The following is a 57,671-nucleotide window of genomic DNA, read 5'->3' on the forward strand; positions in this document are numbered from 1 at the left end:
CCGCGACAAAAGTAGAAATTTTGGGTAGAATTACAAAACTTATTTTACATTTTTCTTTGTTTAAAAGCAGTTTTAGCACTCTTAAATAGAAATGTAGTTGAATACCAGTTGGTTATTTTTAAGGGGTGCCCCTCTTTCCGATGTCATATTGGCGACAAAAAAAACTCCGCCTTGGTGGATATTTTCGCTTTAGATGTGATCATAACCTTGTTTTAAGGAAATTGCAATTAAAAATGGAGCTATGAAAGTATTTTTAAGAAGCAAACACGATCCGATTTTTCAATTCCCGAATTGTCGTTCTAGTTCTTGTAATTCAAAAATAACTTCGTTGATGGATCGATCAATTTTAGCGAGTTGTCGTTTGCCTAAATAAAAGTAGGAAAATAGCATCCAACTGTAGGTTGGAAGGTAAGTGAGTAAATAATAGTTGAAACTGGCACCCACTAGGATTTCCCGAAGATAGATCGAGATTGCTATACAGAGAATTAAATGATAAATGGGCATATTCCAATGAATTCTTTTCTTTCTAAAGGAATCAAACTGTTGCCACTGTTGTAAATGCTCGGTAGGTAAAGCTACTTCATTGATCTTTTTGATTTTACCTACAGTGGTCATCATTAAGGATGCCTGTATAAAACAAAGGCAGGATACGATAAACATCGCTGTGTACAATGCCAGCGTTTTGTGTCTAAAATCAAGGAAATATGCTAGCGCAAGAATAATTAATCCTGTTACAAGCAATAACACAGCACCGGTTATTTCTTTCCTTATTAATTCCTGACGAAAGTCTTTGACCTTACTCAGGCGTTTTGGGGACAAGATATGTTGTTTGCTATCCTGTTTCCAAAGATGTTGTAAATCGTTAAAGTCTTGCATATTTATGGAAAATTTCAGTTAATTCTTTTTTAATTCGATGGATTTTAACACGGAGATTATTCTCTGTAATTCCCGTAATTTCTGCTATTTGCTCATAAGGTTTTTCATCTAATACCAATGTGATCAGTACTCTATCCGCTTCTTTTAGTTTGCTGATACATTTATACAGCAGATCAATCTGTTGTACTTTTTCATTCGTTGAATCCTCGGGTATATCGATGTAGTTTGAGTCAGTTATTTTTTTTACATGTTGATTCTTTTTTCGCATGCTCGTCAAGCAATTATTGATCGCTATTCTGTAGATCCAGGTGCTTAATTTTGCATCATTGCGAAAACCGTCGAGTTTTTTCCATACAATAATGAAGGTCTCTTGGACTAAATCATCTGCATTATCTGGGTCTCCAGTATAACTGAGGCATAACTTGCGGATGGCCGGCGCATATTCTTTATAAATAATCTCAAAGTTTTCTTTGTTGGTCATCGGGTTATTTTAAAAATGTGTCTAGTTCAAAAAACCATATCGGCTGGTCATACATATTAAAATGCTTACTGTTGGTAGTGTGTAAAGTTAGCTTTTTTACATACTTATATTGTTGGGAAAGAATTTGCTGTGATTTTTCCAGCGTTTCGTATTTACTGCCTAACACGAAAATCGGTTTCTGTCCATACGCTCCACTACAGCTATATCCTGTGATAAGATTCATCGGTGTTCCTTTTCCATAGATGTTGACCTGAAAATCATATTTTTTTGTGTATATGCCGATCCGTATATCATAAGTAAAAGTATTTAAATACCGAGTTTGATGAAATAACATATATAGTTCCGTAAATCTTTATTGATACGAAGAACAATAGTTTTCATAAGAATTGAACATAAAACCAATAATTAGGGTTGCCTAGAATATTCTGCGTATTAGATGTTATGAATTACAGATTATTACATAAAAGAGTGAAAAAAGTTAAAAATCGTGCATGGGGAAAGGTAGAGTTGCGTAAAATGTTGTTTTCTCGGAGTAACAATGTGGTAATTCGAATGGTGTAGTGCTGTAAGAAAATTGATTTTTTGATAGGGAGAATAGCTGGTAAACCAGATTGAATGGGGATGTGTTGGCAGCCCAGCCAGCTGGGGCTTTGAATCCAGCTATAAAGCAAAAAGCCCTTCATTTCTGAAAGGCTTTTTCTGCGGAGAGTGAGGGATTCGAACCCCCGAACCTGTGACAGTTAACGGTTTTCAAGACCGCCGCATTCGACCACTCTGCCAACTCTCCGCGACAAAAGTAGAAATTTCGAATAGATTTACAAAACTTATTTTCTATAGATAGTCTTAGGGTTTGAAAATGAGCTAGATTGTTTTTAAAAAAGGCTATACAGGGATAATCTCATGGCAGTGTTTCCTGATGTTGGCCGCAATTTTGTCGATCGGTAAATCGTCTTGGTCGATACCAAATGGCTCTTCAATGGACTCGCCAATTAATTCGAGAGATGCTAAAACATATAAAATAAATGGTACAGCAATCACAACAAAGTAACCGATGGAGAAAACGTAACCTACTGGAAGGGTCATGGTATAGAAGATAATGAACTTCTTGATAAATGCACTATATGCCAATGGTATTGGCGTATTTTTAATACGTTCACAAGCTCCACAAACATGTGTCATAGTAGTAATTTCCTCATTAAGGATAATAAGCTGATCGCCACTTATAGTTCCTTCTTTATATAGATCATTGATTTTGTGGAAGATCATGGTAGAAACTTGATTGGGGCCATGTTTTTTATTATCCAAAGCTTTTAACTCAGGGTGTTCGTTTTCGTCGAGCATAAACTTGGTGTAATCCGATCTTAAAAAATCGTATAGTGTCTCTGCGAATAGGGGGATTGCCTTTCTAAAAAAGCTACGGTTCACTTTGTCATCTACATCCAGCATGGCATTTAGTTTGTACGAAAAGGCTCTACTTATATTGGTCAATGTACCCCATTGCTTTCGGGCTTCCCACCAACGATCATAGGCTGTGTTTGTTCGGAATACCAGTAAAAGCGATATAACGAAACCGAGAAGATTGTGGACAATGGTAATGTTTTTGACCCAGCTCTTTTCATTTAATTTGAGGTATTCCAATTCAAGAAAGGCAATCATCCAGGAATAAAAAGCGATTAAAACAAGAAATGGCAGTAACTTTTTGAAGGTATCTGATTTATGCAACTTGAAAGTTGCCGAAAGCCAGTCTTTGGGGTTGTACACGATCATACACAAAAATATAAATTGTTGTGAAAATTTTGCGAGTTAATTGCTATTGCCGTAACTTCATCGTGCCATGGCACAACAGCGATTAAAAAGAAAGAAAACAAGCACAAAAGGAAGTCAAGCCCGAGGAACAAAGTGGATCTGGATGATAGCAGGAATGCTGGTGTTTTTCCTCTGTCTTGTAATGTGGCATTATCGAGCTGGAATTATATACTATTTTCGTGTGGCTACCTCCAAAGACAAGTCTCTGACGAAGGAGGCTAAATACGATATTCGAAATATTGAGATTATGAGCAAGCACGATGATAAGGTGTTTGGTATAGACGTGTCTACCTACCAGGAAGAAATAGATTGGCAAAAGGTAAGCACAATCAATGATCATTTTCCGATAGATTTTGTGTTTATCAGGGCGACAATGGGTGAGAAAGGAATGGATAATAAGTTTAGTCGAAATTGGAGCAAAACGGCAAATAGGGCGGTTTTGAGAGGGGCTTATCATTATTTTAGACCCAATGAAAACTCGGTAAAGCAAGCGAAGAATTTTATTCGAAAAGTTAAATTACAGCCTGGCGATCTTCCACCGGTCTTGGATATTGAGGAGCATCCAAAACAACAATCTATGGATAGCTTGAAAGTTGGGCTAAAACGTTGGCTTGAAGAAGTCGAAGCTCACTACAAAGTAAAGCCCATTCTTTACTCCGGAGATAAGTTTTATAGTGATTTTTTGGAAAAGGAGTTTGCCGCTTATACGCTATGGATTGCAAATTACAACTTTTGGGTTGAGAACCCCAAGGAGCATTGGGCTTTCTGGCAATTTTCTGAAAAAGGCTCTGTCAGAGGCATTCAGGGCAATGTGGACTTAAATATATACAATGGTAAAATTGAGGAATTGGAAAAGCTGCTTATTCCTTTTAAATAGTCAAATATATGCGTAGCGTTTTTATCACATTATGTGGGGTCTGTTTTGCACTGTTCAATGATCAAGTGCAATTGCATGCAGCATCGAAGAACCATCAGGCCGAGATGTCGCAGCCCGCTTCAGATTTACCACGATTAACATTGAAGGAATTTAAAAAAATGCGCCGTGAAACAGCTATTCAAGTTCTTGATACGCGGCCTGGCGATATATTCCTGCAAGGATTTGTGCCGAAATCAATAAATATAGGTTTTAAAGGTCCATTTGATCACTTTTTGGCACAAGTGTTTCCCAATAAAGCGCAAAAAATTTTATTGATTACAGAAATAGATAGTCAGGATACGGTTTACAACCATTTATTAAAATTGGGTTATACTCATGTTATTGGAGTTTTAGATGGTGGCATCGAAACTTGGAAAAGTAACGAAGATGTAGTCTCATTGAGCAATATTAGTGCAGGAGAATTTAGGAAAAGATCAGGTCAAGGTCATATTGTGGATGTAAGAACAAATAAAGAATTTGGTAATGGACATATTGACAATGCAATGAATATTCCATTAACAGATTTCGTTAATTTTGGTTCTACACTTAAAAAAGACAATAAACAGCTGTATGTACACTGTCAATCAGGATATAGGAGTGCAGTGGCTGTATCTATTTTAAGTGCTAAAGGATTTAAACATATATGCAATATCCAAGGTGGGTATAAGGCATTGCAAGAAGAAGTAAAGGAGAATCAATAATGGCTACTTTTGACCAGATTATTCAATCAAATTCGCTGGTTTTGGTGGATTTTTTTGCGACGTGGTGCGGTCCATGCCAGACTATGGCGCCGATTTTACAGGATGTAAAGGAATTTTATCAGGAAGATCTATCCATCATTAAAATTGATGTAGATAAAAATCCCAAAATTGCTTCGATTTATAAGGTAAGTGGCGTGCCTACTTTTGTGCTGTTCAAAAATGGACAGCAAATATGGCGACAAAGCGGCATGATTCCCAAGATGGAATTACATAAATTGATCGATCAGGCAAAGTAAAAAATAAGGCGTTCAATTTGATTGAACGCCTTATTTTTTTAATGATACTCTGGTGTTTTAATAGGTAGTGTTATATCGCACTAAAATATTAAAATTCATCGTCATCATCGAAGTCATCCAATCCTCCAATCGAGTCGATTTCAGGTAAATCGAAATCATCATCGAAATCATCATCATCGTCATCAGGACCGTTGAAAGATGCGAATTTTACTTCTTCAAGATCTTCGTTAGCTAAAGTTGCCGTGTTCATAAAATAATACTTTATTGTTTCTTATTCAATGTTGTAAAATTAGAGAAGAAAACTATTTTTTAAAACTTTTTTTCAAAAAATTATTAAGCTTTATTTTTCTGTTAATCAATATGTTGAATTGTATTTTGAAAATAAAAATTTATTTTATTTTATTTATTCATTTGTTTCGCCAATCGCATTGTCCTCGGTAACGATGTCTTTTAATTGTGGGAGATCTCTCACACCATTGATTCCGAAGTGATCCATGAACTGTTGGCTTGTTGCATAAAGTAATGGTTTTCCGATACTATCTGCTTTTCCCGCAATTTTGATTAACTTCTTTTCCAGTAAACGTTGAATAGCGTAATCACAGCTGACACCTCTAATCTGCTCCACTTCTAATTTTGTTATCGGTTGTCTGTAAGCAATGATGGCGAGTGTTTCTAGCGCTGATTGACTTAATTTTCGCTTGTTATTATGATTTTGGAGCTGTTGTATCGATTCATGATAAACAGCTTTTGTCAAAAACTGATAGGCGTTGTTGATGTAACGTAATTCGAGTACATAATCTTCATCCTGGTACTTCGTTTCAATTTTTTTAATCAAGTCACGTAGCTCGTCTCTGGATACTTCGATGGCTAATGCTTCCTGCAAAATCTGTTTGATGTCGGCAAGATCTATTCCTTCCGCAGAAGCAAATATAATTGCTTCAATATTTCTTATGACGTCTTTCAATGTATCGTATTAATAGTTAATGACCTGTTCGACCATATGGGCTGGTAGCTCACGGAACTCGTACTTTTGTGTTCGTAGTTGTGGACTGAATCCAGCTTCCAAAATAGCTTCCTGTATTGATTTAGATGTGAATCTATGGGGGGCCCCTGCTGCAGAGACGACATTTTCTTCGATCATGATAGAACCAAAGTCATTTGCTCCGGCATGCAGACACAATTGAGCAGTACGTTTTCCGACAGTGAGCCAGGATGCTTGTATGTTTTTGATATTAGGAAGCATAATGCGGGTCAAAGCAATCATGCGGATATATTCTTCACTTGTTACGTTATTGGTAATACCGCGAAGTCTTTTCAATAAGGTGCCATCATCCTGGAAAGGCCAAGGGATGAATGCTATAAAACCATGGGATTCCTGCGGTTTTTCATCCTGTACTTCGCGAATCCACACCAAATGTTCAAAACGCTCTTCTATTGTTTCGATATGACCAAACATCATGGTGGCAGAAGTTGGTAGATTAATTTTATGGGCTGCCCGCATAACATCTAGCCATTCTTTACCGCCGCATTTTCCCTTTGATATAAGACGTCTTACGCGATCATTGAGAATTTCAGCTCCGGCTCCAGGTAGAGAGTCCAGTCCAGCTTCTTTCAATTGTCTCAAAACTTCGATATGACTCATGTTCTCCAACTTGGAAATATGCGCAATTTCAGGCGGGCCGAGTGAATGTAGTTTTAGCGTAGGGTAAAGCTCTTTTAATTGCTTATAAAGGTTTTTGTAAAACTCAATACCCAAATCCGGGTGATGGCCACCTTGCAGCAGCAGTTGATCACCACCGTACTTAAAAGTTTCCTCTATCTTTTGCTTGTAGCTTTCGATATCGGTGATGTAACTATCTTCATGACCGGGACGGCGGAAAAAGTTGCAAAATTTGCAATTTGCAATACATACATTGGTGGTATTGACATTTCTGTCGATCTGCCAGGTTACTTTACCATGTGGCACTTGTATTTTACGCAATTCATTGGCTACGAAAGTCAAATCAGCTGTAGGTGCGTTTTGATATAAAAAAACACCCTCTTCCTTGGATAGGAACTCAAATCGGAGCGCCCGTTCTAATAAATTACTTACATTCATCAACAACAAATATAAGGAGCTTTTAGGTTATTTGGACCTATTTGTAGAATATTTGACAAAGCACATTGAATTTTGGGAAAGGTTTTCTGTAGCGAAAACAAAAGGATGTGCTTGTGTAACAATAGTATTGCAATTCGGCTTAGTGTATAAAATACAATAACTTGATTTATAGCACTTTGTGAATTAATTAAGATTTTTCCTTTTTTTTTACATTTATTATTCTTTACATTTATTTAACAGATTTTAACATTTCTGGAAAATAACCAAATTAAGTGAAAAATGAATAACCAAGGGGAATGAACCTGTCAACGATATCGCATTGTTGTCGTCAGACCTAAAAAAAATGACCAAGAACTTAAATAAACCAATATCAGCTAAAACAACTAAAGAATAAACATAAATTTTTTAAACCACCTATTTAGTAAAATTATGATGAAAAAAACGGACAAAAATTGCTGTTTTGATCTCATATTGGGCCAAAAGTTCAATAAGAGGTTTCTGCTTATGAGTTCTCTTCTCATTGGGGGAGGAATGACCACTCATGGATTTGCCAGTGGATTAGTTAGCCATGGCAAAGTTGAAGTCGTTTCATTAATGAAAACAAAGCGTGTACAACAGACGCCTATCAAGGGGATCGTGAAGGATCCTGCTACAGGTCAAGGTATTACAGGGGTTTCTGTTAAAGTAAAGGGAAGTAGTACCGGGACGTCGACCGATGAGAATGGTGCATTTACTATTCAAAGTAAAGTAGGCGATGTGTTGATCATCAGTTACATTGGGTACAAAAGCACTGAGATTACTGTTTCTTCGAAAGCTGATCTTTCAATTTCGTTAAGCAGTTCAGAAGACGCCTTGGAAGAGGTCGTTGTGACAGGTTATTCGGCACAACGTAAGAAAGATTTAACAGGTGCGGTCGCTGTTGTCAATGTGAAGGAATTGAAGACCACACCGGCTGCGAGTGCTGTTGAGGCATTGCAAGGGCGAGCAACAGGGGTTCAGATCGTAGTGGACGGCGCTCCTGGTTCTACACCACAGATTAAAATTCGTGGCTATAGTACGATTAACAACAATGAACCCCTTTACATTATTGATGGAGTGCCTTATGAAGGAAAGTTAAGCTGGTTGAATCAAAATGATATTGAAACAATGCAGGTGTTAAAAGATGCATCAGCAGCTTCAATTTATGGTTCACGCGCAAACAACGGTGTCGTAATTATTACAACTAAAATTGGTAAAGAGGGAAAACCTCAATTTAACCTTGATTCTTACTATGGTGTACAAGTACCAAACAGCTCACGTTTTCCAAAAATGTTGTCTCCACAACAAACTTTGGATATAGAAAATAGATTAAATGGCACAAATAATGTGCTTCCGGACTATCTTATCGCTGGACCTAAAGTAGGCGGTAAAGATGTAATCACTGCAGCGGATATCGATATGTCAAAATATAAATACGATGCAAGCAGCCGTTCGGACTTCTATCAGATTACGAAAGCAAATAAGGCCGGAACGAACTGGTTTGATGCTTTGTCTCAAAATGCCCCCACACAATCACATCAGCTTAGTGTTTTAGGCGGCGGAGAGAACGCTTCATACGCGATTTCTGGTGGTTATCTGAAACAAAAAGGGACAATTATTCACACGGGGTTCGAAAAATACAATCTTCGTTCAAATACGCGTTTTTCGGCTTTCAACAATAAATTGCGTTTTGGGGAGAATATGCAATATAGCTTTACGGAGGGATTTGGTGTAGGTGTAAATACCAATGTTGCTGGTGATTATATCGGTGAAGGTAGTGCATTAGGTTTTGCATATCGTATACACAATATTATTCCAGTATATGATGAAGGTGGAAATTTTGCGGGATCCGTTGGTGGCCAATTTGGTAATGGTGAAAACCCGGTAGCTATTGCTTACCGTGCAAAAGACAATAGAAACAAGAGCAATATGTTTTTCGGTAACGTTTTCGGTGAATTTGATATTGTCTCAGGTTTGACCTTCCGAAGCAGCTTTGGTATGAAGTATGAGAATTACAATGGTGTTTCTTATACTTATCCAAATCCTGAATTTACAGAAGGAAGTTTTAATAATGGAATAAATGAATATTTTGGATTGAATAAAGAATGGACCTGGACAAATACATTAAATTACAAAGCGACATTTAATGACGAGCATACGTTAAGTATTCTTGCGGGCACAGAGGCAATTCAAAATCGTAATAGACAAATTTCAGGAAAAGGGAATGGCTTTTTCACGATGTCAAGTCTTGATTATCTCTATTTGGGTGCTGCATCTACAGGTCGTGTAAGTGATGGTTCGGGTGCAATTGGATCACTGTTTTCGATCTTTGGAAAAGTGGATTATTCGTTCAAAGATCGTTATATCTTAAGTGCAACTGTACGTCGCGATGGTTCTTCTAACTTTGGACCGAACAACAAGTATGGAACGTTCCCAGGGGCGAGTGCGGCTTGGCGTTTGTCGCAAGAAGAGTTCATGAAAGGTGTTTCATGGATTTCTGACCTAAAAATCAGAGCAGGTTATGGGGTAACGGGTAACCAACGTATTCCAGCTAACCAATATTTAAATCGCTATCAAGTTGCTATTAATTCTTCTTCTTATCCAATCGATGGAAGTTTAACATCCGGTATGTGGCAGAATGCGTATAATAATCCTGATGTAAAATGGGAACAAGTATCCGCATTGAACATTGGTTTGGACTTTACGCTTGCCCAAGGTGACTTTGATGGTTCTTTCGACTGGTATAACAAGAAAACGAAAGACATGTTATACCTGCTACCATTACCTGCTGTTGCCGCCGGTCGTGCGGGATCACCTTATGTAAATATTGGTGATATGCAAAACAAAGGGGTTGAGTTTTCATTGAATTACCATTATGGAAGACGTCAAGAAAGCCAATTTAAATTCGATCTGTCGGCTACAATATCGCGAAACGTGAACAAAGTTGTTGCCTTGGCGCCTTCTGTTACTCAACAGGTTTACGGTAGCTTTAGAAGTATGGAAACTTCTATCTTAAAACCAGGAGAGCCAATTGGTGCTTTTTATGGTTATAAGGTAATCGGTATCTATTCGGATGCAGATATGTCAAATGCAAGCGTGGCCAAATATGAGGATGGAAAATCGCGAGCAGGCGGACTTAAATTTGCGGATATTAACGGTGATGGAAAAATCGATGCCAGCGATCGTACGATCATAGGTAGTCCACATCCTGATTTTGTGTACTCATTCAATATCAATGCATCTTATAAAAATTTTGACTTTATGGCTTATTTCTATGGGTCAAAGGGTAACCAAAATTATGAGGCGACGCGTTATTTTACGGATTTTGGCGTATTTAGAGGCCAAAAAAGTGTACGTGTCTTAGACGCATGGGATGCCAAAACAAATCCTTCAAGCATGATTCCGTCGCAAGTGGTGGGGGCATCGGCGTACGAATATGCTTCTTCGAGCTATTACGTTCAGGATGCGAGCTTCTTAAAGTTGAAGAATCTGCAGGTTGGATATAATTTTGATACAAATAAGGTGTTCGGTAATAATACCGGTATCAAAAAATTGCGTGCCTATATTGGTGCAACAAATCTATTTACAATCACAAAATATCAAGGCCTAGACCCAGAAGTAAGTGCAACACCTTCAACATATTCTGCTTTGGGGGTAGACTTCGGAGTGTATCCACAAGCACGTCAGTATATGTTGGGTGTGAGTCTTGGTTTTTAAGGTTTAATGATTTAAGTTAAAATTTGATTGAAATGAAAAAAAGAAATATAATCGTCGTTCTCGGAATATCAATGGCTTTGCTATCTTCTTGTGGTAAATCTTTCCTGGAACGTATTCCACAGGGGGAGTTGTCTGACACGCAGGTTGCTAACTCAAAGGGTATTGAAGCTGAATTGATTGGTGCATACGGCATTTTAAATGGCAATGTCAATGGTACTTGGGGAAACTATTCTTCAGCACCTAGCCAGTGGTTGTTTGGAGAGGTTGCGGGGGATAACGCCCATAAAGGTTCTGAAGCTACGGATCAACCTAATATGAATATGATCGAGTTTCATACACCAAATAGTTCTAATGATAACCTGAGCCAGATGTGGGAGGTATACTATGAGGGTGTGCTCAGAGCAAATAATACGTTACGACTTTTGAATGCGGATCAGGCAGGTGCAAAAACAGTGACTGCGGACCGTGCAAAGCAAATTCAAGGTGAAGCCAGGTTATTGCGTGCACATTATTATTTTTACCTCTGGCGTGTTTTCAAAAACTTAGCCTACGTGGATGAGACTATGACGGTGGATGAGGCCAAGGTTAAACCTAATAAAGATGATGTATTGCCTAAGATCATCGACGATCTAAAATTTGCAGTGGATAATCTTCCTGCCACTAAGATTAACCAACAATCAGGCCGTATGGATAAAAATATCGCTAAGGCATATTTAGGTAAGGTTTATTTATACCAGAAAAAATATGCTGATGCATTGGCCTTGTTTAAAGACGTTATCGGTGCAAAGGATCTTCGTACGATGCCGTACCAAAATAACTTTGACGTACTTACAAAAGATGGCCCAGAGGCATTACTGGTATCTAAACATGTGATTAACCCAGATGGATCTGGCGACAATGCCAATGTTGGAGATATGTTGTCTGGATTAAACGGAAGTAATCCTGTAGGTTGTTGTGGTTTCTATCAACCGACCATTGATTTGGTCAATGCGTATAAAGTTGATGCAAATGGCTTACCATTGTTGGACGGTTCTTATCGCAATAATCCATATAAATCAGATTTCGGTTTGTCTGATGAGGCAAAGAAAACATACAAACTTGATGTGACGCTTCGTTTTGATCCACGGTTGGACTATACGGTTGGTCGTAGAGGTGTAAATTTCTATGATTATGGTGTCATGCCAGGCGATGCATGGATTCGTGAGGTGAGCTCGGGAGGACCATTTGTTGGTATAAAAACAATGATTCCGAAGAGTCTGCATGCGACACATACGGCGTCAGGAGCGGCATATATTACTGACTTGGATGTTAATATTATTCGTTTAGCTGATGTTGTTTTAATGGCAGCGGAATGTCAAGTTGAATTGGGCGACTTAGGTGCAGCGATGAATCTCGTAAATGCAGTTCGTGAACGTGCGGCAAAATTACCTCCAAAAACGACTGGCGATAATGTTGCGGCGGCAGTATATGTTGTTAAACCCTATACTTCTTTCCCAGACCAAAATTATGCGCGCAAAGCTGTTCGTTTTGAACGTCGTTTAGAATTAGCGATGGAAGGACATCGTTTCTATGACCTCGTGCGTTGGGGTGAGGCGAAAACTGTATTGGAAAGCTACGCAACGTTTGAAGGTGGTTTTATGTCACGTTATAAAGGCCTAAACTATAAACCACAAAATGATTACTTCCCAATTCCACAATCGCAGATTGACAGAAGTGGTGGAGCTCTGACACAAAATCAAGGATATTAATTTTTGATAGTTTTAAAAAGGAAAGGGGGAGGCGTTGTCTTCCCCTTTCCTTTTTAAGGATTTGTATCTGAATTTTGGCAATAGACGAAAGGGAGTTCATGCAGTTTTTTGTATGTTTGAACTGATGAAAAAAATTTTAAGTGCATTATTGCTGCTTTGGTTTCTGCCCGCTGCTACTTTTGTAGCGAAGGCTCAGAGCTTTGAGGATGTTTATCAGCTATTTCAAGAATCTAAAATATTAAATGATCATTTTGTTGGTTTTTCTTTATACGACCTCAATGCCAATAAATATGTCATGGATATAAACGGCAATAAGCATTTTACGCCGGCTTCCAATACGAAAATGTATACCACCTATGCCGCACTGGCACTGTTGGGCGATTCAATACCTGGTTTGGAGTATGTGGAACGCGGAGACTCGTTGCTTATCTGGGGGACTGGTGATCCGACCTTTCTGCATAATCGTTTAGATACCCGGGTAGTATACAACTTTTTGAAAAATACGAATAAACGCATTTTTGTCGTGCCAGGAACAATGAAGAATAAGTTCTTTGCGCATGGTTGGGCTATGGAAGATTTTGAGGCTTACTATCAACCTGAAATCAGTACATTTCCTATTTATGGCAATGTGGTCACTTTTCGACAAAAAGGTTATAATTATCTATCGACCTCTCCAGCAAGTTTTCAAAATTCACTGGATTTTTTGCCGGAACCTAAGGTCGGTGATTTTGAACTTTCCCGCTCATTTCATGCAAATTCCTTTTGGATGTCCAAACGTCCCGTTCCGAGCGGTTATGTCAATGAAGTTCCATTTATCTATTCTGATAGCTTATTTATTAAATTATTGGCGGACAGTCTAGGTAAATCCGTCACCTTACTATCTTACCAAAAACCAAGCAATACCAAGATACTCTATTCCGGCAGTACCAAAAATTTAATCCGTGAAATGATGTTGCCAAGTGATAATTTTATTGCTGAACAGTTTTTGATGATGTGTTCGTGGAAACAATTCAGTCAATTTGATACTTACTTGGTACGGGACTGGATGAAGAATAACGTTTATAAATACTTTTCAGCTGAGGTCGCCTTATTTGATGGATCGGGTCTGTCGTCCTATAACAAGGTGACTCCGCAGAATAATGTAGATCTATTGGTCCTCTTGAAAAATAAGTTGCCGGATGAGCAAGAGCGTTTCCGTCTTTTTCCGGCTGGAGGTGTCGATGGCACCCTAAAACGTACCTATAGCAAAGATCTCGGTGAACCGTTTGTTTTTGCTAAAACGGGAACGATTACATCTGTCTATAATCAGAGCGGTTATCTGATTACGCGGACAGGAAGGCGCTTGGCATTTTCTTTTATGAACAATAATTATATAGATGATCGAGCAAGTGTAATTCGTAAAGAAATGGCTAAAATAATTACTTATATTCGTCAAACTTATTAAGCCAATTTAAATGGAAGCAATTGTAAAAAACAATAAAAAATTGATTCGTTCTTGGGCCATGTTCGATTGGGCCAATTCTGCTTACAACCTTGTTATTACTTCCACGATATTCCCTGTTTACTATACCGCAATTACGACGACAAAAGAGCATGGTGATGTTGTTCGTTTCTTTGGGATTGAAGTCGTCAATACCGCACTTTCCAATTTTTCTTTGGCCTTTGCCTATTTGCTGATGTCTTTTTCTTTGCCTTTTATTTCTTCCTACGCTGATGCAAAGGGGAAAAAGAAACAGATTATGAAATTCTTTACCTATGTTGGAGCGGTTGCATGTATGTGCTTATTTTTCTTCAAGCTTGAAACCTTGGAAATTGGTATCATATGTTTTGTTCTTGCGGCGATGGGCTATATTGGTGGTGTTTTGTTTAACAATTCTTATTTACCGCTTTTGGCAACTGTTGATCAACAAGATAAGGTGAGTGCGCAAGGTTTTGCTTATGGATATATTGGCTGTGTCACTTTACAGATTCTTTGTTTTATAGTGGTGCTTAAACCTGAATGGTTTGGTATTACAGATGCCTCACTGCCGGCTCGCATATCGTTTCTAATGGTCGGATTGTGGTGGCTTGGGTTTTCAATGATCCCTTTTAAATACCTGCCTAAAATTGATGCGACCGAGAATAACACCGGTAAGAGTTTTGTACAGAATGTACGGGATGAATTCGGCCATGTTATCCAAAAGATCAAAGGTATTCCAGAAATAAAACAGTTTTTGCCGGCTTTTTTCTTTTATGCAATTGGTGTTCAGACCTTGATGATTGTAGCCTCTTCTTTTGGAGAGAAAATTTTGCATTTAGGCGCAGAAAGGTTGATTGCAACAATTCTTCTCATCCAGCTCGTGGCTATCTTAGGTGCATTTTTAATGTCTTATTTATCTACGCTTTTTGGAAATATTAAGGTGTTGATCGTTGTGGTGATGATCTGGATCGGCATCTGTATTGCAGCATTTTATTTATCTACTCCACTTCAGTTTTATATAATTGCTGCACTGGTCGGTTTAGTTATGGGCGGGATTCAGTCCTTATCACGCTCAACCTATTCTAAGTTAATTCCGACGGATATTAAAGATACGACGGCTTTCTTCTCTTTTTATGACGTTACAGAAAAAGTTGCTATTGTCATTGGATTATTCTCATTCGGGTTTATAGAACAGGTAACACATAATATTCGATATTCGGCATTGGTTCTTTCTTTATTTTTTGTAATTGGATTGTTACTTTTGGTCCGGATATTAGTATCCAATAAATCTTAATTTTATTGATTGAATTGCATATGAAAGTAGAACTTTTTGTTCCTTGTTTTATAGATCAGCTTTACCCTGAAACCGCTTTTAATACGGTTCGTTTATTAGAAAAAGTCGGTTGCGATGTCGTCTATAATCCTGAGCAGACATGCTGTGGCCAGCCGGCCTATAATGCTGGATTTTGGGATGATGCGAAACAGGTCGGACGGAAGTTTTTAGGTGACTTCTCGGGAGATCATGTGATTATTTCTCCTTCGGCGTCCTGTACTGGTATGGTACGACATGCTTATAATGATTTATTCGCAAATTCGGCAGATTCCCATCAATGTCATAAAATACAACAACAGGTGATGGAAATCTCTGATTTTTTAGTAAACGTGCTAAAAAAAGAGTATTTTGGAGCTGAATTGGAGGGTGTTGCGGTATACCATGATTCTTGCTCGGCTTTGCGAGAGTGCAAAATTAAAGAGGAACCACGGAAATTATTGAGTAAGGTCTTAGGTTTGGAGATGGTGGAGGTGAAAGATAGCGAGACATGTTGTGGGTTTGGGGGAAGTTTTGCCGTTAAATTCGAAGGAATATCCGCGGCAATGGCTGAGCAAAAAGTGCGCAATGCACTTGATCTGAATGCGGATTATATTATTTCCACTGATTCATCTTGTTTGCTACAGCTTCAATCTTATATCGATAAACATAAATTACCCATTCAGACGATGCACCTCGTTGATGTGTTGACCACTGGCTGGGGAAATATTTAAATAACACATTAAATCTAAACACATGAATTCAAGAAGAGATTTTCTTAAAAACCTTGCGCTAGCATCTGCTGGTATAGCATTAGCTCCCTCTTTGGAGAGTTTTGCGGCAGCAAAGAAAGATTGGTTTGACATTTCCTTGGCTGAATGGTCATTGCATAAATCCTTGTTTAAGGGAGATTTGAACAATTTGGATTTTCCAGTATTGGCTGCCAAAAAATACGGTATCTATGGGGTGGAATATGTGAATCAATTTTTTAAGGATAAGGCTAATGATAATAATTACCTTACTGAGCTAAATATGCGCGCGAAAGATAATGGTGTACGTAATGTACTCATTATGATTGATGGTGAAGGAAATCTCGGTGACGAAGATGAAACAAAGAGAAAACAAGCTGTGCAAAACCATTATAAGTGGATTTCTGCAGCTAATTTCTTAGGTTGTCATGCCATTCGTGTCAATGCGGCTGGAAAAGGAACGCCTGAGGAAGTGAGTAAGCGTGTTGTTGAAAGTTTAACAACACTATCTGATATCGGTAAAAAAGCGGGCATTAGCATAATTGTAGAAAACCATGGTGGTATCTCTTCGCATGGTGACTGGTTGGCCAATACATTAAAAGCAGTGGGTAGTAAATATTGTGGAAGTTTACCCGATCTTGGTAATTTCTATGAGTATGATCGTTACCAAGGTGTAACGGATTTAATGCCTTATGCGCATGGTGTGAGTGCCAAAACACATGATTTTGATGCCAATGGTAATGAAACGCAAATTGACTATGAGCGTATGTTGAAGATTGTTAAAAAAGCAAAATTCAAAGGTTATGTGGGGATTGAATATGAGGGAAGTAAGTTGAGTGAGGAAGAGGGTATTTTTGCTACTAAAAAATTATTGGAACGTTTGCGTCCTTTGATTTAAAATTTAACTATTCGAGTTCTTTTCTGTCAATGGAAAGAACTCGAATAGTTAAATAGGTTTTAATTGATGTGTTGCTCGGATGCAACAACTAAAAAAACTGAAGTCCATTTGTTAGAAACCTATTAAAATCTTCACTATCTTGCTTGAGTATATGAAGATGAGTGAATCACTACTTTCTTGGTGTAGAGGACCATCGGATTTTTCCATTTACTGATGGTATACTTATAAATGGAAATCGCACTACCTTATTTTGAAAAATAACGACTAAAAAAACATGAATTTTGAAAAAAATGCTGTTCTTGAAACCCATTTGCAAAAAGTAGGGGCGGAACATGTATTGGTACAAGGGCATCCAGCCGGCTTGTTCGTATTATTCTTCACAGAGATGTGGGAGCGTTTTAGCTACTATGGCATGCGGGCGCTGTTGGTGAATTTTCTAGTTTCTACCATCGCCCAACAAGGATGGGGCTGGACCAACTCCGAAGCGATGAAGCTTTACGGTTTGTACACCGGGATGGTGTTTTTAACGCCCTTGTTCGGCGGGATTATAGCCGACCGTCTTACAGGATATAAAAAATCCATTATGGTGGGGGCTGTAATTATGACTCTCGGGCATATCGCTATGGCTTTAGAGGGATTTAATAAAAGCTTTTTTTTGGCAGGGTTGGTGCTGATTGTTTTGGGAAATGGTCTGTTCAAACCCAATATTTCTTCGATGGTAGGAAAATTATATCCAGATAAAGGCGGTAAAAAGGATGCGGGGTATACCATTTTTTATATGGGTATCAATGGAGGGGCATTTTTGGGTATGATGCTATGCGGCTATATTGGTGAGAAGATCGGCTGGCATTATGGTTTTGGGCTTGCCGGAATATTTATGTTTTTGGGAATGTTGCAATTTTATTTTGCGCAGCGCATCTTTGGAAAGATTGGCAATACACCCGAGAAACAAGAAGAGCTAACCGATATTGCAGCGGGTCAAGAAGAAAATCCGCAACATATTGTGCGTGATCGTTTGCTTGTAATAGCCATTTTTATGTTGTCAAGTATTGTCTTCCATTTAGCTTTTGAACAAGCGGGTGGCTCGATGACGATCTTTGCAAAAAATTATACACAGCGGGTATTGAGTGGTGACGTGGCGGTTTTATTTAAATGGTTCGACGCTGCATTGACGGTTTTGCCGATTGTGGTAATTACTGGGGTATTGTTTGTTTTAGCGAAGAAAATCATACGCAAATACCCGATGATTATACTTTTTTCGAGCATTTCTTTTGTGATCATCTGGTCCTTGTGTCTTTGGAAGGTTTATCGGGAATATTATGGTATGAATTCGGAAGTTACTGTATCCTGGTTTCCGATGTTAAATTCTTTCTTTATCATTACGCTGGCTACATCATTTAGTAAGATCTGGGAGAAAGTATGGAATCCTTCTGGTCCAATTAAGTTTGCAATGGGACTGACACTGGTTGGAGTTGGTTTTGCGGCACTATCTATTGGAAGCTCCGAGATTCCTACCGGTGCAAGGACGGCCTCTGTTAGTATGATATGGCTGGTATTGGCATACTTTTTTCATACAGTGGGCGAATTGTGTATTGGTCCGGTTGGCCTTTCTTATGTCAGTAAACTATCGCCCAAAAAATTCCTGGGGTTATTGTTTGGTTTTTGGTTTTGTGCCAATGCCATAGCTAATTTTATAGGGGGCTTTATTGGGTCGTATATTGATAAGATTACTGAATCTCATTCGATGTCTTACTTCTTTGCTGTGTTTACAGTGATCCCTATGGTGGCTGCTGTATTTCTTATTCTAGGCAACAAAAAAATAAAAAAGATGATGCATGGAATTGATTAATTCATAGAAAAATAGTGTATCTTCAAGCGATTTTTATCAAAATAAAAACAAAACCTGAGTTATAAAACAATTATTGAAATTATATGAATCAAGAAAAAGATCAAGTTCTTGTAGCGCATCTTGCTAAGCAGGGGATCGATGACAAGATGGTAAATGGAAATCCTGCCGGATTATTTGTGCTATTCTTTACAGAGATGTGGGAGCGGTTTAGCTACTACGGTATGCGGGCATTGTTGACCTTATTTTTAATAAGTTCCATTGCTGATGGAGGATGGGAATGGAGTAATGAACGGGCCATGAAACTTTACGGTTTGTATACTGGTTTCGTCTATTTGACACCATTGATCGGTGGAATGATAGCGGATAAGCTAACCGGTTTTAAAAAGGCAATTTTGATCGGTGCTTTGGTCATGACCTTGGGGCATTTGTCTATGGCATTTGAGGGCGTAAATTCAAATTTCTTTTATTTAGGTCTTGTCTTAATGATCCTAGGAAACGGGATGTTTAAACCTAATATTTCTTCCATGGTGGGAAATCTCTACCCAGATCAAAGTCCTAAAAAGGACGCTGGTTATACCATATTTTATATGGGAATCAATGCCGGATCATTTTTAGGAATGCTATTATGTGGTTACATTGGTGAGAAGATCGGTTGGCATTATGGATTCGGACTTGCTGGAGTGTTTATGTTCTTTGGTATGTTGCAATTCTATTTTGGACAAAAGATATTTGGTATCATCGGAGATTCTCCTAAAGCACTTCGGGCTTACCATGAAAAAAAGATCAAGAATCACGAAGAAGAGGAAGAGGTCATTCCAGCACATGTTGTCCGAGATAGATTGATCGTCGTCACCATATTCATGTTGGCTAGTGTAGTTTTCTTTCTGTCTTTTGAACAGGCAGGAGGATCGATGTCAATCTTTGCCAAGGACTATACGCAAAGGGTTCTGTCTGGAAGTTCGGCGGTGACGTTTAAATGGATTGATACTATTTTGACCATTGTGCCTATTGTTATAGTCACAATTGTTTTAACAGCATTGGCTAGAAAGATATATAAACAATATCCATTAACGATTTTATTTACTGGTATTTCGTTTGGTATAATTTGGTGTTTGGGACTTTGGAAAGTCTTTAGAGAAATAGGAATAACTGGATCAGAAGTCGGCGCTTCATGGTTTCAGATTTTGAATGCATTTTTTATCATTTCACTGGCATCGTCATTTAGTAAATTCTGGGAAAAAATATGGAATCCGTCTGGTCCTGTTAAGTTTGCATTGGGCTTAATATTAGTAGGTATCGGATTTGCAGCATTGGCTTATGGGGCGAGTGAAATTCCCCAAGGTGCCAAGAGAGCCTCTGTCAGTATGATTTGGCTTGTAATCGCCTATTTTTTCCATTCTGCAGGAGAGCTTTGTTTGTCACCTGTTGGTTTGTCTTATGTCAGTAAGCTTTCTCCAAAGAAATTTTTGGGACTTCTTTTCGGTTGTTGGTTCTGTGCTTCGGCTATTGCCAATTTTATCGGTGGATTTTTAGGGTCATACATTGATCGCATTACAGAAGAACATTCGATGTCTTACTTCTTTATGATATTTGCAATAGTTCCGGGAGTTACTGCATTGTTGTTGATCATCTTTAACCCCTTATTGAAAAAAATGATGCACGGCATCAACTAAATTGTTGTAGAAGGTGAGCATATAAAAGCGGTTGGCTGATCAGTATATCGATCAACCAACCGCTTTTTATATTCTTTTATTCCTCCACTTTCAAAAGTAGTTTATCGATGCGGTGGCCATCCATATCAAGCACTTCGAAAACTAGATTTTTAAATCGGACACGTTCGCCTTCTTCGGGCACGTGATCTAATCTTAGGAACACTAGGCCTCCTACAGTAGTTACATTGTTGATCTCATCTTCGTCTTCCTCAGAAAGACCGATTTCAAATTCATCCAAAAGGTCCTCGATCTGATATTGTCCGTCGACAACATAATCGCCGTTTTCCAATTGACGTATTGTCGGTCGGGCACTTAGGTCGCTTTCTGTGATGTTCCCTACCAAATCGCCAACGATATCCCGTAACGTAATAATTCCCTGTGGCGAACCATATTCATCAATGACAACCGCCTGATGTATACTGGAGGTGCGCAGGGTATTCATGATGCTATAAGATGAGCTAAATTCGTTCACAAATTTGATGGGTAACATGAGCGTTCTTAGATCAAATGGTTCGTTTTGGAGGCATTGTCGTAGTAAAGACTTTACATGAACAACACCTTTAATATTGTCGAGTCCACCTTCACAGACCGGGTAGATGGAATGATTGTTGTCCAGTATGATCTTTCTGTTTTCTTCAAAAGAATCTTCCAGATCCAAAAAAACAATGTTTTTGCGGTGAGTCATTAGGTTGACCGCCTTTTTGTCCCCTAAACTCAATAGACGATCGACGATATCGTGCTCAATACCTTCGATGACACCACTGTCGACACCTTCGTCTACTAGCGCCTTAATTTCTTCTTCCGTGACACTATTGCCGCTACTCTTGATATTGAGTATTTTGACAATAAACTCTGTCGACATACTGAGTAGCCATACAAATGGTCGTACGATTTTGCTGAGCAGGTTCATCGGGTAAGCGATTAGCATGGCATACTTCTCCGGAATAGCCATACCGATACGTTTGGGGACTAATTCACCAAGCACCAACGAAAAGTAGGTGATGATAAAGACGACAATGATTACAGCGAGCTGTTCGCTATAGGGGGCTATAATACTGGATTTATTAAATATGCCGACTAGATATGTGGAAATACTACCACCAGAAAAAAAACCGGTTAGAATGCCGATAAGGGTAATGCCTATTTGTACAGTGGATAGAAAGTTGTTGGGCGATTCTTTTAGGTTTAGCGCTATTTTGGCTGCCGCATTGTTTTTATCGCTTTCAGCCTGTAGCCTTGCCTTTCTGCTGGATACGATGGATATTTCTGATGCCGATAGTATTCCGTTTAGAATAATCAGGACTAAAATAATAATTGCTTCGGTAAGCATAATGAGTTGAAAAAGTTGTTTGCTAGTGCTAATTTACGGAAAAGACCAGCTAAAAAGTAGGATTATTATGATTATGTCAAGCATCCATAAAAAAAGCCGTATATCTTTCAATACGGCTTTTATAATAATAAGAATGTTTTTTCAATTACATTCCACTGTCATCTAACATAAAAGTATTTTTCTTGGTTTTCCATTTTCCTTTTGTAAAATCAGGGAATTCCAACGTTTTATTTCCTTTTGCAATAGACTCGGTAGATAATGGGAATACAGCACTCATGGTTACTGAATCATATACGTCAATTGGCGTCTGTACCTTTTGTTTTACTGCCTGAATGAACGCATTGAATACAAACCAGTCCATGCCACCATGACCAGAACCATTTGCTACCGCTTCATATTTTTGCCAGATTGGGTGATCGTATTTCTTTACCCATTCATCTGCAGAATCCCACGTGTGTGGTTTGGATTTACCCTCGATGTGAATACCTTTTGCAACATCCATCCAAATACCATCTGTTCCTTGTACGCGGAAGCCGATAGAGTAAGGTCTTGGCAAGTGTGTATCATGCGTTAATAACATGGTTTCTCCATTTGCACATTGTAACATCGTTTGTGTGATATCACCATTTTTGTAATTGATCTTACCGTTGGGGTGTCCTGGGGAAACTTTATTGACATAGGCTGCCAATCCACGGGCTTTACTTGAGTACGAAGTGATATGGGTGAATCTGTTACCCTTGTTGATATCTGCAAATTGCATAATTGGACCTAAACCGTGGGTAGGATATAGATCACCATCTTGATCGATATTGAACTGTGTACGCCATTGTGCCTCAGAAATCGCTTTCGGGCCATATTCAACGCCATGGCCATAATACGCTTTTCCGTCATTGAATAATACTTCGCGTAAATCGTGTTGATAACCGCCTTCCAGGTGCAACAATTCACCAAATAGTCCTTGTCTGTGCATATTCAATACAGCAAGTACGTCACGACGGAATGCCACATTTTCTAGGGTCATGTAAGGCTTTCCGGTTTCTTCGGATACTTTCACAATATCCCAGTGATCTTGTAGCGTTAGACCTGCTATAACCTCGCAACCTACGTATAGTCCAGCTTTCATTGCGTCAATAGCTTGGTTTTTGTGGAATTGCCAAGGTGTTGCAATAATGACAGCATCTAATTTTTCATTGCTTAACATCTTTTTGTAAGCATCAACGCCACCAGTATATTCTTTTGGAAGTTTGGTGCCTTTTGCGTTGAATTGTTTACGGCATTGTGCTAGAGATTCTTCTTGGGTGTCACAGACAGCCACAATTTCTAAATCATCTCTGTTTAGGGCAATTTGAACGTGATTACGTCCTCTAAGACCCACACCAATAAAACCGATTTTTATCTTGCCATTTGTTTGGGCAAATAATTCTGTACTTGAAAGGACACCGATTCCAGCTGTAGTGATGGCAGTCGATTTTATGAAATTTCTTCTATCCATTGTTTTGAGATATAAGGAGTTTGTATATTAGTTATTTACTTGTTTGAAAACAGTCTTTGAGACTGGGTACTATTAACAAATATATTATTTCATTTGGGATAAATGAAAGTGCAAACGTTTGCTTAATTTTATTAAATTTCATGCAAACGTTTGATTGAAATAAAAATTATCATTTATTAATTCAATTTGTGATATTGCAAGCACATTGATGATTTAAAAAACATAGTTTAATGTCTGATTTTAACCAATTAGTAGTAGAGAGCGCAGCAAAACAATTCACATTAGAAGGAGATATCATTTCAGTGCAACCGTTTGGTTCTGGTCATATCAATGATACCTATCGTGTAGTTACTACTGTAGATAGCGGTATATCGCATTTATTACAACGTATTAATCACCATGTTTTTCCGAACGTGGATGGATTAATGCATAATATTGAGATTGTCACCAAGCATCTTAGCAAAAAAGTTAAAGTCGCTGAAGGAAAAAGAATCAGCGATCATGTATTGACAATTGTTCCTACAAAAGGTGGGGAATTATATATAAAAGATAGTCAGGATAATTATTGGCGCATGTTTATTCTCATAGAGGATACGAAAAGCTATGATATTGTAGAGACTGAAGTCCAAGCAGCCGAAGGTGGCCGTGCTTTTGGGTTGTTTCAAAAACAGCTGTCGGATTTAGATGCTTCGTTGATCGTTGAAGTACTTCCCAACTTTCATAATATAGAGTTTAGACTCGAAAATCTTCGAAAAGCAATCGCTAAAGATGTGTGCCAACGTGTAGCGTCGGTAAAGGACAAATTGGATTTTATCTTTAGTCGTGAAGATCGAATGAAAACCATTCTTGAACTTGGTAACAAGGGGGAACTTCCACTGCGCATTACACATAATGATACCAAGTTTAATAATGTGCTCTTAGATCGCCACGATAAGATGCAATGTGTGATCGATTTGGATACAGTTATGCCAGGCTATGTGGCATACGATTTTGGAGATGCGATTCGGACGATTATTAACCCTGTTGCCGAAGATGAGATGGATGTTTCGAAAATTCTGCTAAATCTTGCCTTATATAAGGCCTATGCCGAAGGTTATTTGGAGGAAGCTAATGACTTCTTGACAACTTTAGAGAAAGAAACATTAGTCGATGGGGCCTTCTTATTGCCCTATATGCAAGGAGTACGTTTCTTAACGGACTATTTGGAAGGAGATCATTACTACAAAACTAAATATGATGACCATAATCTGGTGCGTACAAATACGCAATTGAAATTGGTTGAAGAGATGGAAAAGAATGAAGCATTTATGCGGAAGGTAGTTTTTGATTGCATTTAACAATTTTATACCTTTAATCATATTGAGAAGCTTCCATCGCGTAGATGAAGCTTCTTTTTTCTGTAAAAAAATATTCGAATGAAAAAACTAACCATTTTGCCTATCGCAGCGGAGCTGGCCAATACACTTGATTATCATACTTTGTCGAAGCTCTTGAGCAATTTTGAATCGCATTCGCTGGAGTTTAATAACTGGAGCGAATCTTTCCCGTATAAACCTGAGGTACAATTTAAGATTGGCTATACCCAGGAGTATCTTGTGTTGCAATATGATGTCGTCGAAGAACAACTTCGGGGTAATTATTCCGAAACAAATCAAAATGTATGGGAAGATAGCTGTGTGGAGTTCTTTATTTCTTTTGATGGACGCGAACATTATTATAACCTGGAATTTAATCTAATTGGAACGGGCTTGATCGGTTATGGTCCGGCCGAAAAGGCAAATAGAAATCGATTGGATAGTACAACAATAGAACAGGTGCGTACTTACTCTTTAATTGAGCGTAATGGTTCCGATAAGCGATGGAGTATGATTGAGGTCATTCCACTTGCTGTATTTCAGTTTGACAATGTTGTAGACCTGAAAGGTAAACGGATACATGGGAATTTTTACAAATGTGGTGATCATCTCAAACAACCACATTTTATATCTTGGAATAAAATAGAAAACCCAACTCCTAATTTCCATCTCCCTGAGTTTTTTGGAGAAATGGTCTTTGGTTAGGAGTTGAGTGAAAAAAGGTGATGCTTATTGGTAAACAGATTCTTTTTTGAATTTCTTTGCCAATAAAGCATATACTAATACACGGTATTTATTTTTATTGGATTTGCCAATAGCGGTAATCACTTCCTCTAGTGCCTTGTCTAAATCAGGGCCATCTTTTAGGCCTAATTTTTTGATCAAAAAGTTTTGTTTGACACGGTTAAGTTCTTCGGGATCTGATGCAGCAATGGTTTCCGAGTCTGCATTGTAAATGGAAGGTCCTATTCCTTTTGTTACTTTTGCAATAAATGCTTCATCTAATGATAAGCCTAGCTTTTTTGATTCTGCAACATATGCAGCAATTTTTTCATCTAATTTGCTCATAATTATGTAAGTGATTTAATTGTAGTAAGTTAAGTTAGGTAAAAAAGTCGATAAACAAAATTATTCTTTGGTTAGGATAAAGATTGTTACATTTGTGCCCTTGATAAGTGCTGTTAACTAAAATGTGGAAAATTTCAACTAATTATTCTTCGTAATTGTTGTAAGTTACATTTTTATAAGTTATCTTTGCACCTCAATAATTGAATATACGTAATCATAATAATAATAATGAAAAAAGATTTGCATCCTTCAAATTACAGATTAGTTGTATTTAAAGATATGTCAAATGACTATGCTTTTATTACAAAATCTTGTGTTGATACAAAAGAGACTATTACATGGGAAGACGGAAATGAGTATCCAGTTGTAAAATTAGAGATTTCTCATACATCACACCCTTTCTATACAGGTAAAATGAAATTGGTTGATACTGCTGGTCGTATCGACAAATTCCGTAACCGTTACAACAAAAAATAATTGTAGCAGATCTGTATATTACAATATTAAGAACTCGATAAATATAATTTGTCGGGTTTTTTTTGTTATTTTTAATTTGTGAAAATCTTCTTTACAGATTGCTTTGATTCGATCCAATTGTTGGATAAGCTTAGCACCCCATTAACTACTTTTGATAGAAAGAGTCTTTATCCATTTACTTTCGTGAAATCTTGTTTGGACCTTCGGGTTGGTATACTGACTTTACGGGAGAAATGGGCAAAATTAGCTTTAAAATTTGATGTACACTATGTTGCCAACGATGCGGATAAGGAGGGGCTTATATGGGTGTCTGAGAACGTTATTCCGTCAGTAGCCTTATTACAGCTTCTACAGCGATTGCGTGTCGGAGAGGTCCTTGTACAGGACGGATACGTTTTAGCTTGTTGTTATACACATATAGACTCTTATCGTGTGCAAGAGGTTGATATATCCATTGATCTATTAAAAGGGATAGAAGATCTATTTTTGCTCACAGGGACTGAAATAACACATGATTTCAATCATCTGGTACAAGGTGTTCAGTCGTTCAGTATATCTGGAACAAATCAATTGTTAGGTAATGATCTTTATGTGGCTGATCGTGTTAGCATGGAATGTGCTACGCTCAATACCCTACAAGGTCCCATATATATCGATGAAGATGTTACAATTATGGAGGGCGCGCATTTGCGTGGTCCATTATATCTTGGTAAAGGAGCCGTTGTAAAAATGGGCGCTACGATTTATGGGAATGTTTCGGTAGGGAAGCAGAGTGTTATTGGGGGAGAGATCGGGAATTCGGTCATTGGTGATTTTTCGGCCAAGGGGCATCATGGTTATCTAGGGTGCTCGGTAATAGGAGATTGGTGTAATTTAGGAGCTGGTACCTCTAATTCCAATTTGAAGAATAACTTAAAGACTGTTTCAATTTACGATTATGCATTAGATAGTGTTCGGGATACAGGTCTTTTAAAATGCGGTGCCTTTATTGGAGACTATACTCGCCTTGGCATCAATTCGGCTTTAAATACAGGAACAGTAATTGGAATTGCAAGCATGCTAGCAGATACAAGTTTTTATGCTAAATTTGTACCGTCATTTGCTTGGGTGTTTGACGGAGGTGCTCAGACTTATGAATTTGATAAGTTTATGGCATATCTGGAGACGCTGTATGCATCAAAAGGGGAAGAGCTCACGGAGCAGATTAAAGATAAATTGAATCAACTTAACAAAAAATATAATTAAATCGTAAAATCATGCGTAAAAAAATCGTAGCTGGTAATTGGAAAATGAATTTAGACTATCAATCAGGATTGAGCTTGTTTTCTGAAATTATCAATATGGCCAAAGATGAAGTGATTGGAAACCAGGAATTGGTTGTTTGTAGTCCATTTATTCATTTGTCAAGTCTTGGGCAACTGTCTAAAAATGTCGCGAATGTAAATATTGGTGCTCAGAATATTCACCAAGCGGAGTCGGGTGCTTATACAGGTGAGATTTCGGCTTCACAAGTAAAATCAGTAGGTGCTTCACATGTTATTTTAGGTCACTCTGAAAGACGTGCTTATTTTGGTGAAACTGATGCATTGTTGGCATCTAAAGTGGATATTGCATTAAAGCATGATTTAACCCCAATATTCTGTATTGGAGAAACAAGAGAGGAACGCGAATCTGGAGCTTTCTTTGATGTGATCAAAACACAATTGACAGATGGATTGTTCCACTTGTCTAAAGAAGCTTTTGCAGCTGTGGTGTTGGCATATGAACCAGTTTGGGCAATTGGTACTGGCTTGACAGCTAGCCCTGAGCAAGCACAGGAGGTTCATAAATTTATTCGTGAGGTGTTAGCTGATCAATATGGTCAGGAGATTGCTGATAATACAAGTATTCTATATGGAGGGTCTTGTAATCCAGGTAATGCAAAAGATTTGTTTGCTCAAGCCGACATCGATGGTGGTTTGATTGGAGGTGCTTCTTTAAAATCGAGAGATTTTATTGATATCGCTAAAGTATTTAACGGCTAATTTTTAGAAATGAAATACGTAGAGGTTATCTTTCAAATGCGATCAGGTGAAGAATGGCAGAAGGATTTGTTGATATCTGATTTGGCTGATATTGGCTTTGATACTTTTGAGGATACCGAATCTGGATTTGCAGCTTATATTTCAGCTGCAAATCTTGACTTGCAAGCATTAGAAACACTGATGCTTCAACCTTATGAAGGCCTGGAGGTCGATTATAAGATACAGGAAATAGAAAATCAGAATTGGAATAAATTGTGGGAAAGCAATTTCAACCCAATAGAGGTAGGAGGGCAATGCTATGTGCGTGCAACTTTTCATGAGGCCAAACCTGAGTTTCCCTATGAAATCATTATAGATCCGAAGATGTCTTTTGGCACCGGCCATCATCAAACAACTTCGATGATGCTTCAGTATATTTTGGAGAATGATTTTATGGGCAAGCAGGTTTTGGACATGGGCTGCGGTACAGGGATACTGGCCATTTTAGCATCAAAAAAAGGCGCGAAAGCTGTATTGGCTGTGGATTATGATGAGATATGTGTTGAAAGTGTAATCGAAAATAGGGCACTCAATCATGTTGAGCATATCGAAGCGCTCTGTGGATCTTACGAAGTTTTGGACGGTCGGGTCTTTGATGTGATTTTGGCAAATATTAACCGTAACATTCTTTTAGAACAATTACCTCAGTATGCCTTGAGCATTCGTACAGGGGGTGAGCTGTACCTAAGTGGTTTCTATGAGCAGGAAGATTTAGCAATCTTAAGCGATGCGGCGACCACATTGGGTTTTGAGTTTATCTCCAATAAAGTTTTAAATAATTGGTGTGCAGCCAAGTTTGTGAAGCGATAATTTAGCTATGCGGATTCATTTTATAGCAATAGGTGGTAGTGTGATGCATAACCTTGCTATTTCATTGGCAAAACAAGGGCATCAAGTGACCGGTTCTGACGATCAGATCGTAGAGCCCTCCCGTTCTCATTTGATTGAAGCAGGATTGCTTCCTAATCAATTGGGGTGGTTTGAAGAAAAAGTGACGGAGGATATTGATGCTGTGATCTTGGGCGCTCATGCCCAGGCAGATAATCCTGAATTAAAGCGGGCCCAGGAATTAGGTCTTAAAATTTATTCTTTTCCAGAATTTATACAAGAGCTTTCGCAGGATAAAATCCGGGTGGTTATCGCTGGAAGTTACGGTAAGACAACCATAACGAGCATGGTGATGCATGTTATGCGATTTCTAGGAAAAGAATTTGACTATTTGGTAGGAGCTCAATTAAGAGGCTTTGATAAGTTGGTCGATATTACTAAGCATAATAAGATTATTATTATCGAAGGAGATGAATATGTTTCATCTAAGATTGATCCGAAGTCCAAATTTTTGTATTATAAACCGAATATAGCGTTAATTTCGGGTATTGTATGGAATGAGTTTAACTCGAAAATATCTCAAGAGGAATATATTAAACAATTTGAAGATTTTATTGACTCAATTCCGCCTAAAGGTACCTTAATTTATAATAAGGAAGATGTTGTGTTACAGAAGGTTCTTCAAGATACAAAAGATTGTAAGATCAATAGACATGGCTATAAGATTCCTGATTATACAATTAATAAGGGGGTGACTTACATCAATACACCGGATGGCGACGTTCCATTGCAAGTGTTTGGTAAGCACAACCTATCTAATATTGCTGGGGCGTATACGATCTGCGAATGGTTGGGGATCAAAAAGAAAGAGTTCTTTGAGGCCATAAAAAGTTTTAATACTTCGATTCGTTATTTAGAGTTTGTTGCAAGCTCGGAAGGATCTGTGGTTTATCAGGATTATGCCTGTAATGCGGATAAAGTGAAGTCAAGTATTCACGCCGTGAAAGAGCAATTTCCTAATCAGAAATTGGTTACAATTATCGAATTAAACTCGTATGATAGTTTAGATTCATCGTTTTTGTTACAATATGCAAACTCAATGAAAGAGTCGGATGTCTCTGTGGTCTACGTGAATATAAATTCCTGTAAAGAACTTAATAAAGATATCGAAAGTGTCCCCAATAATATTAAGAATAATTTTAATAACCCTGATTTAGAGGTTGTTGTGAGTTTGGATGGGCTCTATTCATTTTTAGATGGTGTCAAATCAAAAGGTTACAATTTACTTCTTATGAGTTTAAATAATTATAATGGGGTTAATTTGTCTGTGCTCGCTGATCGGTTTTTTAGAGATTTTTAGAGAAAAAATTATAATTTAATGTAAATTAAATTGTAATTTATTATTTTTGTTTAAAATATCTACCAGATGAATGCATTAGGAAAAAAAATCAGATTACTTAGACACCAAAAGGGGTGGAGTCAAGAGGATGTTGCAAAACGATTGGATATCTCAATCCCAGCATTTTCTAAAATTGAAACAGGGATTACAGATGTGAATTTGTCTCGCCTGAATCAAATCTCAAAATTATTCAATTTGACAGTTGTTCAACTTTTATCTACTTCAGATTCTGAAGAAGATAAAGAATATGTAAACGAGGTGAATGCTTTGACGCAAAAATTACAACAACGCGATGGCGAAGTAATTGAATTGCAGAAAAAGGTTATTGATCTTTATGAGCAATTGCACAAAAGATAAGGCATATTAAAAATGTTACCGAAAAGGCAATCCAAATGGGTTGCCTTTTTTTGTTTATGCAACTTTATTTTGGTCAAAAGTGATTTTGTTTTTGTTTCTTTGTAAGTATTTTATCAAAAAATAAAGGTTGATTATTTATGGGGAGATTAAACGGGGATATAACGAATAGCCCGTCGACTGATTTTTTTAAGTCAAATGTATTGGGACAGCGTTCAGGACTCTTTGTCCTTTTCTTTACTGAAATGTGGGAACGTTTTTCGTTCTACGGGATGCGTGTACTCTTAATGCAGTTTTTAACTGCTGCAGTTATTCAAGGTAGTCCTTTCTCGGGATGGTCCTGGACTGCACAACAAGCGGGAGCACTTTATGGAACCTATGCCATGATGCTCTATTTAACTCCTATTCTAGGAGGGATTATAGCGGATAAATATATTGGATCACGGAAAGCTGTGATCATCGGTTCGGCGATTATGACGCTTGGACATGCTGCCATGGCCTTTGATACTTCCATTATGTTTTTTCTGGGTTTGATCTGTTTAGTTATTGGAACAGGTTTTTTCAAACCCAATATGCCTTCTATCTTAGGTGAAATGTATAAAGATCTACCAGAGAAAAAAGATGGAGCTTATACCATATTCTACATGGGGGTCAATGCTGGTGCTTTCTTTGGCATGATGCTATGTGGATATATAGCCGAAACGTATGGTTGGCATTGGGGATTCGGCTTGGCTGGTATCTTTATGCTTTTGGGAACACTGCAGTTTGTTTTCGCAAAACCGCTCATGGGAAATCTTGGTGTATTAACTAAATCTACCTCTGGGGAACATAAAGTTATCGCTGAGGATACCGATACCAGAAATCCATTTACCATACGGGATTATGTATTGATCGCGATAGTTTCTATTATCGGTTTCGTATATGCTTTCAATGACCCTTTGTCTAAGAATGGTATTGTTGATGTGTTTTCTGGTTTGGATACACCGTTTCTTAGAGGTCAATATATTATGGTCATTGTGGCGTTAATTCTCTTCATATATCTTATTGTGACACGGATTTTGCGTTATGATAAGGTTGTAAGGGATCGGATGTTTGCGGTCGTGTTGCTAGCGTTTTTCTTGGTCTTCTTTTTTATGAGCTTTGAGCAGGGGGCAACTTCGTTGGTTCTTGTGGCTAGAGATAATATTGATAGATCACTTACTGGTGCTGCATTGACGACCTTTAATGTGGTAAATGGTTTATTGACGATTGTACCGCTTTCGATTATCTCTTGGGTTCTGATTAAATTGGCAAAAGTAACCTGGAACAAAATTGCCATTTCAAATATCGTATTGTTTATCTGTTTTGGGTTGATCTGGGGAGCAGTAATCTGGATGTTGTACAATGAATTCAATAAAGAAGCATCAGAAATTAAAGTCTCCTGGTTTTCGATCCTAAACTCATTTTTTATCATTGCACTTGCCTCCTCGGTATCCAAAATTTGGGAGTCCAAATATAACCCATCGGCAGCCTTTAAATATGGCTTTGGTTTGATTTTGGTTGCGATAGGATTTTTTATTATCGGGTTGGGATCTATGGGGATAAGCCAAGGGGCTAAAATCTCGATGGTATTTTTGGTGCTGACCTATTTGTTCCATACATTGGGCGAATTATTTATTTCACCGGTAGGTCTTTCTTACGTATCCAAATTGGTGCCGGCTCGCATGCTCGCATTTATGTTTGGAATATGGTATTTGGCGATTGCTATTGCACAGAAGGTTGCAGCGGTATTAGGAGGACAAGTGGAAACAATTCAAGAGGAGCACTCCTTGAGTTATTTCTTCTTCTTATTTACAGCAATTCCTGCCTTAGCAGGCCTGTTAGTAATGCTGTTTAATCCATTGATTAAACGATTGATGCACGGAATTAAATAACAAATATATAAGCTTCTTTTGCGAAAGAAGCTTTTTTGATTAATATAAATTAGTATGGAGGTTAGTACAAGGGAATCGCTAGAAGAGATTCAAAATTTTGACGGGAAGTACCCAAAGCAAATCTGGAGTTTGTTTTTTTCCGAGATGTGGGAAAGATTCTGTTTCTATGGTATGCGCGGGATGTTGGTGTTCTTTATGATCACACAGCTAAACTTTGCTGAAAAGGATGCCAATTTACAGTATGGAGCGACACAAGCATTTGTATATGCGTTTACATTCATAGGAGGGCTGTTTGCAGACAAAATTCTTGGTTTCAGAAAGTCTTTATTCTGGGGTGGCTTATTGATGATCGTAGGAAGCTTATTTCTTGCAGCAGATCCACATAAATATTTCTTTTTTGGTTTATCATTTATCATTATAGGTACGGGTTTCTTTAAACCCAACATATCGACGATGGTAGGCGAGCTGTATAAAAAAGGTGATGTTCGTCGTGATGGCGGCTTTTCCTTGTTTTATGCGGGAATAAATTTAGGCGCATTCTTAGGCGGATATATCTGTGTTGCGATCGGTAAAGGATATATGCTGACGTCAATTATTTCTGAGGGACATCGCTGGAATGTTGCTTTTGGTTTGGCGGCGGTAGGCATGTTGGTTAGTTTAGTGAATTTTCACTTTACCAAAAGGCATTTAGGACCAATTGGACTTCAACCTGGGGATCCTGAGGCCATAGTAAAGACGAAAGCATTACCGAAATGGGTAGAATATGCCGTATATATTGCCACGTTGATTTTTATCCCTATTATTCAGATCATGGTGTCAAAAACGCAGTATACAGACTATTTTATGTACACGATCGGCCCATTGACGCTGTTATATCTTTTTTATGAAATGTCTAAAGTGACTGCTGAAGAGCGGAATAAATTAATTGCGGCGCTGGTGTTTATCCTTTTCTCGATTATTTTTTGGGGTATATATGAGCAAAGTGGCGGTTCCTTAAGCATCTTTGCTGCTAAGCATTTGAATGATTCCTTATTGGGCGTTATGACGCTCGATCCAAATGGCGTTAACAATTCAGGTGGAGCATTATTTATTATTGCATTAGCACCTCTTTTTGGTCTTTTTTGGATTTGGCTGGGCAAACGTAAACTTGAGCCAAATACCATTATTAAGTTTGGTCTTGGCTTTGTTTTCTTGGGATTAGGTTATTATGTCCTATTTGCTACGCGTTTATTTGCTCACGATGGTATGACCTCATTGGATGTCTTTACTCTTGCACTGCTTGTGATTACCGTTGGGGAGCTTTGTCTATCACCAATTGGTCTTTCCATTATGACGAAATTGTCTCCAGCAAGATTACAAGGTATCATGATGGGTATGTGGTTTTTGGCAAGTGCTTACGGTCAATACGTAGCAGGCTTGATTGGTGCTAGTATGGCTGAAGCTAAGGAAGGAAGTTCATTGGCGGATAAACTGGTGACTTATACGGAGAGTTATAAACAATTGGGCTTATATTCTTTGATTGCTGGTGTGGTGCTTATAGCCTTATCTCCTGTTGTACGTAAATTGATGGGGAATGTAAAGTAAAGTGCGCAACTTTGAAACATTAAAGTTATTAATATAAAAAAAGCTTGATTATTAAATCAAGCTTTTTTTATATTAATAAATCCATTTGAATTTATAATCTTTTTCTGGAACCTTCATCCGATCAGCCAGTCTAGCCAAACGATCTGGTAGTTTTAGTAGATAATCTCTCGCTTTCTCACCTTTATCATTCAGGCCAGTAACTTGATCTATTTTCCATTCACTGTTCAGCTCTTTCAAGATATCCACGTAGTCCAAAGCAGTATATACTCCCAATCGTTGGGCTGCGTCCGAGAAATGTGCAAATGCCTCTCCTTGGGGTTCACCGGCTTCTCTTAAGAACTGGGCCGGCATAACGATTTTTTTACGCATCATATCCTCAAATGCAATCATGACTTCACTCGGGTCTACGGTGATTGCTTTTGAAATAAAAGACATATAAGCTTTAGCATGACGTGCCTCATCAGATGCGATGACCCCACACATTTTTGCCAAAAGTTTATCGCCGCTTTTTTTGGAAAGCCCAGATACACGACGATGGGAAACGTTGGTCGCTAATTCCTGAAATGAAGTATAAATAAAATTCCGGTAAGGGTCTGCACCAGTACCAATATCAAAACCGTCTTGAATAAGATATTGTGTAGACATTTCAAATTGGCGCATGTCTATTCTACCCGACAAATAAAGGTATTTGTTCAATAGGTCACCGTGACGGTTTTCTTCAGCCGTCCAAGCGCGTACCCATTTCATCCATCCACCTTGCTCGTTTTTGTCAACGTCTTCTACCATGGTCAACCACGATTCGTACGTTGGAAGGGCCTCTTCGGTGATGGTGTCTCCAACCAATACTGCGACCAAATCATAAGAGAGCTCTTTTGCATTTTCCTGCAACTCTTTTACTTCCTCAAAAAAAGTGTCCCTAGAAGAATCTGGAAGAAAATCGGCAGGTTGCCACATCTCTTCAACAGGCTTCAGGTATTCGCTCATCTCATTGAGCATGAACGGTTCCAAATAGGTCATCACTTCTTTACGTGAGCCTTCTGGTAAATTTAGAGGTAATTCTTGCATATCATTACAAAGGTAACTAAATAGCATCAATAAATTATAAAAGCTAACTATAATTGTTTAAAATGCCAAAAATTACTTTTTTGGCTGAGGATACCTTATAAAACCGATATTGATAATGACATAAAAAACAGATTGGCCACCCCGTATTCGATAAAATACTATTAACTTTGTATAAATTATTTAGAAGACGTTGGAAAAATTTAATATAGATAAAATACGAGCCGATTTCCCGATTCTGAAGAGAGAGGTGAATGGTAAACCACTGGTTTATTTGGATAACGGCGCGACTACACAGAAGCCGAGTTGTGTTATCAATTCGATTGTACATTATTATACAGATATGAATAGTAATGTGCATCGGGGCGTACATTATCTTAGTCAGATATCGACGGACGCCTTTGAGGTAACCCGAAAAAAAGTTCAGGCTTTTATCAATGCTGCTGAAGATAAGGAAATCATTATCACGAAAGGAACGACAGATGGGATCAATCTCATTGCAACCTGTTACGGAAGAGCTTTCATTCATGCGGGAGATGAGATCATTATCTCTGCAATGGAACACCATTCCAATATTGTGCCTTGGCAGATGCTCTGTGATGAAAAGGGCTGTAAAATTCGCGTCATTCCGATGAATGATAAAGGTGAGCTTGATATTGATGCCTACAGCAATTTGTTTAATGAGAGAACCAAATTAGTTGCAGTAACCTATGTTTCAAACTCCCTTGGGACAATCAATCCTGTGCGTGAGATGATTTCAATTGCTCATGGGCATGGTGCTGTTGTTTTAGTCGATGCTGCGCAGGCTGTTCAACATATACAGATTGATGTTCAAAAGCTGGATGTAGATTTTCTGGTATTTTCAGGACATAAAATGTACGGTCCTACAGGTGTAGGAGTGTTATATGGCAAAGAAGAGCTATTGAACGCGATGCCACCTTATCAAGGTGGTGGAGATATGATTAAAGAGGTTACTTTTGAAAAAACGACCTATAATGAATTGCCTTTTAAATTTGAGGCGGGTACGCCTAATATTGAAGCCGGTATCTGTTTGAACGAGGCCATCGATTATATCAATTCAATAGGTCTGGAAAATATCGAGGCCTACGAACATGATTTGTTGCAATACGCTACGGAGAAGTTGGCTGAAATTCCGGGCATGCGGTTTATTGGAACGGCCGAGCAGAAATGTTCCGTTATTTCATTTGTAATTGATGGCACGCATCCTTACGACGTTGGTGTGATCTTGGATAAATTGGGGATCGCTGTACGTACAGGCCATCATTGTGCCCAACCTGTCATGGATAGGTTCGGTATTCCGGGAACTATTCGTGCTTCTTTAGCCGTATATAATACAAAAGAGGAAATAGATATTTTGGTCGCCGGTATCCAACGCGCGGTCAATATGTTGGTTTAATAAAAAATAGGTATGACCATTAATGAAATACAGGATGAATTAATTGAGGATTTTGCTTTCTTTACGGATTGGATGGAAAAATATGAGTACATCATCCAGCTGGGAAAAGAAGTGCCTCTAATTGATGAACAATACAAAACAGATGAATATATCATCAAAGGATGTCAGTCCAAAGTATGGCTTTTTCCGGAAATAAAGGATGGAAAAGTGTATTTTACGGCAGATAGCGATGCAATTATCACAAAAGGCTTGGTGAGTTTAATGGTCAAAGTACTATCTGGACATACCGCCAAGGAGATTGTTGATGCCGATTTATATTTTGTGGATAAAATAGGGCTGAAAGAACATTTGTCACCAACTCGGGCAAATGGCTTGCTATCCATGATTAAGCAAATGAAATTATACGCTCTGGCTTTGCAAGTGAAAGCATAAAAAGGGGATTATTCATCCCCTTTTTTCTTAATACTATTTTAAAAGCTGTTCCCCTCAGCTTGAGATTTATTTTGAAATTATCCAATGAGCTCCTGAATAATGATCTTTTTCATTCTCATGAGCGCTTCATTTGCCCCTGGTCGCTTTAGTAATGTTGCAATTTGTTCGGGTACGATCTGCCAGCTTACACCGAATTCGTCTTTGCACCAGCCACACATGCTCTCTTTGCCTTTCTTCGTGATCGTATTCCAGAAATAATCAATTTCCTGCTGATCTTTACATAGAATAGTGAGTGAAATGCCTTCGTTAAAAGTGAAATTTTGTGGAACTCCGCTATCCATTGCCATGAGTGTAAAATCCCGGACTAAAAATTGGGTATGTTGGATTGATCCGGTATACTCACCTTCTGTGTATTTCATGATCCCGTTGCTTCGAAAATCATGAAATAATTCTGCATAAAATGCTAGTGCCTGTTCGCAATTTCCTTGTTGCTCTCCGCAATACATTAGCGTAGGTACAATTGCCTGTTGGTTGGTATCGCTCAGTTTACCGAGGTATAATTGCCAATTTACCCCAAACTTGTCGGCCAGCCAGCCGTAGTAAGGGCTCCAAGGGTAGGAGTTTAAAGGCATTAAGGTGTTACCTTCCACAGCAAGTGAATTCCAGATACGATCAATTTCCTCTTTGCTTTCGCAAATGACCATAAATGATATGGATGGGTTGGGTTTGAATGTAGGACCTCCATTTATTCCAATAAATTTCACACCGCTTAGGACAGCTTCAACAACGATGGGAGAGTTGTTGCTAATATGGCTTTCAGGGAAGGTACCAGCGTAAAGATCAAAGGCTTCCTGCGCGTTTTGATCGAACCAAATGGATGGGATAATTGAATTATTCATCTTTTTTTGTTTTAGCGTTCACCTATTTGTATTTGTCGTTCAGGCCTTTTTTAGCGAGGACCAACGGTTTAATTTTTTCAATACGGGATTGTTTCGTTTTTTCTTGCTTGGCCTCATCGATGTACTCGATGTATTCTTTCTGTTTTCCTGGTGTTAAAGCCTGGAAACTTTCTGCGAAGGTCGGATCCGTCTGCAGTGCTTCCAATAATAGACCAGCAGGGGCCTTCATTGGAGATTTAGTTGGCTTGAGCTCTTTTCCCTCGTTAATGGTTTGGATGGATTCTTGGATATATGCGGCTATTTTTTCGGCATTCATATCCTTAACGTCTTCAAAGCGCCATTGTCGTAATGCTTTCGTTTTTCCTTCGGAGGCACTAATGAGATGTTTATCCCGATCGGTTAAGAATACACCATTATAAAACCAGAGGGAGAAGAAATTTTTAAAGCCGCCCCAACCAATAACATTTTTCCCTTTATGCGTATAGATATAGCTCCCCCATTTGAATTCCTTTTTCAAGGAAGTTTGCTGGATGATCTCTTGCATGAGTTCTTCAGCCTCCTGCCAGTTCCCTCGGCTTTGGTACCAATTGGGGCCTTGTTTGTCTTTAAGTTTATCAATATTAAAATTGACAATATCGGTAATTATTTGTGTTGGAATCGGTTGATCCAAAGGAATTTGTATTGCCCCTTTTGTGGTTTTAAAATTTTTGAGTTCTGTAATGAAGTGCTCGATAGCAGCAGGTCCTGGATATAGGCCCAAATGGTTTTTGTTCATCGCAAAATGGATGATATTACCCTTGTATCTGAAAGTAGGCATTTGATAGGAGATCGTTTCTTCTGCATCGGGAGGGACTAGGCCAGCGATAAGCTGTCTCACCTTGATCAGATATTCTTTTTTCTCCCCGTCAAATTGATTGATATATTCGTCTATTGTTGCGATGCTCGTTGTCATAATTTGTGCTATTCTTTGATTCTCGTATACTTATTTTCAATAAACTGTATCGTTTCGGACATAAGCTGATGGAGTATTTCTATGTTGATGTCGCTTAATTTCTTGATGTATATGCAGGCTTTGCCTATTTTAAATTTCCCGAGCCGATCGACTAAATGTCGATGTTCATCGGCACCGGTAAATACATAAAGGGAGATTGCTGATTTTCGGGGGCTAAATGCGATCAAAGGAGCATAGCCTTCGTGCCCACTTAGATAGGTATAATGATAGTTTCCAAATCCGATGATCGTTGGTCCGTACATTCTAGCCGGCTCACCCGTTGTGGTTTCCATTAATTGTATCAGTGTTGCACTATCGATTTGTTTTTGTGGGTCGTCAACTGTTTTTATAAAGTCTTGGACAGATGCTTCGGTATATGCCGTTTTATTTTTTGCCATGTATAGTTGATGTCTTTTGACGGATATTCGGATAACCTCAATTGAATATAGTGTATTTGAAGTAATTCGATGAGTGGCTATTTTTAGAGAGAACTATTTTTGGAACATAAAATCGAAAGCCCCAGTTCTCAGATTGATACCATATTCTAGATAAGCTTTCATGCAAGCTAAAAAGTTGGCCCAACCTTCTGTTTGTCGCATCATCATTAAAATTCCATCTGCATCGTTGTTCATCTCGTGTTCTGTAATCTTTATGACGGTCGCGTTTTCTCCGAATGTGGATAGTGCGATTTCTACCAGTTGATTGGGAAGTCCCCCGCTCCAGTCAAAAGAGATATATGAATTGGGCCTGATGGTTTTTCCTGTCACGGGAAAACTGTCGGGAAATTCTGGAAATGTCCATTCTACCGTTTTATCTGTCTCTAGACGTCCAGTCGAAGATTTTATAAAATAATGATTCATTTTATTGGGATCTACAATAGCCTCAAAAACTTCGTTGATCGGTTTCTGAATTTGGATACTGGCTTTGGCGGTTAGTTTTTCCATATTAATTTAAAGTTTTAGACAAATATTCAATAAATACAGATAGCTTGTATCTGATTACATTAAAAATATTGAAAAAGATCTTTTCGTGACCATGGACCAATCTATTGTCCAAATCACCGTTTATTTATTTTAAGATGTATAGACTATATAAACACCTTATTGAAGAATAGGTTTTCATTTTGGGGACCCGGATCAATATTTCCCCTAAAAGGAACGAATTGTACACTTGTAAAATGTAGTTTTAGCGTATTTTTGACTATAGTTAAAATTGATCCTGCATTCCTTCCATTAGGTCGCAAGGAACGATAATCCAATAAATTTAGAAAAGGTATCCGTCTGAAATCTTTCAGGTGGTATTTGCCGTCTTCATAAAACCAACGTTATGTTTAAAATCAAGTGTTTTTTTCTTTTTATGGTTTCTTCGGGCGTTTTTTTTTCGAGCGCACAGACTAAAAATGTAAATGAAGGCAATGAGGCTCCAAATATGTTTAATGATGCGACAACACGTGATAAAAATGCGATTGTTGAAGCAGAAACCGGTTGGTGGAAACGTGCCGCATTAACTCGTGAACAACGCTTGGAGAAATGGAAGGCAGCCTCGTTTGGTATGTTTGTTCATTGGGGCGTTTATTCCCAATATGGAAATATTTGGAAAGGGAAGGCGGGCGGGGGCTATGCGGAGCATCTGATGCGTGTGATGAAAATCCCACGTAGTGAGTATCTTGATTCAGCACGTCGATTTAATCCGCTAAAGTTTAATGCGGAGGAATGGGTATTGTTGGCAAAAAATGCAGGGATGAAATATTTTATTATTACGGCTAAGCACCATGATGGCTTTGCGATGTATCCTTCTGCATTTTCAAGTGACTACTCATTGTCAAGCACTACATTTAAAAGGGACCCGTTGGCGGAATTAGCAGCTGCCTGCCATAGACATGGACTCTTGTTTGGCTTCTATTATTCGCATGCTTTTGACTGGGAGCATCCGGATGCTCCCGGTAATGACTGGGATTACCGTAATCCCGGCGGGGATAAATTGTTGGGTGGCACAAATTGGTTTGACAAACATCCTGAATGGTTGACAAAGGCTCGGCATTACGTAGATCAAAAGGCGATTCCTCAGATTGAGGAACTTATTCAGCGCTATCATCCGGATTTGTTATGGTTTGATACACCGCATAAGTTGCCGCTGTCTGAAAACCTGCGAATTTTAAAGGCTATTCGAACAGCTGATCCGAATATTATTGTCAATGGTCGATTGGCACGTACCGAGGAAAAGAATTACGGCGATTACCTGAATACGGCAGATCGACCTGAGGAATATTATCCAGTTGCTTCTGGCGCTAATTGGGAGGCAATACCAACTACCAATGAATCCTATGGTTATTCGTCGACTGATAAGAGCCATAAACCGACAGCGCATTTTATCAAACTCTTGGCGAAGGCTAAGGCCATGGGTGGGAATATTCTAATGAATATTGGACCCAAGGGCGACGGAAGCATCGACAGCGCTGATGTCGCTATTTTAAAGGGATTAGGTCGGTGGATGCGGGGGAATAGTGAAAGTGTCATTGATGTTGCACCATCTCGCTTGCCTCGTCAGCCTTGGGGAGTCATTACTCAGCGTAAAAATACCCTGTATTTACACGTGTTTGAGCGCCCTCAACGGAATGATCTGATTGTCGGCGGATTGATTGCTCAGGTTAATTCGGTTTCGTTATTGTCGGGAGAAACTATCGGAAAATATAGGTCCGACAAAGATGGACTGCATATTCCTATAGATCAAATTGCTTCTGAGGATGATGACCTGGTCGTAGTGGTGCAATTGAAGGATAGCATAGCTAATCCAATAAATCCTACTTTAATGTATGTGGATCATAATGTCAATAAAAATCGGCTACTGACTTTTTATGCAAAACAGATCGGGAATCCGATGAAGTTTGGGGACGGTAAAAAGAATCGCTATTATGTGACGGGTTGGACTAGGTTAAGTCAAGGGTTAAGATGGGATACCCATGTGTTAAATGGCGGACGCTTCAAGGTGGCTATACGGTATGTGAAAGATGTTGTAGATACAGGAGGTAAGCTGGGCTTGAATTTAGGGGGGAAGAATATTGATTTTACGATAGATCCGTCTTCTTCCGTTGGTTTGCGTGAACATCAGCTTGAATTGGGTACGGTGACATTGCCAAAGGGCAAGCAAGCGATTGAATTACGTGCCCATACTATAGCGGGAGCAGAAATGGTGAAATTTTTGGAAGTCATATTGCTTCCGGAATAATTTGTATTGTTGAGCATTCGTCGATCCTTTGTTTAAATCCATCTGGGGTTAATAACAAAAAAAGCTAATCTTGCGATTAGCTTTTTTTGTGTCGACTAGTACGAAATTCGAAACTTTTAAAACACGATATAAATTCTCACTCGCTATGGACTAATGCTGCGTCTGATTTTAGGATTAAATACAACTTTCAAATACTGTGAAAAACAATACTTTTACTAATTCAAATACTGCCTTTGCTATTTTATGGTTTTAGTTTTGCTATCATTGTGACAAGTTTGATGAAAATTAAACGAGACAAAATGAAAAAGATCATCCTTGCATTTCTACACTTCGTTATTATGCTATCCGCAGCAAATGCACAAAATAGCATTAACTTTTATCACTCTTACCCTGCTGGTGGAAGATTAGCCATGTTTGTTGATAGTGGAGCCAGAAATGTTTATTATGAAAATATATTTCCAAATCAACCGCAGACCGCCTTTAATTATTTAAAAGGAATTAAAAACATAGGTATCCAAATCTATTTTAGAAAGACAGAACGTGTACAGGATTATCGGTATACAATCTTAGCGGATAACAAACCTATAGCGGTAAACAAGTTGATCGATACTGCACAGCTGAAAAATGTCGATCGGGGGGAGGAGGAAGTACGACGTTCCGCCACGTTGGGTACCTTCGCTATAAAAGATAAAACCATTACAATACTCACCTATGACATCCAAAGACCGCAAGAGGTTTACAAAAATGTGTTTTACGGGAGACCTATTCCGAAAGCGAAAATTAAAACTTTTGCGAAACGCTTCGCTACTAAAAATGGTGTTGATTACAGCTATGTAACTGACCCGAAAGATAGAACAAGCATTACTTTTACCAACAAAGACGATGAATTAACGATAGTAAAAGACAGATCGGATATCGATTATCTCTACTATACCTCCATAAAAGATAAACAAACAAATAAGATAATCTTCGAATCAACAGCTTGGCAATACGGGGGCTACCTTGATGAAGCATATAAACTGTCACCTTATGTAAAGATTGATAAAAGCATTTTCAAAAAATCGGGAGATTATGAAATTATCATTCAGCCATTGATCAAATGGGATAAATACGCTGATTCCAATATTTCATCGGGAGAAATAGAAAAATATATGACCCGGCATACGCTTTCTATCACTATAGATGAAGAAAGCTACACCAAATTATAGCTCTTTACTTATGCGGCTATTGTAACATTTTCCATTGGATCAGTGTTTCTTGTTATCCTTTATCTCACCAAAAAAAGAAACAAAAAAAAGCTGATAGAAAAAGACCAGGAAGGAAGTATGATAAAGCTACAACTTAACTCCATTCGTTCCCAATTAAATCCTCATTTTTTGTTTAATGCACTTTCTGGTATCCAAAATCTGATCAACAAGAATGAAATAGACAGTGCGAATAAATACCTTTCCAAATTTGCTCGCTTAACGCGTAGCGTGCTTAAGGATAACGAGCGGATTAGTTTATCGCAAGAAAAATCCCTATTGGATGATTACCTACAAATGGAGCAATTGCGATTTGGCTTTCAGTACACCATCAATCATTCTGGAAACTTAGATTTGACAAACATAGAAATACCAAGCATGTTACTGCAGCCCTTTGTAGAAAATGCGGTCAAACATGGGATGGCGCAAAGAACTACTGCTGGCAAAATTATGATTGAATTTATAAAGCAAGCAGATAACTTGGTCTTAACCGTTGCCGATAATGGAAATGGATTTGACAAGGGGAAGAAGCACAATGGTTTAGGTCTTCAGTTAAGTGACAGTAGACTCGCACTTTTAAATAAAGTTTATAAAGAAAATCGTTTTATCTTAGTTATAGAATCAACCACTAATGGTACTAAAATATGTTTAACATTAACGGATTGGCTATAATATGATAAGAGCAGTTTTAATAGACGACGAAATTTCCAATTTAGAAAACCTACAGGCTTTACTAGAAAAGCACTGTCCCCAGGTAACTGTAGTTGCGATAGCGCAAAGCGTGGGAGATGCTGTTGATGTTATTGGAAAGTATTTGCCTAATCTCGTGTTTCTCGATATTCAAATGGGCGAGAAGACAGGTTTTGATGTGTTAAGGCAGCTTCCATGGCGTGATTTCGAAGTTGTTTTTGTTACCGCTTATGACCAATATGGAATACAAGCTGTAAAATTTGCGGCATTAGATTATCTTTTAAAACCCATAGATATTGAGGAATTAAAGGATTCGGTAAAAAAAGTGGAATATAAACTAGCTACGCAGAAACAAAATTCACAGCTCGAATTTTTACTGCAGCAACTAAAAAAAGCAGAAACGAACATAGGCAAGATTGCCCTACAGATGCAAAGCGAAATAAGGTATGTTATTTTATCCGAAATTATACGTTGTGAAGCAGATAATACGTACACGCACTTTATTCTAGCGAATGGTGAAAAAATTTTGGTTTCTAAATCACTTAAAGAGTATGCGGATCTACTGCATCCCAGTGGATTTGTAAGAACACATCAAAGCCATCTGGTAAATCCAAAATACGTGAAAAGCTGGTTAAAAGAGGACGGTGGTATTTTACTCTTAATGTCTGGTGAAAAAATACCCATTTCTAAGCCCAATAGAGACATGGTGAAACAAGCCTTGCAGCAGCTCTAATCTAATTTATTGTGATCCATTGCCGCTTTAATCTGATAGCCTGCATGGTCTAAGCGAGCGCTATCTGATACGCAGATGGCTCTTAAGGTAAAATACTGTAGAAATATCTTTCATAATCCATTCGCATTTTATTAAATTACATTATTAAATATTAACCGCTATCGAAGGATTGCCATGGATCAAACCACTAAAAGATCATCTCTTATTTTATACTTCCTTATCATTTTGTTTTCGCAATGTGCCATTGCCCAACAGACGTTCTCTTATGGAAGTTTTGGAAAGCTGAGTATGTACGCCCCGAAGGGTAAACCCAATGCCTTGGTGTTATTTGTTTCTGGAGATGGGGGGTGGCAGTTTGGGGTAATCAATATGGCCAAATTTCTAGCTGCACAGGGGGCGCTCGTTGCGGGGATCGATGCCAAGCACTATGCTACTTCAATGGCACGTTCAAAAAAGGACTGTTATTATCCTGCCGCAGATTTCGAGCAGCTCAGTATGGCCCTTCAAAAGAAATATAAGTTTGAAAGCTATCAGAAACCCATATTGGTAGGCTATTCCTATGGGGCAACGCTGGTTTATGGCTTGATTGCCCAGGCTCCTGCTGGGACTTTTCGTGGTGGGATTGCCTTAGGCTTCTGTCCAGATATCACTATTGCCAAACCACTCTGTAAGGGCAGTGGATTATCTTCCCATGTCTTAAAACCTGGAAAAAGTTATTATCTGGATCGTAGCGAAAAATTGGCCGCTCCGTTTTGGGTACTTAATGGTGTAAAAGATCAGACCTGTCCCTTTAACGCTACGGCAGATTTCCTTAAAGGGATAGAAAATGTCCAATTAGTCAGCCTGCCCAGAGTAGGACATGGTTTCTCCATTGCCGATAATTGGCTGCCTCAGTTCCGGATGGCTTTTCAAAAGTTGCAGGTGGCCGGCCAACCTACCCAAAATGGGGGTATACTCAAAACTGATATGCCCATTGAGATACTGGAACCCAAGAAACCGACCAGGGAATTGATGTTTATGATTTCTGGCGATGGTGGTTGGACCAGTTTCGACAGGGAGTTGGCCAGTACTTTTGCGACAAAGGGTTTCAAAGTGATTGGCTTGGATGCACAGAAATATTTTTGGAATGCAAAGACACCAGAACAGACGACAAAGGAAGTGTCCGAGATTTTGGCTTATTTTCAGGAAAGGGAGCCCAATACCACTTTTTCGATCATGGGTTATTCTTTTGGGGCTTGTGTGATACCATTTATCGCTAACCGTCTGCCCGAGAAGTTGAGAAAAGCGACCACTGGATTGGTCTTGTTATCACCAGATGATCGAGCCGATTTTGAGATCCATGTGGCGGATATGCTAAGTTTAGGTGATCGGAGCGAACCTTATGATGTAGTAGCTGAGCTGAAGAAGGTAAGTCTGCGCAAACTGTGCATTTTTGGTTTCGGGGAGGATAGCGAGATTGTAGCAAAGTTTAGAAATGTAGGAGCACCGGTAGAAATCTTGCCTGGAGGGCACCACTTTGATAACGATTATGAGGCCATTGTGGGAAAGGTGATCAACGGCATAGCGATCAAATAACCAAGTTTAATCATAGCACCTAGCTTATCGGGTTCAACTACTGCTAAAACAAAAAAGCTAATCTTGCGATTAGCTTTTTTGTTGTGATCCCGCTGGGATTCGAACCCAGGACCCATACATTAAAAGTGTATTGCTCTACCAGCTGAGCTACGGAATCCTTTCTGTTTTTGAAAGTGATGCAAAGGTAGAAAAATAAGTTATTTGTGCAAAATGTTTTTGTCTTTTTTATTGATAAAAATTGTAACTGTTTAAAAATTACTGAATTATTTTTTAGTTAAAAAGCCTTTTAAAACACTTGCGGGTTGGCTGGGTCAGTATTGAAGCTGTTTTCTGGAACAAGGAAGGGTATTTTTAGGTTAGAATGGTCATAAAAAAAGTCAGCTAATTGCTGACTTTTTTTATGCTGTAGGGTTGTATGGATAACATTATTCAGTGACCACACCCATTTTGCTAAACTTATCAATTCTTTCAGTGACTAATGTATCGCTATCTTTAGCCGTCAATTCTGCAAGATCTTTCAATAACTGGCTTTTTAGATTAGCCGCAGCTGCTGCAGGATCTTGGTGAGCACCACCTAGCGGTTCAGGGATAATACCATCAATCAATCCGTTGCCCAACATGTCTTCTGAAGTCAATTTTAATGCCTCAGCGGCCTTTTCTTTGTGATCCCAGCTTCTCCATAGGATAGAAGAACAAGATTCAGGTGATATGACCGAATACCAGGTATGTTCCATCATGTAAACTCTGTTTCCAACACCGATACCCAAAGCTCCACCTGAAGCTCCTTCACCAATAACAACGCAAATGATCGGAACTTTCAAGACAGCCATTTCCATAAGGTTACGTGCAATCGCTTCACCCTGTCCGCGTTCCTCAGCTTCAAGTCCTGGATAAGCACCCATCGTATCAATTAAAGTGATCACAGGCTTATTGAACTTTTCCGCCATTTTCATTAAACGTAATGCCTTTCGGTAGCCTTCCGGATTGGCCATCCCAAAATTATGGTATTGACGCTCTTTGGTGTTTTTACCTTTTTGATGACCGATGATCATAACAGCATTACCATCAATAGAAGCCATACCACCGACGATCGCTTTATCATCCTTAACGGTTCTGTCACCATGCAGCTCGATAAATTCGTCGCAAATAGCTTCTATATAATCATAAGTCTGAGGGCGATCCGGATGGCGTGACATTTGAACGTTCTGCCAGCCTGTTAAATTGCCGTATATTTCTTTTTCAGTAGAAGCAAGCTTTTCTTCAAGCTCACGAACGGTTGCGCTCATGTCAACTTGAGTTTTTTCGGCAACTTGAGTTACCTTTTCAATTTGCAATTGCAAGTCTGCAATTGGCTTTTCAAAATCAAACGTGGTTTTCATATATCTATTTTATGAAAATATTCAGAGGGCTAATTTAGCGCATTTTTTCTGAAATTAAAATTAGGGAGGATAATATCATTGGAATTCCTTTGTTACATTTGCGTTATAATCGTACTGGTGGCTTAGTTTTTGATTGTAGGCCTGTGAAAAATGTTGACTTATGCTGAAAAAATATTTTTACTTTCTTTTGTTACTGATCTTACCCACACTTGTTCGATCAGAAAGTTATCCTGAGGTTTTATTTGACAATAGTGTTATCAACGGGAGTTATGCGAAGAGTATCGCGCACTATACTGGTGAATCATGGATCCAAAATGTGAGCTATAGCCTTCCGGTTTCCGATAGTTTGTTTTTTACGCCAGGCAATTCGCTTTCTTTGCGGTACGTTTCTTCTCCGAATGGTAAGTGGGAGGCAAGCATTTTAAACGACAAACAGAAATTTCCCTATTTAATTGCCAAGGATGATCATCTAACTTTTAAGCTTTTTATTCAAAGCAATACTGAAAAGGGACAATTGCCAAAAGTTACCTTACAGCAGCATGATACAAAGACGAACGCTGTGGATATCGCAAATTATATCGATGATTTTGCTTATGATACTTGGCTTAATGTGTCCATTCCAGTCAATAAATTTGGAGGAATTGCATTAGGGAAGTCTGTTTCGGCTTTAATTCTGGAACAGAATGGAACTGCGCTGCAGACAAATCAATTATTTATCGATCAAATTGAGTTTTTGCCCAAAAACTATCCAAAGGTAAGACTTTCATCAGCAGCTATCTTATCTAAGATCAGTTCCGTAGATAAACAAGTCGAGCTAGTTTGGCAATTACCGTTGACACCAAGTATTCGCTATGTGAAAATCTACCGTTCGGAAGATAAACTCAATTTTCAGCCGATAGCAATTCTACCCATCTATGTACAGAAGTCGCTGGATAGGGTGAATGAATATAACAAATCTTATTATTACAAAATCGCCTGGGTAGACTATAATTATGTTGAATCTCCATTTTCTGAGGTTAGGGAGGTGCAGACAAAAAAGGGGACGGATAAGGAAATGTTAAATTTTATCCGGAATGCTCATGTGAATTATTTTATAGACAACTATGATGTGAATAGTGGTATGTTTCTGCCTGACCGAGGTAATAGACAAGCTATTGTATCTACAAATGAAACTGGCTATGCGATCTTGGGTTTGCTTGTGGCAGGAGAGAACAACTTGATCTCGCGGCAAGCTCTTTTAGTCAGGTTAACACGGATTGTGAAATTTTTGAGCAGTGCACAACAACATCAAGGGGTCTTTACAGCGCTTTACGATGGCCGTTCAGGGGTACCTTATTATCGCGATTCAATTCCAACGTACGATTTGCGCGGTACCTCCCATATTATAGAATCGCTTTTGATCGCCCGACAATATTTTTCTAAAGACGATCCTGAGGAACAGGCCTTGAGGAATACTATTACGAAGCTCTGGGAGCGCATAAACTGGAACTATTTTACGGATGCACAGCATCCTGATGTACTTTGGAATAAGTGGTCTCCAGTAGACAGTACAGCTAGATCGAGGCCTTTGGGGGGATTTAACGAGAGTCTGGGGACCTACTTGCTGGCGATGTCTTCACCTACCCATCCTTTAGCTATTTCAGCTTATATCAATGGATTTGCAACCAAACATAAAGGTCACGAATTGTATTTTGGGGATGACACCAATGATTTGGCTCCTGAACTCAAAATGAAATTAAATGATTCTTTAGCGCGTTCAATAAGTGCAAACCCTTTAATTGGCGACGACGGAAATACCGGAGTTTCGATCTACTCCGACGACAAAGTTATTTTTGCCAAGAATATTGCCGGCGGCAGTTTAAATGAATCATTGATGTCTGTTTATCGTCCCTTTTTGATTATGGATCCAAAAGGAAAAGTGGATGATTTTGTCGATTACAAGAAATATTTGTCGAATTATATTCTGGCCTATAAACGGAGAGATAATGAGATGAGCATAGGGACACGATTTACAGATATTTGGGGCGTGGAAAATGTGGAGGATACCTATCAGGGGTATTTGGTGAATCCTGCGATATCTATTGCAGCTTACCCCTTTGAAAAGGAGATCGGTCTAAAAGCATTACGTAAGTTTTACGAAGAATACGCCGATGTGTTGTTTACCCAATATGGTTTCAGAAGCTGGATTGATATTAAAAACAACGATGTTTCTGAAAGCTATCGTGCGAGGAATCAGGCAACGATTGCCGTAATGATCGAGAATGCAAATTCAGGCATGATCTGGAAATTGTATGAGAATATTCCTGAGGTAAAAAAGACTTTAGAAAAAGTATATACCAAGAAATAGATTTGTTACGTTAGATATGGCGAAGAAGGGATGTCATATTGGACTTTTTTCGCTATATTTACTTGCTTAAATCGATATTAAATACGTTAGAACGACATGCTTAGAAAAATTAATTTGGGGATTTTAACCTTATGTGCAAGTTTATCGTTATTTTCCTGTAAACAACAAGCTATTGTAGTCAATCCAGGTGCTGTTGTAACAAAAGATGGAACTGATGATGGTTTGAAAAATGTGAAGAAGGATTTTAATGATGCGAAAAGAACTGATGAGGGGATTAAGTTTAGTATATCGTCTGATTTATTGTTTCCAACAAACTCTTCTTACCTATCTGAGAAGGCAAAAACTGAAGTTAGTAAATTGGCGTTGATCTTGAAAGAAAGTAATAATAAGATCAAAGTTGATGGGTATACGGATGCTACGGGTACTGTTGAGTATAATCAGTGGCTTTCCGATAAAAGAGCAGCGTCTGTTAAGAAGTTCTTAGTAGATTCAGGTGTTGCTGAATCACGCATCACGGCAAAAGGTTTCGGTCAGTCAAATCCAGTTGGCGATAATAAAACTCCGGAAGGACGTCAAAAAAATAGAAGAGTGGAAGTTACTATTTTAGATAAAAAATAGTTTATCAGACCAATTCTTAATATAAAAAAAGCGTGATATTTAAGATATCCCGCTTTTTTTATGTGGTTATATCGCGGTTTTAAACCGCGGTGTCTTTTCTCCCGAAACAAGGTATTTTAAATAGGAGACATCGAATGAGGACTGTTTTGTGGGATTGTTTTCGATAAAATCTGAGCTTAGGGGAAGTAGCGTTGAAAAAGATGAATGTAGAAGAAGAAGATCATAGACAGAAGCCAATTTTTCGGGAAGCAATGTGGTTTTGGTTTGTGTTAGGTTGGATAAGTTTTGGTGGAACAACCGGCCATGTGACCATTATGCACGATTTTTTGGTCGAAAAGAAAAGATGGGTAAGCCACAGGAAGTTTTTTCAGGCTCTCAATGCCTGTATGTTGTTGCCGGGACCTGAAGCGCATCAATTGACCATCTATTTAGGATGGAAGCTGCATGGCTTAAAAGGAGGTGTGTTGGCCGGACTATTTTTTATTGTTACTTCACTTCTCATTATATTTGGACTCAGTGCACTATATGCGCACTATGGTAACTCCGCATTGCTTATTGCTTTATTTTCGGTTTTAAAACCTGCCGTTCTAGCGATCATTATATTTGCAACCTTTCGAGTGGGGCAGAAATCTCTTGTCAGCATATGGCATTATTTGGTCGCATTGGCTGCCTTTCTGCTCTCGTATTTTGCTGGGGTTCCAATGCCCTGGATTATTGTGGGCGTGATCGCTTTCGGTGTACTATGCTATGCAATCTTGTCAAAAACTTCCAAAATAAATGCCCATCATGAAAAGGAAGATAAGCAGCTCGAATCAGTTTATTATATCAATACGCTCGAAAAACTACCCCCTATATCTTACCGTCGTATTTCTCTTCAGGTTCTGCTGTTTTTCTTACTATGGTTGATTCCGCTGTCCATTTTACTGTTTTTTACTATCGATACGGAATTTTGGAAGACACTTTCCTTTTTGTTTACAAAGTCTGCTTATTTGACGATTGGAGGTTCTTATACAGTCATTCCCTATGTTGCGGCCCTTGTGACAGAGAAATTGTTTTGGCTTTCCAAGAGCCAGATGATAGATGGATTTGCGCTTGCAGAGACAACCCCGGGGCCTTTAGTGGTCGTTTTGGCCTATGTTGGTTTCATGGCCGGCTTCAATCATTTCCATCAGTCCTATTCTATGGCAGCACTAGGTTTGATCGCTACAGCATATTTTACCTTTTTGCCAAACTTTGCCCTGATTTTTGTTGGGGCACCACTGATCGAACGGACCCAAAAAAATGCATGTATACAATTTATGCTGTCTTTAGTAACAGCATCGGTCGTTGGTGTAATCGTTAATTTAGCCTGTTATTTAGGGCTAGGAATTCTATTTCCAGGTGGGGTTAGTTCTTGGTATGCCATTGAGCCGATGGCTTTGGTATGGGTGCTATTTTCACTTTTTCTTTTATTCAACTATAAAATAGGCATGTTGAAACTTATACTGTTAAGTTTGGCCTATGGCTTTCTCTTATTTTTATGGCGATAAAATAAAAATGTCCATCGACTGATGAGCTTCGCGAGCAAATTTATAAAAGATTGAAGGGGGGAGTGGATTTGATAGGGTTATTCTAGGTTACAGACGCATATAAACAAGAAAAGCCCATCGTTAGATGAGCTTTCTTGTACCTAGGGCGGGAATCGAACCCGCACTCCCTTAACGGGAACAGGATTTTAAGTCCTGCGTGTCTACCAGTTCCACCACCTAGGCAGGTGAGCGAAAAACGAGATTCGAACTCGCGACCCCAACCTTGGCAAGGTTGTGCTCTACCAGCTGAGCTATTTTCGCATTGGAATTTTATTTCAATTTTCAAAAGAACCTTGCGTTCCTTTTTGGTGATGCAAATATAGAGCGAAAATTCAATATTGCAAAATATTTATTTACTTTCTTTCTGTGTTTTTTATAACTCCTTTGAATTCAGTATAGAAAAAATTAAATCACTCTCAAATCCGCGGGATAGTGCAAACTGATAAACTTTGTTTTTAACTGCATAGCGGTCCTTGCCACTAATTTCACGGAGTTTTTTGTCAATGATGTGATTTAAGATTTGTTCATATTCATCGAGATCGATTTGCTTAAATGCAATTTTTATCAATTGCTCGGATACCCGTTTTGCCTTGAGTGCCTGCTTGATTTTTACTTTGCCCCAGCCTTTCATGCGGAGCTTTCCGTTACAGTAGGCAATAGCAAAGCGTTCTTCATTTAAAAAATTATCGGCGATCAAATTGGCCAAAATATTTTCGACTTCTACTTCGTGTAGTCCCCAGCTGTAGAGCTTATCGCGTACTTCTTGCTGTGCGCGTTCTTGATAGACGCAATAGCTTTCCGCTTTCAACTGTGCCTGATGCTGCGTTAATATCTTCTTATTTCTTTTTTCCTCGTCAAACATATTGTCAAAATTTCAAAAATAATATGAAATAACTAAAAAAATGTTCAGTTTTGACACAATCAAAAAATATCAGGAGAATGTACAAAATATCGGAAATCGCCCAGATTTTACATCCCAATCGCACATTTATCACGGATCCCAATTCTTTTGTCCAGCATTTATTTTACGACAGCCGTAAAATTGTCCAAGCGGACAACGGGATTTTTTTTGCACTTCAGAAGAATAGAGATGGCCACCGTTATATTAGAGAAGCTTATGATAAGGGAGTTCGTAATTTTGTGCTTCAAATCGATAGTGCACAGGAAATGGAGTTTTTGGAGGCTAACATTCTTTGGGTAGCGGATAGCTTGGTCGCTATGCAGGAACTGGCAACTTTTCATCGGCAGAAATTCGATTACCCGGTCATTGGAATCACTGGTAGCAATGGTAAAACGATAGTGAAAGAATGGCTTTTTCAGCTGATGTCTCCTGAATATAAGATCTATAGAAGTCCCAAGAGTTATAACTCTCAGCTCGGTGTGGCACTTTCGTTATGGGGACTATCCGATCAGTATAATCTTGCGCTGATCGAAGCAGGAATTTCAGAGAAAGGAGAAATGCAGCGCCTTGAGCAGATGATAAAACCAACCATAGGACTATTGACCAACATTGGTGTGGCACATAAAGCCGGTTTTAAATCGAAGGAGGAAAAGATTTATGAAAAGCTCGAGTTGTTTAAACATGTTGAAACCATGATTTTTCCGAATACTTACCTTGAAAATGTTCAATTGCCTTATCGGCCACGAAAATTTTCCTGGGGGCTTGATGAGGGGCTTTCTTTGGAGGTGTATTCCATCAAACAGGTCAACGACCGATTTACTATGGTAACCTTCTATTATACCGGGCGCACCTTTGCTGTTGAAGTACCGTTTGTGGATAAAGGAAATGTTGAGAATGCCATAAATTGTGTAGCGGTGATGCTACGTTTTGGTTATGAAAATGAAGTGATCGCATCGAGGATTAAAGAGTTGCAGCCTGTGGCGATGCGTCTTGAGTTAAAAAAAGGAAAAAAGAATAGCTCCATTATCGATGACTCGTATAGTAATGATCTGGATGCACTACAAATAGCCCTGGAGTTTTTAAATCAACAGGGCCAGCATCCGTTCAAGATGTTGATATTATCGGATATTCCCGGTGTTACTATCGAAGATGAAAAAAGCTTGTCCAAGCTGAGACGTTTGCTTAGTGAGTATCGTTTGGATAAATTGATATTGATAGGTGAAGTGTTGCCTAAATTGGCTGCACAATTTGATGTGCCTTCCATTTCATATAGCGATACTGCTGCTTTTTTGGCCGATATAAGGTCGCTTTCTTTTGAAAATGCGACGGTATTACTGAAAGGAGGACGGGAGTTTCATTTTGAACGTATCAGTCAGCTTTTGGTCGCAAAATCACATGATACAGTGCTTGAAATCAATTTGAATGCACTGGAAAACAATCTAAATGTATACCGCCAGTTGTTACCGAAGCATGTTAAGCTGATGACGATGGTCAAAGCTTTCTCTTACGGCAGTGGAAGTTTCGAGATAGCAAATCTTTTGCAATTTAATCGGGTGGATTATCTGACGGTCGCTTTTGCGGATGAGGGGGTGGATTTGCGCGGTGCAGGAATCACATTGCCTATTGTGGTAATGAGTCCGGATGAAAGTTCTTTTGAGTCCATCGTTCAGTACAACCTTGAACCGGAGATTTATAGCTTTAGAATATTGTTTTCCTTCTTGAATTTTCTGAAAACGAAACAGATAACTTCCTTTCCGATTCATATTAAGATAGATACTGGCATGCATCGGTTGGGTTTTATGCCTGACGAGGTCAATCGTTTAATAGCTGTGTTGCGTACGGAAGCGGTTTTGGAGGTTAAATCTGCCTTTTCCCATTTAGCGTCTGCAGGAAATGAAAAGGACCGGGAATTTACACAGCGACAAATTGATCTGCTGGATGACTTTACGAAACGTCTAGAAAGTGGTCTAGGATATTCCTTTCTACGTCATATTGCAGCAACCTCGGGTATTGAACTGTGGCCGAATGCGTATTTTGATATGGTACGATTGGGGATCGGTCTCTATGGTATCGATATTGAGCGGCATGATTTACCCATTAGGGAGGCGAGTACCTTGAAAACTAATGTGACGCAAATTAAATACCTCCCGGCAAGTGAGACCGTAGGTTATAATAGGCACGGTGTTCTGTATAGAGATAGTAAGATCGCCACGATTAAAATTGGTTATGCGGACGGTTACGATAGGCGTTTTGGTAATGGTGTCGGTAAAATGTTGGTTAACGGTTTTTTAGTCTCTACTATTGGTGATATCTGTATGGATATGTGTATGCTGGATGTAACGGATGTGGAAGTTGGAGAGGAAGATGAAGTTATCGTGTACCCTGATATAAAGTCAGCAGCGAAGGCTATAGGAACGATCCCTTATGAACTGCTGACCAGTATTTCCCAACGCGTAAAAAGAGTATATTTTTATGAATAATAAAGGATATTCTGCATTTTTGAATAATATTTGATTTTCAATTCATGTTTAGCAAATTAATTAGAGGCTTTATTAATTATTTGATAAGAGGTATCCTGGTGGTGGTTCCTCTAGCTGGTGCTATTTTTTTAATAGTTTGGATTGTTGCATCAGTTGATTCGGCATTGAATCTAACTGAACATTTTTTGGAAGATGATAGAGGGCATCCCTTGTATATTCCGGGAATAGGTATTCTGACCGTTATTTTGGTGTTGGTTTTGGCAGGGCTTATTTTTACAAATTTTGTTACAGATCCAATTAAAGTGTGGATTAATCATCAGATCCAGCGGATTCCACTTTTAAATACATTATATTCTTCGATTAAAGATTTTACAGAGGCCTTTGTTGGTGATGCAAAGAAATTTAATGAACCTGTCTTGGTAACGGTGAATGAGTTTGGTCTGAAGAAGATAGGTTTCTTAACACAACATGATTTAAAAAGCATTGGGCTTGAAGAAGAGGTTATGGTGTATTTTCCATATTCATATTCTTTTGCGGGACAGGTTGTCATTATCAGTGCAGACAAGGTGAAAAAATTAGATATGTCGCCAACAGATGCCATGAAATTGGTTGTGTCCGGTGGTGTGAGCGGGATAGCCCATTAGTACTTCTTTGCAACAGTTGACTTTAAGATTTATTCAATAAAAAGGCTGGAAATTGTCCACAATTTCCAGCCTTTTTGTTTTCGTCTGTTTTGTCCTTCCAATTGTAATCCCGTACGGCAGATACGTTTGCGATTGCCAAGTTTAAATGAATAAATAGTGCTGCTAAGCTTTTTTCTGCCCTAAAGTTGGATTTACTGGCGGGATTGGAATATAGCCGTCATCTCCAGGAACCTTTGGAAATTCATGTTTTTCCCATTTTTCGCGCGCTATTTTTAATGTTTCAATGTCCGAAGCGACGAAGTTCCAGTCGATATAGCGTTGTTCAGGAAAAGGTTCGCCACCAAAAATGTAGACCGAGGTTCCAGCCTCCATTTTGAATTCACATAGTTTCGCATCTTTGGCAACTAAAATCTGCTTTGGACCGAATTCCTGACCTTCCGCATGAACAGTCCCATGCAGGATATATAATCCACTTTCGCCATATAGATGATCACCTAGTTTAATAGTTGCATCTTTTTCCGCTTTGATTTCAATAAGGTATAATGGGCTGTATACGGGGACCTCGGAACGGTGATCTTTAATTTCTCCTGCAATTAAGCGATAGGATACGCCATCTTCGGTCCAATGTGGAAGTTGCGGTTCTTCTATGTGAACAAAATTAGGCTCCATTTTTTCGAGTTCTTTTGGTAGGGCCACCCAAATCTGCAGTCCATGGAGGTCGTGCGGCGTCGATCGCAGTTGTTCCGGGGTTCTTTCGGAGTGTGTGACACCCTTACCTGCCGTCATCCAATTGACTGCTCCAGGTTTGATCTCAACGGCATTTCCTAAGCTGTCCCGGTGCATAATGCTACCTTCGAATAGATAAGTCAATGTGGATAACCCGATATGCGGATGTGGTGCAATATCCATAAAGTGCGGTTCGGCAATGTTATCAGGTCCCATGTGGTCGATGAAGATAAAAGGGCCGACC

The 57,671-nt window shown here is 38.7% G+C and carries 51 protein-coding genes and 4 tRNA genes (1 of these 55 running past the window's edge); 33 read left to right on the forward strand and 22 right to left on the reverse strand.

The genetic code is table 11. The annotated features are described in order from the left end of the window. Positions 1-279: 279 nt before the first annotated feature. The 5 genes from B3H30_RS18635 to B3H30_RS18655 all read right to left on the reverse strand — a co-directional run bounded on the left by B3H30_RS18635 (position 280) and on the right by B3H30_RS18655 (position 3,124). Complete coding sequence (locus B3H30_RS18635; protein ID WP_070566131.1) at positions 280-876, reverse strand: hypothetical protein; 597 nt, start codon at positions 874-876, stop codon at positions 280-282. Next, positions 863-1,357 carry an RNA polymerase sigma factor gene (locus tag B3H30_RS18640; protein WP_070566129.1) on the reverse strand — a complete coding sequence of 165 codons (495 nt, stop codon included), beginning with the start codon at positions 1,355-1,357 and terminating at the stop codon, positions 863-865. The genes B3H30_RS18635 and B3H30_RS18640 overlap by 14 nt, the downstream gene beginning before the upstream one ends. 4 nt (positions 1,358-1,361) lie before the next feature. Beyond that, positions 1,362-1,691 carry a hypothetical protein gene (locus tag B3H30_RS18645; RefSeq protein WP_070566126.1) on the reverse strand — a complete coding sequence of 110 codons (330 nt, stop codon included), beginning with the start codon at positions 1,689-1,691 and terminating at the stop codon, positions 1,362-1,364. Between the two features lie 368 nt (positions 1,692-2,059). Further along, positions 2,060-2,144, reverse strand: a tRNA-Ser gene (locus B3H30_RS18650). 95 nt (positions 2,145-2,239) lie between these two features. After that, complete coding sequence (locus B3H30_RS18655; protein WP_070566124.1) at positions 2,240-3,124, reverse strand: bestrophin family protein; 885 nt, start codon at positions 3,122-3,124, stop codon at positions 2,240-2,242. A 67-nt stretch (positions 3,125-3,191) separates the two neighbouring features. Between B3H30_RS18655 and B3H30_RS18660 the strand changes: the two genes are divergently transcribed. From B3H30_RS18660 to trxA, 3 genes are read left to right on the forward strand one after another with little or no spacing between them, the layout of a single operon-like run. Continuing rightward, the gene (locus B3H30_RS18660; RefSeq protein WP_070566122.1) at positions 3,192-4,040 is read left to right on the forward strand and encodes a glycoside hydrolase family 25 protein; all 849 of its coding nucleotides are present in this window, start codon (positions 3,192-3,194) and stop codon (positions 4,038-4,040) included. An 8-nt stretch (positions 4,041-4,048) separates the two neighbouring features. Beyond that, positions 4,049-4,780 (forward strand): rhodanese-like domain-containing protein, encoded by a 732-nt coding sequence (locus B3H30_RS18665; protein ID WP_070566120.1) that lies wholly within the window; start codon positions 4,049-4,051, stop codon positions 4,778-4,780. After that, complete coding sequence (gene trxA / locus B3H30_RS18670) at positions 4,780-5,076, forward strand: thioredoxin (RefSeq protein WP_046672371.1); 297 nt, start codon at positions 4,780-4,782, stop codon at positions 5,074-5,076. Before B3H30_RS18665 ends, trxA begins: the two co-directional genes overlap by 1 nt. Positions 5,077-5,164: 88 nt before the next feature. On the opposite strand, the gene B3H30_RS18675 is transcribed toward trxA, so the two are convergent. The 3 genes from B3H30_RS18675 to mqnC all read right to left on the reverse strand — a co-directional run bounded on the left by B3H30_RS18675 (position 5,165) and on the right by mqnC (position 7,174). Then, on the reverse strand, positions 5,165-5,326 hold the full coding sequence (locus B3H30_RS18675) for a hypothetical protein (protein ID WP_167450446.1): 162 nt from the start codon (positions 5,324-5,326) through the stop codon (positions 5,165-5,167). Positions 5,327-5,479: 153 nt separating this feature from the next. Further along, positions 5,480-6,040, reverse strand: coding sequence for an SMC-Scp complex subunit ScpB (scpB, locus tag B3H30_RS18680; protein ID WP_046672370.1), 561 nt, complete (start codon positions 6,038-6,040; stop codon positions 5,480-5,482). A gap of 9 nt (positions 6,041-6,049) precedes the next feature. After that, entirely contained in the window at positions 6,050-7,174 is a 1,125-nt protein-coding gene (gene mqnC / locus B3H30_RS18685) for a cyclic dehypoxanthinyl futalosine synthase (RefSeq protein WP_286834765.1), read from the reverse strand. 429 nt (positions 7,175-7,603) lie between these two features. Between mqnC and B3H30_RS18690 the strand changes: the two genes are divergently transcribed. The 8 genes from B3H30_RS18690 (at position 7,604) to B3H30_RS18725 (ending at position 20,594) form a co-directional block, all read left to right on the forward strand. Continuing rightward, positions 7,604-10,909: a SusC/RagA family TonB-linked outer membrane protein gene (locus tag B3H30_RS18690; RefSeq protein ID WP_286834766.1), complete on the forward strand. Its 3,306-nt coding sequence runs from the start codon at positions 7,604-7,606 to the stop codon at positions 10,907-10,909. A gap of 32 nt (positions 10,910-10,941) precedes the next feature. Continuing rightward, entirely contained in the window at positions 10,942-12,657 is a 1,716-nt protein-coding gene (locus B3H30_RS18695) for a RagB/SusD family nutrient uptake outer membrane protein (protein ID WP_070566116.1), read from the forward strand. A gap of 124 nt (positions 12,658-12,781) precedes the next feature. Then, positions 12,782-14,101 carry a D-alanyl-D-alanine carboxypeptidase gene (locus B3H30_RS18700; RefSeq protein ID WP_239468749.1) on the forward strand — a complete coding sequence of 440 codons (1,320 nt, stop codon included), beginning with the start codon at positions 12,782-12,784 and terminating at the stop codon, positions 14,099-14,101. Between the two features lie 10 nt (positions 14,102-14,111). Then, a complete protein-coding gene (locus B3H30_RS18705; protein WP_046672366.1) occupies positions 14,112-15,410 on the forward strand; it encodes an MFS transporter in 1,299 nt (432 codons plus the stop codon). Positions 15,411-15,430: 20 nt separating this feature from the next. Beyond that, entirely contained in the window at positions 15,431-16,159 is a 729-nt protein-coding gene (locus B3H30_RS18710) for a (Fe-S)-binding protein (protein WP_286834767.1), read from the forward strand. Positions 16,160-16,181: 22 nt separating this feature from the next. Next, complete coding sequence (locus B3H30_RS18715) at positions 16,182-17,072, forward strand: TIM barrel protein (protein WP_046672364.1); 891 nt, start codon at positions 16,182-16,184, stop codon at positions 17,070-17,072. 274 nt (positions 17,073-17,346) lie between these two features. Further along, positions 17,347-18,921, forward strand: coding sequence for a peptide MFS transporter (locus tag B3H30_RS18720; protein ID WP_112375590.1), 1,575 nt, complete (start codon positions 17,347-17,349; stop codon positions 18,919-18,921). A gap of 83 nt (positions 18,922-19,004) precedes the next feature. Further along, positions 19,005-20,594, forward strand: coding sequence for a peptide MFS transporter (locus B3H30_RS18725; RefSeq protein ID WP_286834768.1), 1,590 nt, complete (start codon positions 19,005-19,007; stop codon positions 20,592-20,594). 76 nt (positions 20,595-20,670) lie between these two features. Here the strand turns inward: B3H30_RS18725 and B3H30_RS18730 are convergent, their stop codons facing one another. Together B3H30_RS18730 and B3H30_RS18735 are read right to left on the reverse strand one after the other, a co-directional pair. Continuing rightward, on the reverse strand, positions 20,671-21,963 hold the full coding sequence (locus B3H30_RS18730; protein ID WP_286834769.1) for a hemolysin family protein: 1,293 nt from the start codon (positions 21,961-21,963) through the stop codon (positions 20,671-20,673). A 145-nt stretch (positions 21,964-22,108) separates the two neighbouring features. Beyond that, a complete protein-coding gene (locus B3H30_RS18735) occupies positions 22,109-23,455 on the reverse strand; it encodes a Gfo/Idh/MocA family protein (RefSeq protein WP_046671778.1) in 1,347 nt (448 codons plus the stop codon). A 230-nt stretch (positions 23,456-23,685) separates the two neighbouring features. On the opposite strand from B3H30_RS18735, the gene B3H30_RS18740 reads away from it, so the two are divergent. Further along, on the forward strand, positions 23,686-24,792 hold the full coding sequence (locus B3H30_RS18740) for a phosphotransferase enzyme family protein (protein WP_046671777.1): 1,107 nt from the start codon (positions 23,686-23,688) through the stop codon (positions 24,790-24,792). Positions 24,793-24,870: 78 nt separating this feature from the next. Further along, on the forward strand, positions 24,871-25,515 hold the full coding sequence (locus B3H30_RS18745) for a carbohydrate-binding family 9-like protein (RefSeq protein WP_286753184.1): 645 nt from the start codon (positions 24,871-24,873) through the stop codon (positions 25,513-25,515). A 24-nt stretch (positions 25,516-25,539) separates the two neighbouring features. On the opposite strand, the gene B3H30_RS18750 is transcribed toward B3H30_RS18745, so the two are convergent. Continuing rightward, positions 25,540-25,878, reverse strand: a complete 339-nt coding sequence (locus B3H30_RS18750) for a DUF2853 family protein (RefSeq protein WP_046671775.1) — start codon at positions 25,876-25,878, stop codon at positions 25,540-25,542. A gap of 228 nt (positions 25,879-26,106) precedes the next feature. Here B3H30_RS18750 and B3H30_RS18755 point away from each other — a divergent pair, with 228 nt between their 5' ends. The 8 genes from B3H30_RS18755 (at position 26,107) to B3H30_RS18790 (ending at position 34,496) form a co-directional block, all read left to right on the forward strand. Continuing rightward, positions 26,107-26,355 (forward strand): type B 50S ribosomal protein L31, encoded by a 249-nt coding sequence (locus B3H30_RS18755; protein WP_046671774.1) that lies wholly within the window; start codon positions 26,107-26,109, stop codon positions 26,353-26,355. A 78-nt stretch (positions 26,356-26,433) separates the two neighbouring features. Then, positions 26,434-27,600 carry a putative sugar nucleotidyl transferase gene (locus B3H30_RS18760; protein WP_286834770.1) on the forward strand — a complete coding sequence of 389 codons (1,167 nt, stop codon included), beginning with the start codon at positions 26,434-26,436 and terminating at the stop codon, positions 27,598-27,600. Between the two features lie 11 nt (positions 27,601-27,611). Beyond that, positions 27,612-28,379 carry a triose-phosphate isomerase gene (gene tpiA / locus B3H30_RS18765; protein ID WP_070566100.1) on the forward strand — a complete coding sequence of 256 codons (768 nt, stop codon included), beginning with the start codon at positions 27,612-27,614 and terminating at the stop codon, positions 28,377-28,379. A 9-nt stretch (positions 28,380-28,388) separates the two neighbouring features. Next, complete coding sequence (gene prmA, locus B3H30_RS18770) at positions 28,389-29,228, forward strand: 50S ribosomal protein L11 methyltransferase (protein ID WP_112375594.1); 840 nt, start codon at positions 28,389-28,391, stop codon at positions 29,226-29,228. Between the two features lie 7 nt (positions 29,229-29,235). After that, entirely contained in the window at positions 29,236-30,606 is a 1,371-nt protein-coding gene (locus B3H30_RS18775) for a Mur ligase domain-containing protein (protein WP_070566097.1), read from the forward strand. A 66-nt stretch (positions 30,607-30,672) separates the two neighbouring features. Continuing rightward, positions 30,673-31,002: a helix-turn-helix domain-containing protein gene (locus tag B3H30_RS18780; protein WP_070566095.1), complete on the forward strand. Its 330-nt coding sequence runs from the start codon at positions 30,673-30,675 to the stop codon at positions 31,000-31,002. A gap of 137 nt (positions 31,003-31,139) precedes the next feature. After that, positions 31,140-32,912: a peptide MFS transporter gene (locus B3H30_RS18785; protein WP_112375595.1), complete on the forward strand. Its 1,773-nt coding sequence runs from the start codon at positions 31,140-31,142 to the stop codon at positions 32,910-32,912. A gap of 54 nt (positions 32,913-32,966) precedes the next feature. After that, positions 32,967-34,496: a peptide MFS transporter gene (locus B3H30_RS18790; RefSeq protein WP_070566091.1), complete on the forward strand. Its 1,530-nt coding sequence runs from the start codon at positions 32,967-32,969 to the stop codon at positions 34,494-34,496. Positions 34,497-34,568: 72 nt separating this feature from the next. Here B3H30_RS18790 and B3H30_RS18795 read toward each other — a convergent pair whose 3' ends face one another. After that, positions 34,569-35,561: an acyl-ACP desaturase gene (locus B3H30_RS18795; protein WP_286834771.1), complete on the reverse strand. Its 993-nt coding sequence runs from the start codon at positions 35,559-35,561 to the stop codon at positions 34,569-34,571. Positions 35,562-35,751: 190 nt separating this feature from the next. Here B3H30_RS18795 and B3H30_RS18800 point away from each other — a divergent pair, with 190 nt between their 5' ends. Beyond that, a complete protein-coding gene (locus B3H30_RS18800) occupies positions 35,752-36,975 on the forward strand; it encodes a cysteine desulfurase (RefSeq protein WP_286834772.1) in 1,224 nt (407 codons plus the stop codon). A gap of 12 nt (positions 36,976-36,987) precedes the next feature. Next, positions 36,988-37,407, forward strand: a complete 420-nt coding sequence (locus B3H30_RS18805) for a SufE family protein (RefSeq protein WP_070566085.1) — start codon at positions 36,988-36,990, stop codon at positions 37,405-37,407. Between the two features lie 77 nt (positions 37,408-37,484). Here B3H30_RS18805 and B3H30_RS18810 read toward each other — a convergent pair whose 3' ends face one another. From B3H30_RS18810 to B3H30_RS18825, 4 genes are all read right to left on the reverse strand, one after another. Continuing rightward, positions 37,485-38,306, reverse strand: a complete 822-nt coding sequence (locus tag B3H30_RS18810) for a VOC family protein (protein WP_286834773.1) — start codon at positions 38,304-38,306, stop codon at positions 37,485-37,487. A gap of 22 nt (positions 38,307-38,328) precedes the next feature. Continuing rightward, positions 38,329-39,258 carry a DUF1801 domain-containing protein gene (locus B3H30_RS18815; protein WP_286834774.1) on the reverse strand — a complete coding sequence of 310 codons (930 nt, stop codon included), beginning with the start codon at positions 39,256-39,258 and terminating at the stop codon, positions 38,329-38,331. A gap of 8 nt (positions 39,259-39,266) precedes the next feature. Continuing rightward, complete coding sequence (locus tag B3H30_RS18820; protein WP_286834775.1) at positions 39,267-39,695, reverse strand: DUF1801 domain-containing protein; 429 nt, start codon at positions 39,693-39,695, stop codon at positions 39,267-39,269. Positions 39,696-39,788: 93 nt separating this feature from the next. Continuing rightward, entirely contained in the window at positions 39,789-40,241 is a 453-nt protein-coding gene (locus B3H30_RS18825; RefSeq protein WP_286770963.1) for an SRPBCC domain-containing protein, read from the reverse strand. Between the two features lie 382 nt (positions 40,242-40,623). Between B3H30_RS18825 and B3H30_RS18830 the strand changes: the two genes are divergently transcribed. The 5 genes from B3H30_RS18830 (at position 40,624) to B3H30_RS18850 (ending at position 46,764) form a co-directional block, all read left to right on the forward strand. Next, entirely contained in the window at positions 40,624-42,522 is a 1,899-nt protein-coding gene (locus B3H30_RS18830; RefSeq protein ID WP_286834776.1) for an alpha-L-fucosidase, read from the forward strand. A gap of 299 nt (positions 42,523-42,821) precedes the next feature. Continuing rightward, positions 42,822-43,730: a hypothetical protein gene (locus B3H30_RS18835; protein ID WP_286834777.1), complete on the forward strand. Its 909-nt coding sequence runs from the start codon at positions 42,822-42,824 to the stop codon at positions 43,728-43,730. Between the two features lie 117 nt (positions 43,731-43,847). Beyond that, positions 43,848-44,438 carry a sensor histidine kinase gene (locus B3H30_RS18840; RefSeq protein WP_286834778.1) on the forward strand — a complete coding sequence of 197 codons (591 nt, stop codon included), beginning with the start codon at positions 43,848-43,850 and terminating at the stop codon, positions 44,436-44,438. Position 44,439: 1 nt separating this feature from the next. Further along, positions 44,440-45,189 carry a LytR/AlgR family response regulator transcription factor gene (locus B3H30_RS18845; protein ID WP_286834779.1) on the forward strand — a complete coding sequence of 250 codons (750 nt, stop codon included), beginning with the start codon at positions 44,440-44,442 and terminating at the stop codon, positions 45,187-45,189. Between the two features lie 174 nt (positions 45,190-45,363). Further along, positions 45,364-46,764, forward strand: coding sequence for an AcvB/VirJ family lysyl-phosphatidylglycerol hydrolase (locus B3H30_RS18850; RefSeq protein WP_286834780.1), 1,401 nt, complete (start codon positions 45,364-45,366; stop codon positions 46,762-46,764). Between the two features lie 84 nt (positions 46,765-46,848). Here B3H30_RS18850 and B3H30_RS18855 read toward each other — a convergent pair. Both B3H30_RS18855 and B3H30_RS18860 read right to left on the reverse strand, forming a co-directional pair. After that, positions 46,849-46,921 (reverse strand) — tRNA-Lys (locus B3H30_RS18855). Positions 46,922-47,189: 268 nt separating this feature from the next. Continuing rightward, positions 47,190-48,143, reverse strand: a complete 954-nt coding sequence (locus B3H30_RS18860) for an acetyl-CoA carboxylase carboxyltransferase subunit alpha (RefSeq protein WP_046671762.1) — start codon at positions 48,141-48,143, stop codon at positions 47,190-47,192. Between the two features lie 160 nt (positions 48,144-48,303). Here B3H30_RS18860 and B3H30_RS18865 point away from each other — a divergent pair, with 160 nt between their 5' ends. The 3 genes from B3H30_RS18865 to chrA all read left to right on the forward strand — a co-directional run bounded on the left by B3H30_RS18865 (position 48,304) and on the right by chrA (position 52,637). Next, complete coding sequence (locus B3H30_RS18865) at positions 48,304-50,490, forward strand: glucoamylase family protein (protein ID WP_286834781.1); 2,187 nt, start codon at positions 48,304-48,306, stop codon at positions 50,488-50,490. Positions 50,491-50,586: 96 nt separating this feature from the next. Further along, complete coding sequence (locus B3H30_RS18870; protein ID WP_046671760.1) at positions 50,587-51,108, forward strand: OmpA family protein; 522 nt, start codon at positions 50,587-50,589, stop codon at positions 51,106-51,108. A 200-nt stretch (positions 51,109-51,308) separates the two neighbouring features. Next, a complete protein-coding gene (gene chrA, locus B3H30_RS18875; RefSeq protein WP_286834782.1) occupies positions 51,309-52,637 on the forward strand; it encodes a chromate efflux transporter in 1,329 nt (442 codons plus the stop codon). A 137-nt stretch (positions 52,638-52,774) separates the two neighbouring features. Here chrA and B3H30_RS18880 read toward each other — a convergent pair. The 3 genes from B3H30_RS18880 to B3H30_RS18890 all read right to left on the reverse strand — a co-directional run bounded on the left by B3H30_RS18880 (position 52,775) and on the right by B3H30_RS18890 (position 53,538). Then, positions 52,775-52,859 (reverse strand) — tRNA-Leu (locus B3H30_RS18880). 5 nt (positions 52,860-52,864) lie between these two features. Then, positions 52,865-52,937, reverse strand: a tRNA-Gly gene (locus B3H30_RS18885). Between the two features lie 112 nt (positions 52,938-53,049). Continuing rightward, a complete protein-coding gene (locus B3H30_RS18890; protein WP_286753194.1) occupies positions 53,050-53,538 on the reverse strand; it encodes a regulatory protein RecX in 489 nt (162 codons plus the stop codon). A 77-nt stretch (positions 53,539-53,615) separates the two neighbouring features. On the opposite strand from B3H30_RS18890, the gene B3H30_RS18895 reads away from it, so the two are divergent. Next, positions 53,616-56,057 carry a bifunctional UDP-N-acetylmuramoyl-tripeptide:D-alanyl-D-alanine ligase/alanine racemase gene (locus B3H30_RS18895; protein ID WP_070566187.1) on the forward strand — a complete coding sequence of 814 codons (2,442 nt, stop codon included), beginning with the start codon at positions 53,616-53,618 and terminating at the stop codon, positions 56,055-56,057. A 44-nt stretch (positions 56,058-56,101) separates the two neighbouring features. Next, entirely contained in the window at positions 56,102-56,701 is a 600-nt protein-coding gene (locus B3H30_RS18900; RefSeq protein WP_046671757.1) for a DUF502 domain-containing protein, read from the forward strand. Between the two features lie 162 nt (positions 56,702-56,863). Here B3H30_RS18900 and B3H30_RS18905 read toward each other — a convergent pair whose 3' ends face one another. Next, positions 56,864-57,671: the 3' portion of a pirin family protein gene (locus tag B3H30_RS18905; RefSeq protein WP_046671756.1), read on the reverse strand. It continues 92 nt past the right edge of the window; 808 of the gene's 900 nt are visible here — the last part of the coding sequence; its start codon lies off the right edge, out of view; its stop codon occupies positions 56,864-56,866.

It is taken from the genome of Sphingobacterium sp. UBA7038 (assembly GCF_002494055.1).
Classification (GTDB): Bacteria; Bacteroidota; Bacteroidia; order Sphingobacteriales; family Sphingobacteriaceae; genus Sphingobacterium; species Sphingobacterium multivorum.

Excerpts from the sequence above, each read along its gene's own strand:
- B3H30_RS18635 (WP_070566131.1), bottom strand. The coding sequence starts at position 876 with ATGCAAGACTTTAACGATTTACAACATCTTTGGAAACAGGATAGCAAA.
- B3H30_RS18640 (WP_070566129.1), bottom strand. The coding sequence starts at position 1,357 with ATGACCAACAAAGAAAACTTTGAGATTATTTATAAAGAATATGCGCCG.
- B3H30_RS18645 (WP_070566126.1), bottom strand. The coding sequence starts at position 1,691 with ATGTTATTTCATCAAACTCGGTATTTAAATACTTTTACTTATGATATA.
- B3H30_RS18655 (WP_070566124.1), bottom strand. The coding sequence starts at position 3,124 with ATGATCGTGTACAACCCCAAAGACTGGCTTTCGGCAACTTTCAAGTTG.
- B3H30_RS18660 (WP_070566122.1), top strand. The coding sequence starts at position 3,192 with ATGGCACAACAGCGATTAAAAAGAAAGAAAACAAGCACAAAAGGAAGT.
- B3H30_RS18665 (WP_070566120.1), top strand. The coding sequence starts at position 4,049 with ATGCGTAGCGTTTTTATCACATTATGTGGGGTCTGTTTTGCACTGTTC.
- trxA (WP_046672371.1), top strand. The coding sequence starts at position 4,780 with ATGGCTACTTTTGACCAGATTATTCAATCAAATTCGCTGGTTTTGGTG.
- B3H30_RS18675 (WP_167450446.1), bottom strand. The coding sequence starts at position 5,326 with ATGAACACGGCAACTTTAGCTAACGAAGATCTTGAAGAAGTAAAATTC.
- mqnC (WP_286834765.1), bottom strand. The coding sequence starts at position 7,174 with ATGAATGTAAGTAATTTATTAGAACGGGCGCTCCGATTTGAGTTCCTA.
- B3H30_RS18690 (WP_286834766.1), top strand. The coding sequence starts at position 7,604 with ATGATGAAAAAAACGGACAAAAATTGCTGTTTTGATCTCATATTGGGC.
- B3H30_RS18695 (WP_070566116.1), top strand. The coding sequence starts at position 10,942 with ATGAAAAAAAGAAATATAATCGTCGTTCTCGGAATATCAATGGCTTTG.
- B3H30_RS18700 (WP_239468749.1), top strand. The coding sequence starts at position 12,782 with ATGAAAAAAATTTTAAGTGCATTATTGCTGCTTTGGTTTCTGCCCGCT.
- B3H30_RS18705 (WP_046672366.1), top strand. The coding sequence starts at position 14,112 with ATGGAAGCAATTGTAAAAAACAATAAAAAATTGATTCGTTCTTGGGCC.
- B3H30_RS18710 (WP_286834767.1), top strand. The coding sequence starts at position 15,431 with ATGAAAGTAGAACTTTTTGTTCCTTGTTTTATAGATCAGCTTTACCCT.
- B3H30_RS18715 (WP_046672364.1), top strand. The coding sequence starts at position 16,182 with ATGAATTCAAGAAGAGATTTTCTTAAAAACCTTGCGCTAGCATCTGCT.
- B3H30_RS18720 (WP_112375590.1), top strand. The coding sequence starts at position 17,347 with ATGAATTTTGAAAAAAATGCTGTTCTTGAAACCCATTTGCAAAAAGTA.
- B3H30_RS18725 (WP_286834768.1), top strand. The coding sequence starts at position 19,005 with ATGAATCAAGAAAAAGATCAAGTTCTTGTAGCGCATCTTGCTAAGCAG.
- B3H30_RS18730 (WP_286834769.1), bottom strand. The coding sequence starts at position 21,963 with ATGCTTACCGAAGCAATTATTATTTTAGTCCTGATTATTCTAAACGGA.
- B3H30_RS18735 (WP_046671778.1), bottom strand. The coding sequence starts at position 23,455 with ATGGATAGAAGAAATTTCATAAAATCGACTGCCATCACTACAGCTGGA.
- B3H30_RS18740 (WP_046671777.1), top strand. The coding sequence starts at position 23,686 with ATGTCTGATTTTAACCAATTAGTAGTAGAGAGCGCAGCAAAACAATTC.
- B3H30_RS18745 (WP_286753184.1), top strand. The coding sequence starts at position 24,871 with ATGAAAAAACTAACCATTTTGCCTATCGCAGCGGAGCTGGCCAATACA.
- B3H30_RS18750 (WP_046671775.1), bottom strand. The coding sequence starts at position 25,878 with ATGAGCAAATTAGATGAAAAAATTGCTGCATATGTTGCAGAATCAAAA.
- B3H30_RS18755 (WP_046671774.1), top strand. The coding sequence starts at position 26,107 with ATGAAAAAAGATTTGCATCCTTCAAATTACAGATTAGTTGTATTTAAA.
- tpiA (WP_070566100.1), top strand. The coding sequence starts at position 27,612 with ATGCGTAAAAAAATCGTAGCTGGTAATTGGAAAATGAATTTAGACTAT.
- prmA (WP_112375594.1), top strand. The coding sequence starts at position 28,389 with ATGAAATACGTAGAGGTTATCTTTCAAATGCGATCAGGTGAAGAATGG.
- B3H30_RS18775 (WP_070566097.1), top strand. The coding sequence starts at position 29,236 with ATGCGGATTCATTTTATAGCAATAGGTGGTAGTGTGATGCATAACCTT.
- B3H30_RS18780 (WP_070566095.1), top strand. The coding sequence starts at position 30,673 with ATGAATGCATTAGGAAAAAAAATCAGATTACTTAGACACCAAAAGGGG.
- B3H30_RS18785 (WP_112375595.1), top strand. The coding sequence starts at position 31,140 with ATGGGGAGATTAAACGGGGATATAACGAATAGCCCGTCGACTGATTTT.
- B3H30_RS18790 (WP_070566091.1), top strand. The coding sequence starts at position 32,967 with ATGGAGGTTAGTACAAGGGAATCGCTAGAAGAGATTCAAAATTTTGAC.
- B3H30_RS18795 (WP_286834771.1), bottom strand. The coding sequence starts at position 35,561 with ATGCAAGAATTACCTCTAAATTTACCAGAAGGCTCACGTAAAGAAGTG.
- B3H30_RS18805 (WP_070566085.1), top strand. The coding sequence starts at position 36,988 with ATGACCATTAATGAAATACAGGATGAATTAATTGAGGATTTTGCTTTC.
- B3H30_RS18810 (WP_286834773.1), bottom strand. The coding sequence starts at position 38,306 with ATGAATAATTCAATTATCCCATCCATTTGGTTCGATCAAAACGCGCAG.
- B3H30_RS18815 (WP_286834774.1), bottom strand. The coding sequence starts at position 39,258 with ATGACAACGAGCATCGCAACAATAGACGAATATATCAATCAATTTGAC.
- B3H30_RS18820 (WP_286834775.1), bottom strand. The coding sequence starts at position 39,695 with ATGGCAAAAAATAAAACGGCATATACCGAAGCATCTGTCCAAGACTTT.
- B3H30_RS18825 (WP_286770963.1), bottom strand. The coding sequence starts at position 40,241 with ATGGAAAAACTAACCGCCAAAGCCAGTATCCAAATTCAGAAACCGATC.
- B3H30_RS18830 (WP_286834776.1), top strand. The coding sequence starts at position 40,624 with ATGTTTAAAATCAAGTGTTTTTTTCTTTTTATGGTTTCTTCGGGCGTT.
- B3H30_RS18835 (WP_286834777.1), top strand. The coding sequence starts at position 42,822 with ATGAAAAAGATCATCCTTGCATTTCTACACTTCGTTATTATGCTATCC.
- B3H30_RS18840 (WP_286834778.1), top strand. The coding sequence starts at position 43,848 with ATGATAAAGCTACAACTTAACTCCATTCGTTCCCAATTAAATCCTCAT.
- B3H30_RS18845 (WP_286834779.1), top strand. The coding sequence starts at position 44,440 with ATGATAAGAGCAGTTTTAATAGACGACGAAATTTCCAATTTAGAAAAC.
- B3H30_RS18850 (WP_286834780.1), top strand. The coding sequence starts at position 45,364 with ATGGATCAAACCACTAAAAGATCATCTCTTATTTTATACTTCCTTATC.
- B3H30_RS18860 (WP_046671762.1), bottom strand. The coding sequence starts at position 48,143 with ATGAAAACCACGTTTGATTTTGAAAAGCCAATTGCAGACTTGCAATTG.
- B3H30_RS18865 (WP_286834781.1), top strand. The coding sequence starts at position 48,304 with ATGCTGAAAAAATATTTTTACTTTCTTTTGTTACTGATCTTACCCACA.
- B3H30_RS18870 (WP_046671760.1), top strand. The coding sequence starts at position 50,587 with ATGCTTAGAAAAATTAATTTGGGGATTTTAACCTTATGTGCAAGTTTA.
- chrA (WP_286834782.1), top strand. The coding sequence starts at position 51,309 with ATGAATGTAGAAGAAGAAGATCATAGACAGAAGCCAATTTTTCGGGAA.
- B3H30_RS18890 (WP_286753194.1), bottom strand. The coding sequence starts at position 53,538 with ATGTTTGACGAGGAAAAAAGAAATAAGAAGATATTAACGCAGCATCAG.
- B3H30_RS18895 (WP_070566187.1), top strand. The coding sequence starts at position 53,616 with ATGTACAAAATATCGGAAATCGCCCAGATTTTACATCCCAATCGCACA.
- B3H30_RS18900 (WP_046671757.1), top strand. The coding sequence starts at position 56,102 with ATGTTTAGCAAATTAATTAGAGGCTTTATTAATTATTTGATAAGAGGT.